Source organism: Pseudomonas sp. TKO26, from assembly GCF_003225665.1.
In the GTDB taxonomy this organism is placed as follows: domain Bacteria; phylum Pseudomonadota; class Gammaproteobacteria; order Pseudomonadales; family Pseudomonadaceae; genus Aquipseudomonas; species Aquipseudomonas saponiphila.
Window position 1 is genome coordinate 109438 of sequence record NZ_QKLN01000001.1, and the last position, 56610, is coordinate 166047.

Sequence of the window (56610 nt, forward strand, 5' to 3'; positions counted from 1 at the left end):
TTGCCGTTGAGCAGAATGGGTTGAATAAAGGAGGCGAGCATCACCACCTTGTCGCCGACCTTGTACGGGGCGGGGTCGATGACGCAGGACTTGAGACTGTCCTGTGAGCACAGGTAGTACTCGCTGGTGCGCACGCCGGTGGAGAGCAGGGTTCTGTCGTTGACATCGGCCAGTTTGTCCAGGCCCAGGCTGCCGTCTTCGTTGCGGAACCACCAAGGTAGGAAGCGCCCGTTGGTGGTGTCGATGCCCACCACCGAGGTGCCGACATAGGCCGCGTCGTTGTGGTCGATGGCATTGGGCTCCCAGGCGATGTAGGCGCCGAGGATCTTCGGGTTCTGGGTGACGTTTTCCTTGACCAACGCGATCAGCTGTTCCCGGCTCAGGCTGAGGCCGGCGTGGCCTTGCGCATCCGCGGTGCCGAGCAGGGCGTTGACCCGCACCAGGCCGCCGGCAATCAGCAGCGGCGCTTCGAGTTCGCGCTGGATCTGGCTGACCTGGGTCTGGGCCAGGCCGCTCAGGCGCTGCTCGATCACTTGCTCGAACTGGGCCTGGGTGCGTTCTTGCACCATGTGCTGGGTCCTGGCTCCTGAGAACAGGGCATACAGCACCAGGGCTGCGACCACGCTGAGAACGATGGCGCCGGCCAGGGCGGCCACGGAAAACTGGATCGACTTGAACTTCATAGAGGCTCCGGGCGCAGGAATTGAGGTCTGCTGTGCTGTATCGGCCGCAGCCTCGCGGGTCATTAGCCTTGAGTGCACAAATGACTGTTTCAGAGTGATGCATGTCGTTATTGGAGGGCGCGCGCGCGGGCCGCTGGCGACCTGGAGCGAACTGTGAATTTTTTCCTTCAGCGACCGAGCGGTATCTGAAATGCGACTCAATGGGTGTTTTACATCTGGCGCGGATACAGTTCCGCCCTTAGGATACGCGCCACGTTTTCAGGGAGGTTTCATGATGAAGAAGTCGTTACTGGTGTGCGCTCTGAGTGCTGCTGTTCTCCTGACCGGTTGTGAAACGGTCAATACCACCAGCGGTGGCGTGGTGGGTGTGGATCGCAAGCAGTCCATGTTCAGCATGGTGTCCAGTGCCGAGGTCAATCAGTCCTACGCCCAGTCCTACCAGGAGACCCTGGGTGAGGCCAGCAGCCAGGGCGTGCTGGACAAGACCAGTGCCAACGCCAAGCGCCTGCAGGTGATTGCCAACCGTCTGATCGCTCAGGCGCCAACCTTTCGCCCCGACTGCGCGCAGTGGAAGTGGGAAGTCAATCTGATCAAGAGCGATGAGCTCAACGCCAACTGCGGTCCTGGCGGCAAGATCATTTTCTACTCCGGCCTGATCGAAAAACTCAACCTGACCGACGATGAAATCGCCGCGGTCATGGGCCACGAGATTGCCCACGCCCTGCGCGAGCATGGTCGCGAGGCGATGTCCAAGCAGTACGCGGTCGGTGCCGGCAAGCAGATCGCTACCCTGTTCGGTGTGTCGCAGGAAACCGTTGCCCTGGGTGATAACGGCGTGAACCTGCTGATGACCCTGCCCAACAGCCGCGAGAACGAAAACGAGGCTGACCTGATCGGCCTGGAGCTGGCCGCGCGTGCCGGCTACAACCCGAATGCCGCCATCAGCCTGTGGAACAAGATGGGCCAGGCGGCTGGTGGTTCGGCGCCGCCTGAGTTCATGAGCACTCACCCGGCTTCCACCAGCCGTATCGCGTCTTTGCAGGCGGCGATTCCCAAGGTGATGCCGTTGTATCAGCAGGCCAAGAAGTCCTGATCCAACGCTGCATTTTCGCTGACGCTTTCGCCGGCAAGCCGGTTCCTACAGGTTGTGTGGGAGTCGGTTTGCCGGCGATTTCGTTTACAGCCAGCCGCTGATCTGCATGGCCTTGTACACCGCCACCACGGCGAGGATGAAGAAGGCCGACGCCGCCAGGCGACGAATCAGGGTCAGGGGCAGTTTGTCCGCGGCGAAGTTGCCCGCCAGTACCACCGGTACGTTGGCAATCAGCATGCCCAGGGTGGTGCCGATGATCACCAGCCACAGGTCCGGGTATTGCGCCGCCAGCATGACGGTGGCGACCTGGGTCTTGTCACCGATTTCCGCCAGGAAGAAGGCGATCAGGGTGGTCAGGAACGGTCCGAACTTGCGGGCGGTCGTGGCTTCATCGTCATCCATCTTGTCCGGTACCAGGGTCCACAGCGCGGTGGCGGTGAAGCTGGCGGCAAGGATCCAGTGCAGGGTCGAATCCGAGAAGAAGCTGCCGAACCAGGCGCCTACCGCACCGGCGGCCGCATGGTTGGCCAGGGTCGCGGCGACGATACCGGCAATGATCGGCCAGGGTTTGCGAAAGCGCGCGGCGAGAATCAGGGCGAGCAGTTGCGTCTTGTCGCCGATTTCGGCCAAGGCAACGATTGCGGTGGGAACGAGGAGAGAATCCAGCATCATCAGGGTTTTCCTAAGGGGCGGGTCGACACGGCTATGACACGTACAGCCTTCCCGCCCCGGGTAAGGTGTGCGTGTCATAGGTCTTGTCAAACCCTGCGGTCCGTCTGTGCGGACTCTTGGGTCGCATGCGCCATGGTCTGAGGACCAAGTATGTTGACGCATGCCGGACGAGCGTGGCGCTCGTGGGAGACTACTCCCCTAGGACGGAGCGGATTCTGCCTAGGCAAAATCCATTCGGCAAGCCTTGTCTGCGAAAAACCTTCTCAGCCGCGCTTGGCCCGGTAAATCCGGAAACCCTGGCCTTCGGCTTTGATCGCGCACGGCCCCAAGTGCTCTTCGATCAACGGTTGGTAGCGCAGGAAGCTGTTGGCGACTACCCGTAGTTCGCCGCCTTTTTGTAGATGTTTGCTTGCTTTTCGCAGCAGGTTTTCCGTTGCCTGGTAGTCGGTGTGAACCCCGGTATGGAAGGGTGGATTGGTCAGGATGCCGTTCAATTCCATGGGCGCGGCGTCGATGCCATCACCGGTCAGCACCTCGGCTTGCAGACCGTTGGCGGCCAGGGTCAGGCGACTGCTGGCGGCGGCAAAGGCGTCCACATCCAGCAGGGTCACGCGGTTGTCCGGGTAACGGCGTTTCACCGTGGCGCCCAGGACCCCGGCGCCGCAGCCGAAGTCCAGCAGATGACCGGCGGGCAGGTGATCCAGGTGCTCCAGCAGCAACGCGGTGCCGCGATCCAGGCGCCCATGGCTGAACACGCCCGGCAGGCTGACCACCGTCAACGGACCTTCGGCCAGGGGCAGTTGGTATTCCTGGGCCAGGCTCTCCAGCGCCAGCGCTGCGGGAGCGTTGGCAACCGTGACCTGCCACAGTTGGCAGTGGCGCGCGCTGTCGAGCTTGCGCGGTTTGCCGAAGGGGTTGAGTTGCCTGGCGGCGCTTTCCACGCCGCTGCGCTTCTCGCCCACCAGGTACAGCTCGCGCCCGGCCAGGCGCGAGGCCAGGGCATTGAGCAGGTAGTCGGTCAGGTCCTTGGATTTGGGCAGAAACAGCACGGCGCTGTCGAAGGCCTCGGCCGGCGCGGCTACGCCGAAGTGGCAGCGCCCCGGAAAGCGTGCCTCCAGGGCCGCGTGGTCACCGGCGTGCCAGCTCCAGCCCCGGGCGTTGGGCAGGCGGCCCAGCAGATCGTCTGCGGCCAGGCCGGCCAGCAGCAGTGAGCCTTGAAACAACTCAGCCTGGCGTAACAGTACTTCGCTGCGTGTATCCATGATCCGCCCCCAAAAAAGTGGCGAAGTTTATCAACTCACGACCCGCAGCGGGGCGCCACTGAAGAAGGCCCGGGCATTTTCCGTCAGCTGACCGACGATTCGCTGGCGGGCCTCGCGGCTGCCCCAGGCGTTGTGCGGGGTAACGATCAGACGCGGGATATCACCGGCCAGCAAGGGGTTGCCGGCCACCGGCGGTTCGACACTCAGCACGTCGGTGGCCGCGCCGCCCAGATGGCCGCTGCGCAGGGCATCGGCCAGGGCCTGTTCGTCGATCAGGCCGCCGCGGGCGGTGTTGATCACCAGGGCGCCGGGCTTGAGCAGGGCCAGCTCCCGGGAACCGATGAAGTTCCGGGTGTGTTCGTTGAGTGGGCAGTGCAGGGTCAGGGCATCCACTTGTGGCAGCAGTTCCTCCAGCGGCAGGCGATCCGCTCGCGCCGGGCGTCCGGGGATCTGACCCAATACCACGTGCATGCCAAAGGCTTCGGCCAGGCGCGCCACGGCGCTGCCCAGTTCGCCATTGCCCAGCAGGCCGAGGGTCTTGCCCGCGAGTTCGATGATGGGGAAGTCCAGCAGGCAGAACTGCTTGGCCTGCTGCCAGCGACCGGCGGCCACCGCCTCTTGGTAGTCGGCAACCCGAGTGGCGAGATTGAGCAGCAGCATCAGGGTGTGCTGGGCCACCGATGGCGTGCCGTAGCCCTGGCAGTTGCTGACACAGATGCCTTGCTGGCGGGCCGCGTTCAGATCGACATTGTTGGTGCCGGTGGCGGCCACCAGGATCAGTTGCAGATCGGGGCAGGCCGCCAGGGTTTCGGCGCTCAGGACGACCTTGTTGCTGATGACCACCTGAGCGCCTTGCAGGCGCTCGATCACCTGCTCCGCAGGGGTGTGTGCATGCACTTGCAGGGGGCTGAAGCAGTCGTGCAGCGCACTCAGGTCCAGGTCGCCCAGGTCCAGCGAGCTGTGATCGAGGAAGACGGCGCGGCGATTGTTGGTCATGAACTGTACCTTTTGCACGGGGGATCTAAGGCGTAATCTGCCGAGCCTAACAGATGAAATAATTAGACATACACAGGAGCCTGCATGTACCTCACCGAGTTCTTGACCGTTGCCCTGATCCACTTGCTGGCGGTGGCCAGCCCCGGCCCGGATTTCGCCGTGGTGGTGCGCGAAAGCGTGACCCACGGCCGTCGCGCCGGCACCTGGACCGCCCTGGGCGTGGGCTGCGCAATCTTCCTGCACGTGGGTTATTCACTGCTGGGGATCGGCCTGATCGTTTCCCAATCCATCGTGCTGTTCAACGCCCTGAAGTGGCTGGCAGCCGCCTACTTGCTGTACATCGGCTTCAAGGCCTTGCGCGCCCAGCCGGCCAAGCCGGCGGTGGACGATCTGCATAAGGAAGCCGGGGCGCGGACCGCCCGCGGAGCCTTCACCTCGGGTTTTGTCACCAATGGCCTGAACCCCAAGGCGACCCTGTTCTTCCTCTCGCTGTTCACCGTGGTGATCAACCCGCACACGCCCCTGGCGATCCAGGCCGGTTACGGGGTCTACCTGGCGGCGGCGACCGCGCTCTGGTTCTGCCTGGTGGCGATGCTGTTCAGCCAGCAGCGGGTTCGTGCCGGCTTCGCCCGCATGGGCCATTGGTTCGACCGCACCATGGGCGCGGTGCTGATCGCCATCGGTGTGAAACTGGCCTTCACCGAGATGCATTGAGTGCGCTGAGCTGGTTCAGGGTCGCCACGTAATGCCGTGGCGTGTCCCCCAGCAGGCGGCAGAACATCGCGCTGAAGGCCCGGGCGCTGCCATATCCCAATGAGTCCGCCACGCTGTGCACGCTTTCCCCGGCGAGCAGGCGGGGCAGGGCTTCCATCAGGCGCAGTTGCTGGCGCCAGGCATTGAAATTCATCTGCACCTGCTGTTGAAACAGCCGCGCCAGGGTGCGCGAACTGGCACCGACCTGCTGTGCCCAGTCTTCCAGGGTGTGGGGATGGTCCGGGGTCTGCAGCAGGGTTCGGCAGATGCTCTGCAGGCGCCGGTCCTGGGGCATGGGAATGTGCAGGGGCAGGTTCTCCAAGCCAGCGATCTCTTCCAGCATCAATTGTTGGATCAGCGGGTTTTCCGCCTGCTCCGGCCCTTGCACCGCCCGCAGGATCAGCTCCCGCAGCAGGGGTGTCACCGCCAGCACACAGCACTGTTGCAAGGACGGCGGAGACAGATGCGCGGCAATGAACAAGGAGCGCATGCGGACCTCGCCGACCATGAAGATTTCATGTTCCACTAGAGGGGGGATCCACACCGCGCGGGTTGGCGGAATCACCCAGGCGCCTTGGGCGGTGACCACGCGCATGGTGCCGCAGGCGGCGTAGAGAAACTGCGCTTCGCGATGGCGATGGGAGGGTTGGTGGGCGGCATCGGGATAGTCGCGGGGATAGGCGCTCACCGGGCCGTGGTGGAAGTGGCTGATTAACATGTCCGATCCAATGACTTTGTTGTCAGGAATGCTGTAAACAGCCAACTTAGCATAGGCGACACAACCACCAACCTTGTGTGCCGCCATGAATCAAGCTCGAAACGTTATCCGCTACGTCAACGCCGCCCATGTCATCGATCACATGTTCATGCTGATCTTTCCCGCCGCGGTGCTGGGCATGACCCAGGCCTTTGCCCTGGACTATGCCGCGCTGATCGGTCTGTCCCTGGGCGGTTTCATCGCTTTTGGCGCCTGTTCGCTACCCGCTGGCTGGCTGGGGGATCACTGGAGCCGACGACAGATGATGCTGCTGTTCTTCTTCGGCATCGGCGCGGCGTCGATCCTTACCGGCCTGAGCAACAGCCCGACCCTGTTGGTGATCGGCCTGACCCTGATGGGTGTGTTCGCTGCGATCTACCACCCGGTGGGCACGGCCATGCTGGTGGCCTATGCACAGAATCGTGGGCGGGAGATCGGCATCAACGGCATGTGGGGCAATCTCGGCGTGGCTTTTTCGGCGCTGATCAGCGGTTTTCTGGTGGCCCGGTTCGGCTGGCGTTCGGCTTTTATCCTGCCGGGAGCGGTGGCGATCCTGCTGGGAATCGGCTTTGCCTGGCAGGTGCGTGACGAACCGGTGCCGGTACGGCCCCACGTCGGCTTGAAGGGCAAGGGCGGGCAGCAGATCTCCATGTTCCTGGTGTTCGGTGTCTTGGCCCTGGCCACGGCCACCGGCGGGGTGGTGTTCAACGCCACTACCATGACCTACCCCAAGCTGTTTCAGGAACGCCTGCACGAGCTGTTCACCTCGCCGCAGACCCTGGGCCTGGTGGTCAGCCTGGCCTATGCCTTCGGTGCGGTGGCGCAGTTGACCATTGGCCGGGTCTTGCATCGTTTCAGCCTGAAGTGGCCTTTTATCGTCTTGACCCTGTTTCAGGCGCCACTGCTGCTGGCCATGGCCCACAGCGAGGGCTGGAGCGTGATCCTGCTGGGGGCGGCCTTCATGTTCGTGGTGTTTGGCCAGGTCACGGTGAATGACGCCATGGTCGCCAACTTCGTCGCGCCGCAGTGGCAGTCGCGGGTCTTCGCCCTGCGTTACTGCCTGTCGTTCGGGGCCAGCGCCACGGCCATTCCGTTGATTGCCCTGGTGGAGCCGCGCCAGGGTTTGAGCGGCCTGTATCTGATCCTCGCCGGGTTTGCCGCGCTGACCTTTGCCGCTGCGCTGGCGTTTCCCCGGACTCCGGCCGAAGCGGCGGTGGGACAGAGCGCTTGATCTGAGGCAGAGCCGCACCAATGCTGGCTTGGAGCTAGTATTTGTACGGCTCTGCAAATCATCCCTTTGGCTGATTTAGCAGGCGCACAGGCACTCTAGAGTGAGTATTCTCCAGCTACGACCGAGCCGTCAGAAAAGGGATTCTTATGTTGCAGACTCGTGTTATCCCCCCCGCCGAAGGCGCCTATCAATACCCGCTCCTGATCAAGCGGCTGCTGATGTCCGGCAGTCGTTACGAGAAAACCCGCGAGATCATCTACCGCGATCAGTTGCGCTACACCTATCCGACCCTGATCGAACGTGTGGCGCGCCTGGCCAACGTATTCACCGCCGCCGGGGTCAAGGCCGGCGACACCGTGGCCGTCATGGACTGGGACAGCCATCGCTACCTGGAGTGCATGTTCGCCATCCCGATGATTGGCGCGGTGATCCACACCATCAACGTGCGTCTGTCGCCGGAGCAGATCCTCTACACCATGAACCACGCCGAAGACCGTTTCGTGCTGGTCAACAGTGAATTCGTCGGTCTGTACCAGGCTATCGCCGGGCATCTGACCACGGTGGAGAAAACCCTGCTGCTCACCGATGCGCCGGAGAAAACCGCCGAGCTGCCGAACCTGGTAGGGGAATACGAGACATTGCTGGCTGCTGCCAGCCCGCACTATCAGTTCGAGGATTTCGACGAGAATTCGGTGGCCACCACCTTCTACACCACCGGCACCACCGGCAATCCCAAGGGGGTGTATTTCACCCATCGGCAACTGGTGCTGCACACCCTGGGCGTGTCCACTGTCATGGGCGCCATCGACAGCGTGCGGCTGCTGGGCACCAACGATGTGTACATGCCCATCACCCCGATGTTCCACGTGCATGCCTGGGGCCTGCCCTATGTGGCCACCATGCTCGGGCTCAAGCAGGTCTACCCGGGGCGCTACGATCCGGAGTACCTGGTGGAGCTGTGGCGTCGGGAAAAGGTCACCTTCTCCCACTGCGTGCCGACCATCCTGCAGATGGTGCTCAATGCCAAGGCGGCCCAAGGTACTGATTTCGGCGGTTGGAAGATCGTCATCGGCGGCAGCTCGCTGAACCGTGCCCTGTATGAGGCGGCCAAGGCCCGGGGCATTCAACTGACTGCTGCCTACGGCATGTCGGAAACCGGTCCGCTGGTGTCCTGCGCCCACCTCAATGATGAGTTGATGGCCGGCAGTGAAGAAGAACGCACCACCTACCGGATCAAGGCCGGGGTGCCGGTGCCACTGGTGGAAGCGGCGATCATCGATGCCGAAGGCAACTTCCTGCCGGCGGACGGTGATGCTCAGGGTGAACTGGTGCTGCGGTCGCCCTGGCTGACCGAAGGCTATTTCAACGAGCCGCAGAAGGGCGCCGAGCTGTGGGAAGGCGGCTGGTTGCACACCGGCGATGTGGCGACCCTGGACAGCATGGGGGTGATCGACATCCGTGACCGGATCAAGGACGTGATCAAGACTGGCGGCGAGTGGATCTCGTCCCTGGACCTGGAAGACCTCATCAGTCGCCACGCGGCGGTACGCGAAGTAGCTGTGGTGGGCATTGCCGATCCGCAGTGGGGCGAGCGCCCGTTCGCCCTGCTGGTGATCCGCGAGGGTCATGCCATTGGTGCCCGCGAGCTCAAGGAGCATCTCAAGCCATTCGTGGAGTTGGGTCACTTGAGCAAGTGGGCGATTCCCAGTCAGATCGCCCTTGTTACTGAAATTCCCAAGACCAGCGTTGGCAAGCTCGACAAGAAGCGCATCCGCGTCGACATCAGCGAATGGCAAGCCAGTAACAGCACCTTCCTCTCCACGCTTTGAGCGTCCTCTGCCGTGCCCGCCGGGGCACGGCATGCCCATCCGGCAAGCCTTTGTCTTGTGCTCGCGAGATTTTCAGCCATCCTTACCGCGCCGTCATTCAACGGCTGTGGCAAAGGGTTGTTCCAGCGCGGTGGGTGGCTGCAAATCACACTTTAGAGGGATCAAGCAGTAATCCCCGCTGGATATAGTCCGTTCACGGATTTTTCTGAAGGACGGAGCATTGTGGGGTGCTCGCGCCACGCAACTTCGGGCCTGGGGCAGTGTTGGTCGACCCGGTATCCGCAGCGTCTTCAGAAGAGCGTACTGCCATAACAATAATGCACATGGAGTAGCGTCGATGACATCAGCAAACCAGTTCTGGCGCCGGGCAAAACTGCCCCTGGCCGTCGGTCTCGCCTCCACGCTCGCCGGGCCGGCATTCGGCGTCAGTTTCAACATCGGTGAAATCGAAGGCAGCTTCGATTCGTCCCTTTCCCTGGGAGCCAGTTGGTCCACCGCCGAGCGCAACAAGAACCTGATCGGGGTCAACAATGGTGGCAAGGGCCTGTCCCAGACCTCCGATGACGGCCACTTGAACTTCAACAAGGGCCAGACCTTCTCGAAGATCTTCAAGGGCATCCATGACCTGGAATTGAAGTACGGCGATACCGGTGTGTTTGTCCGTGGCAAGTACTGGTATGACTTCAAGCTCAAGGACGAAGACCTGGACTTCAAGAACATCAGCGACAACAACCGCAAGGAAGGCGCCAAGTCCTCCGGCGGGCAGATTCTCGATGCCTTCATCTACCACAACTATTCCATCGCCGATGAGCCGGGCTCCGTGCGTTTCGGCAAGCAAGTGGTGAGCTGGGGTGAAAGTACCTTCATCGGTGGCGGTATCAACTCGATCAACCCCATCGACGTATCGGCGTTCCGTCGCCCAGGTGCCGAGATCAAGGAAGGCCTGATTCCGGTCAACATGTTCTACATCTCCCAGGCCCTTACCGAGAACCTCTCGGCCGAAGCCTTCTACCAGCTGGAGTGGGACCAGACCGTTACCGATAACTGCGGCACCTTCTTTTCGCAGCCGGACATCATTTCCGATGGTTGCGACAACAATCTGCGGGTGCTGAACAAGCGCTCGACCATCAACCCGGCAGCGTTCCCGACCCTGAACGCCCTAGGGGTGGACGTTAACAACGAAGGTGTTCTGGTGCGTCGTGGCGCAGACCGTGATGCCCGCGACAGTGGCCAGTTCGGCGTGGCCTTTCGCTACAACTACGAGCCGCTGGATACCGAGTTCGGCGCCTACTTCATGAATTACCACAGTCGCGCGCCGATCTTCAGTGCCCAGGGCGCTGCGTCGCGCTACTACACGATGCCGTTGGGGCCGTTGGCTAGCGCCAGGCCGCTGATCGTGGCAGGCAACTCCAACTACTTCGTCGAGTATCCGGAAGATATCCGTCTATACGGTCTGAGTTTCTCCACCACCTTGCCTACCGGCACGGCCTGGAGCGGCGAATTGAGCTATCGCCCCAATGCACCGGTACAGTTGAACTCCACCGACATCCTGTTTGCCGGCGTGACACCCATTGCCGGCTTTGGCAACGCATCCGTCTTGAAAGGCACTCCCGGGCAGGACCTGCACGGCTATAACCGCAAGGAAATTACCCAGCTGCAGACCACCTTCACGCACTTCTTCGATCAGGTCATGGGCGCCAGCCGGCTCACACTGGTGGGTGAAGTCGGCATGACTTATGTCGGAGGCCTGGAAAGCAAGACTAAAGCGCGTTATGGCCGCGATCCGGTCTTCGGGCCTGGCACCTTGCCGAACGGTTTCTGCGCCACCCTCAACAGCAGCACCATCGCCGGAGCCGGGGCGGGCACTGATGCCAGCAACCGCACCACCAACTGCAACAACGACGGCTTCACCACCGCCACTTCCTGGGGCTACCGCGGTCGTGCCATCTGGGAATACCCGGATGTGTTCGCCGGTGTGAACCTCAAGCCCAACGTGGCCTGGTCCCATGACGTCAAGGGTTACTCGCCAGGTCCTGGCGGCAACTTCGAGGAAGGCCGCAAGGCCATCAGCCTGGGGCTGGATGCCGAGTACCAGAACACCTACACCGCGAGCCTGGCCTACACCAACTTCTTTGGTGGCGACTTCAGTACCGTGGATGACCGGGACTTCCTCGCCTTGAGCGTTGGCGTGAACTTCTAAGCACACTGCATTTTCAGGAAGAACAACATGATGAAAATCACCAAGAGTCTGTTGCACGTCGGTGTGCTGGGACTGTCACTGCTGGCCACCGGGGTCATGGCCGCGGTTTCGGCCGATGAAGCGGCCAAGCTGGGCACCAGCCTGACGCCGATGGGCGCGGAAATGGCCGGCAACGCCGCCGGCACCATTCCGGCCTGGAAGCCGCTGGCGACCAACGCCGGCGCGGTGGACAGCAAGGGTTTCCTGTCCAACCCCTTCGGCAGCGAGCAACCGCTGTTCACCATCACCGCGCAGAACGTCGAGCAGTACAAGGACAAGCTGGCACCGGGGCAGTACGCGATGTTCAAACGCTACCCCGAAACCTTCAAGATGCCGGTCTATCCATCCCATCGCGGGGCCACGGTGCCGGCTGACGTGTTCGCCGCGATCAAGCGCAACGCCACCAAAACCAACCTGGTGTCCGGCGGCAACGGCCTGGAGAACTTCGAAACCGCGATCCCGTTCCCGATCCCGAAAAGCGGTGTGGAAGTGATCTGGAACCACATCACCCGCTATCGCGGTGGCAGCGTGACCCGCCTGGTGACCCAGGCCACGCCGCAGGCCAACGGCTCCTACAGCCTGGTGTACTTCCAGGACCAGTTCGTGTTCCGCGACAAGATGAAGGACTACGACCCGAAAAATCCGGGCAACATCCTGTTCTACTTCAAGCAGAAAGTGACCGCCCCGGCGCGTCTGGCCGGTGGTGTGCTGCTGGTTCACGAAACCCTCGACCAGGTGAAGGAACCGCGTTCGGCCTGGGTCTACAACGCCGGCCAGCGGCGTGTGCGCCGTGCTCCGCAAGTCTCCTATGACGGCCCGGGTACCGCGGCCGACGGCCTGCGTACCTCCGACAACCTGGACATGTACAACGGCGCTCCGGACCGCTACGACTGGAAACTGGAAGGCAAGAAGGAGATGTACATCGCCTCCGACAGCTACAAGCTCGACTCGCCGAGCCTGAAGTACGCCGACATCATCAAGGCCGGGCACATCAACCAGGATCTGGCCCGCTACGAGCTGCGTCGGGTCTGGCATGTGGTCGCGACCCTGAAGGAAGGCCAGCGCCACATCTACGCCAAGCGTGACTTCTATATCGACGAGGACACCTGGCAGGCGGCGGTGATCGACCATTACGACGGTCGTGGCCAACTGTGGCGCGTGGCCGAGGCCCATGCCGAGAACTACTACGACAAGCAAGTGCCGTGGTACGCCCTGGAAACCCTCTACGACTTGCAGTCCGGCCGCTACCTGGCGCTGGGCATGAAGAACGAAGAGAAGCAGGCATACGACTTCGGCTTCACCGCTACCACCAGCGATTTCACCCCAGCCGCCCTGCGTCAGGACGGGGTTCGCTGAGCCGCTGCAAATAGAGGCCGCATCCTCGGAAATTGCCCCGACTGGTTCGGGGCTTTTTTTTGCCTGAAAAATCCTGCGCTTGGGGAAGTGCACAACAATCCAGGTGGGCTAGGCTGGTTTTCTTCAAGAGAATGAGCAAGTTGCTTAATAAGAATCTGAAATATCGACTGATCAGTCAGATATATCTGACCCATTTGGACATAGTCTTTTTTACCCGAATGGTCGCAAAAATCTTCAACAGGTCGCTTTTTACCGCTAGTCTGCGGGCATCTGCTACGCCGACAACCCTACATCAATAAGAGTTGGCCATGACTGAGCTGTCTTCTCTTCAACGGTCTGCCAGCGCGGTGATTCCCGCGTTGGAAGGGCGTTTCTATCGGCCCCCTCTGCCCGACGGATACGTGCAGCGGCCGCGTCTTTGCGAACGCTTGAGCGCCGGGTTGAAGGGCAGGCTGTTGCTGGTCAGCGCGCCGGCCGGATTCGGCAAGAGCTCGCTGGCGGTGGAGTTCTGCCAGGGCTTGCCGGGAAACTGGCAGAGCCTGTGGCTGGGGTTGAGCCGTCGGGACAGCGATCCCGGACGCTTCCTTGAGCGTCTGCTGGCAGGCTTGCAGCAGTACTTTCCCCAACTGGGCCGGCAGTCTCTCGGGCTGTTGAAAATGCGCCAGCGCCATCAACCCTTCGCCTTTGAAGAGTGGCTCGACGGCCTGCTGGACGAGTTGGCGCAGCACCTGTCCGGCAGCACACCGCTGCTGCTGGTGCTGGATGACTATCACCTGGCCCAGGGCCCGGTGCTGGATCGCTGCCTGCAGTTCTTCCTCAATCACCTGCCCGATGGCCTGGTGGTGCTGGTCACCAGTCGCCAGCGCCCGGACTGGCATCTGGCGCGGCTGCGGTTGTCGCGACAGTTGCTGGAGCTCAATGAACAGGACCTGCGCCTGACCCATGACGAGTCCCTGAGTCTGCTGGATCGCCACTGCAGCGCCTTGCGTGGCGAGGCTCTGGAAAGCCTGATTCAGCGCAGCGAGGGCTGGGTAGCGGGGTTGCGTTTCTGGATGCTGGCGGCCTCCGAGGCGGGGGCGCCGGGCAGCTTGCCCCAGGGGCTGCATGGGGGCGAAGGGCTGATCCGCGACTACCTGCTGGAGGAGGTCCTTGACTGCCTGCCCGCCGAAGTCCAGGCGTTCCTCTATGACACGGCGCCCCAGGAGCGTTTTTGCGCCGAGCTCTGCGATGCCCTGCGCGAGGCCCATGACAGTGCCGAAATCCTCGGGTTTCTGCAGGCCCATCAGGTGTTCCTGGTGCCGCTGGACGAGCACGGGCACTGGTATCGCTATCACCACCTGTTTTCCGATCTGTTGCGCACCCGGCCCACGGCCAATGCCCTGGTGCCGGCCGCCAGTCTGCATCTGCGCGCCTGTCGCTGGTTCAATGCCCAGGGGTTGCTGGATGAGGCGGTGGAACAGGCGTTACGTGCCGGGCACCTGGATGTGGCGGCCAACCTGGTGCAGAACCTGTCGGAGGAGCAACTGCTGGCGGAGCAGAATGTCGGCATGCTGCTGCGCTGGAAGATGGACCTGCCCGACAGCCTGTTGATCAGCACTCCGCGCCTGATCGTGCTTTACAGCTGGGCCCTGGGCCTGGCCTGCCAGCTGGATGCCGCGCAAGAGCTGGCCGAGCACTTGAGTCGTTTCTTGCCGGCGCCCTCGGCCACCGCGCAGAAGTCGATGCTGGCGCAATGGCTGGCCCTGAGCGGAATCATCGCCCGTGGTCGCGGGCAGCGCGAAAGAACCCTGGCCTATTGCAGCGAAGCCCTGGAAAGCCTGCCGCACAAGCGCTACGGCCAGCGCCTGATGTGCCTGTCGACCCTGTCCAACCTGGCGATTACCGATGCCGACCTGTGGCGCGCCCGCAGTCTCAATCGCGAATCCCTGGAGCTCGCGCAGCGAGTTGGCAATCCGCTGTTCGAGGCCCTGGCCCATTACGATCGGGCCCGGGTCCTGCAGGCGCGGGGCGAGGTGCTCAGAGCGTTGGAGGAGGTGTACCAGGGGTTGCGGCGGCTGCAGGGGCTGTCGGCTCAACGGCTGTACGCGGTGCGGGCCCGGCTGACCCTGTATGAGGGCTATCTGCTGACGCTGCGGGCCCAGCCTGAAACCGGTCTGCTGCGTCTGCAGGCCGGGCTGGTGGAGGCCCGGGCCGGTCGCGATATCAGCGTGTTGATCGGCCACTGCGTGATCGCCAAGCTGGAGGGCCTGCGAGGCGAGTTTGCCCGGGCCTTTGCCGAACTCGCCGAAGCCGAGCGCTTGATGCACATCTGGGACGTGCCGCCGATCTACTACCTGGCAATGATCACCCTGGTGAAATGCGAGCTGTGGCTGGCTCAGGGGCGCACCGACCTGGCCGAGGCCTGGCTTGGCCGCCTGGGCCAGACCTACACCGGCGAGCAGGCGGCGGCACCGCCGGAGTTTCACCCGCAACTGCCGTTGCATATCGAGCTGCAGCAGGCCCGGCTGGACACCATCAAGGGCGACGCTGCCAGGGCCGAGCAGCGTTTGCGGCGGTTGGACGAGCATGGCCGGCAGAGCGGCCGGCAACTGTTGAGCGTGATGGCCCTGACCCAGAAGGCTCAGTTATTGCTGGCGCTCGGGCGTGGCCCCGAGGCCCGCCAGGATTTGCTCCAGGCCCTGGAAGCTGCGGTGGGGGGCGCGTTGCAGCCTTTCGAGGGACTGATCGCGCAGCATTCCGGCTGGATGCGCGAGCAGTTGCAGCAGGGCTTGCCGACCGCCTTGACCCAGGCGCTGCTGGAACGCTTGCCCGCCACTCCCCGGGAACTTCACGAAGCGGCGGCCCCCAGCGAAACATTGAGCTCCAGGGAGTTATCGGTGCTGCAACTGATCGCTCAGGGCTGTTCCAATCAGGAGATCAGTGAGCGGCTGTTCATCTCCCTGCATACGGTCAAGACCCATGCCAGCCATATCAACAGCAAGCTGGGAGTGGAGCGCCGTACCCAGGCAGTGGCCCGGGCCCAGGAATTGGGGCTGCTGGGCTAGGCGCCCGGGTGTGGGGAGAGTCGGCGGCAATGTGCGTTCAACGGGCCAGGTGTTCCTTGCAGTAGTCGGCAAACAGGCGCGCCGGCTTGGTCAACTGGCCACGCTTGAGCCAGGCGGCGACCAGGCCTGAGCCGGTCACCTCCTCGACGATATCCACGCACACCACCGGCTTGCCGTCGTAGGAGCACTGGGAGTGGGGACGGGTCACCAGGATCGAAAAGCCGAAGCCCTGGCCGACCATGCCCCGCACCATCTCGATGGAGGGCGAGCTGAAGGCGATCTGCGGGGTCAGCCCCAACTCTTCGAACAGGCTGACAAAGTAGGTCCGGCTGGGTTGCACATCCAGCAGGATCATCGGCTCCAGGCTCAGGTCGCGCAGTGAAACCTGGGCTTGCTGGGCGTAGCGATGATCGGCTGGCAGCAGCACATAGGGGCGTTGCGCGGGCATCAGCGGCTCGGTTTCGATGGTGCCGTCCAACTCGTGTTCATACAGGATCACCAGGTCGAAGGCGCCCCCGGTCAGGCCTTGCACCAGTTCCTGTTGCTCGCCGTCGCGGATGCGTATCTCCACGCCGGGATAGAGCGCGCTGAAACCGGCGATCAGTTGCGGCAGGTACAGCGGAGCCACGGTTTCAAAGCAGCCGATGTCGATCTGCCCGGACACCACATCATTGTCGGCCAGGGCGTTCTGTTCGAACTCCTTGGCCATGCGCAGCAGTTCCTGGGCCTTGCGATAGAAGCGTGCACCGCTTGGGGTCAGGGACACGCCCAGGGCGTGATGGCGAATCAGCAACTGGACACCGAAGCTGTCCTCCAGGCCCTTGATGGCAGTGGAGATCGACGGCTGCGCGATATACAGCTTGCGCGACGCCTCGGCAACGCTGCCGCATTCGACGGTGGTGATGAAGTACTTGAGTTGACGCAGATTGTAGGTGGCCACAGCGAACCTCGTTCTTTGCCTTGGCGCGGGGGCGGTATGACCCGGTTCTTGAGTGCAGTGCGAAAGGTGCAGTCCGCTTCCTGCAAGCAAGTTATGCACCGACAGGCCCCCGGGCGTGGTTTTTTGTCCGTCAACGATACTCACAAGCGCTGTCGGAGAGGGCCTGGTCTAGGCAGTTTTTTCATCGCTTGTGAACAGGTATTTCCTGGCCTTCAGCGCTCTTGAGCAGAACGCTGGCAGTCAACTCTGAGTCTCTGGAGCGCTCTGTGGTGCAGGCAGTTCCTCGGCGGGCGGGGCGGCATTGAAGTCCAGGGTGACCGTGAAGAGTTGCTGCTCCATCAGGACTTCAATGCGCCAGCCAAGCCGGGCACTGAGTTGCCGCATCAGTTCCAGGCCCAGGCCATAGCCAAAGTCGTTGGACGGCTCCAACTGCTTGGCTTCCCGGATGCGGTTGACGATGCGCAGCTGTGGATAGTCGAAACTGATCTCGACGCTGCCTTCATCGGCGTACTGCAAGGCATTGCGCAGGAAGTTGCCCACCACGATGCGGCAGGCGGTCAGGGGCAAGCGGCAGGGCGTACTGCTGATGTCCAGCAGCAGTTCGATATCCCGTGTGCCGATCAGGTAGCGGTGCTCCTCGATCAGTTCGGTGACCAGGCCGCTCATGTCGATGGGCTCCTCGGGCAAGGGTTCGGGCAGTTCCCGGCTCATCCACAGCAAGGTTTCAGCAATGCGCTGCATGTTCAGTACCGAGCGCTCGATACGTTGCAGGGGCGGCGGCAGGACACCGCCGGATTGCAGGGTCAGCAGTTCGATATTGGCCTTGAGCACCGCCAGCGGGGTGCGCAGTTCATGGCTGGTGTAGCGCAGCAGGCGGCCTTCGCGCAGGCTGGCGGCCTGCACCTGCTGCACGCTTTGGGCCAGGGTATCGGCGAGCATGTTGAACTCCTTGAAACCGAAACTCGGCCGCTGGCTGGACACCGTGTCCGCATCCTTGAGGGTCGAGGACCACTGGGCCAGGCGCTCCAGGGGCCTTACCAGCCACCAGACCAGCAGGGCGATGATGATCAGCGCCGGGACGAACACCGCCAGGCTGATGAGGTTGACGCCGCGCAACTGGCGCTCGATGTAGGCGTCGGACAGTGGCGTCTCCACTTCGCCGCCTTCTTCCATGTCGTGGTCGACGTCGTACATGTACAGGATCTTGCCGTCGCTCAGCGGCTGGGCCAGGACCGCCCGTCCTTCATTCTCGTCATCGGAGTCCAGGTCGCCGAAGGCCTGCAGCGCGCCGAAGGACAGGCTGGGCGGGGTGTCCAGCAAGTGGCGGATTTTCTCCGGCAGGGCTTCCTTGCCGATGACGCTGGTATAGAAGTAATTGTGCGGCGGCGGGGTGTTTGGGTCCTTCTTGTAGTGCCTGGCGAAGTACTGGGCTTCTTCTTCCATCATGGCGCTGGCGGTGTAGAGCAGGCCGCGCACGCTGTATTCGGGCAGGAGCAGGCTGTAGATCAGCAAGACGACGGCGATCAGCAGCAGGAAACTGCCGCTGATCACCCATTTCAAACCCAGACCGTTACGCATGTGACCTCATCTGTATGCCAATACCGGGAATGGTGTGGATCAGCGGCTGGCTGAAGGATTTGTCCACGGTCTTGCGCAGCCGGTGCATGTGCACCTTGAGGGTATTGCTGTCCGGCGGTTCATCGCCCCAGACGGTCGCCTCCAGGCGCTCGCGGGTCACGGGTTCCGGGCTGGCGCGCATCAGGCATTCCAGCAAGGTCCAGCAAATGGGCGACAGGTGCAGTTCCTGGCCTGCGCGGCTGACTTTGCGGGTGGACAGTTCCATGACCAGGTCGGCCACTTGCAGGCGGCTGGCCTGGCCACTGCGGCGCATGCTCAGGGCGCGGATGCGGGCTACCAGTTCCGCCAGCTCGAAGGGTTTGACCAGGTAGTCATCGGCCCCGGCGGCAAAGCTGGCGAGCTTGTCGGAAAGGGCGTCCAGTGAAGTGAGCATCAGGATTGGCGTCTGGCTGCCTTGCTGGCGCAACTGTTGGCACAGCTGCTGGCCGTCCAGTCGCGGCAGCATGATGTCGAGGAGGATCACGTCGTAGTGCTGGCCCAGAGCCAGGTTAAGGCCGGTCTGGCCGTTGCTGGCGTGGTCGCAGACGATGCCGCTGATTTCCAGGTATTCGATGACGGTATTGGCCAGATCGAGGTTGTCCTCGACCAGCAGCAGGTTGATATGCACGGGTATGTCCCCCTGGACCCTTGGCGCTCAGGGAGGGAAGGATAGCGGAGTCGGATAGGGTTCTACCTATGTTTACCCAGTGTTAACCCGGCGCGGCCTAAGCTGGGGATCAACTCGTCCGGAGTGCCGTCTGCCGTGAACCTGTTTTCAGTGGTCAAAGGTGTCTTGCTGCTTATGATTGTCTTGCTCCTGATGGCCTGTGTACTACCCTCCAGGGGGCCTCTGGTGCGCCTGGGGCAGGGAGGTCCATTGAGTTGGTTGGCGATGGGACAGGGCAAGGAGCCAGTAGGGTCGGATTATGTCGCCAGTACTTTCTGATGACTCCGGCGCCCGTTACACCGATCAGTTGGTGGGGTGTCTGGTGTTGATTCTTTGTGTATCGATTTCCCTTGGGGTGTATATCGTGCGTCTGAATGCGCAGATCGACAGTCAGCGCGAGCTGGCGCCGGTGCGCTTGCTCGAATGCGGCCAGGGCCGCGGAGCCTTTATCGTTGATCCCCGTGGGCATCGCAGCAGCAGTGACAATTGTTACCTGGTGGATGAGGACGACTAGCCCCAGGCACGCTCGATGCGCGGAATCTGCGCCATGGGATTCAAACGCAAGAAACGTGGTTCTTGCGCTTGAATCTCCCTTTACAGTGCAGGCTCTCGAGAGGACGGTGCGGCATGCGCAAGATGCCCGCCTGACTCCACTGGCGGACTGAAGGAGAGCTGAGATGTCCTGCGTATTCAAATTGATGGCGTCCCCGGTTGGCCAACTGACCCTGGTCGCCAGGGGAAGCAAGTTGGCGGCGATTCTCTGGGAGCATGAACGGCAGAATCGGGTTCGTCTCGGGCCGTTGCAGGAAGCGGCCGATCATCCGCTGTTGCGGGAAACCGAGCGTCAGTTGCAAGAGTACTTTGCCGGCAGCCGCGAGCGTTTCGAGCTGGAGCTGGATTTTGCTGGCACCGAGTTCCAGTGCCTGGTCTGGCAGGCGCTGTTGACCATTCCATTCGGTGAAACCCGCAGCTACGGCCAGATTGCCCGGCAGATCGGCCACCCCAAGGCGGTGCGGGCAGTCGGGGCGGCCAATGGCCGGAACCCGATTTCGATTGTTGCTCCCTGTCATCGCGTGATCGGCGCTTCGGGAAGCCTGACCGGCTTTGCCGGTGGGTTGCAGGCCAAGCAGTATCTGCTGGCGCTGGAAGGCGAAGAGACGCTGCAGCTGAGGTTCTGAGTCAGCGGTGGCGGCGAGCTGTGCCAGAATGGCCGATCGTTTTTTCTGGAGCCTTGTCATGAGCGCCGTTACCCCCAGCCTGATTCGCGAGACTTTTCCCGTCGGTCCGTTGCAGTGCAACTGCACCATCATCGGTGACCCGCTGACCAAGAAAGCCATAGTGGTCGATCCGGGCGGCAATCCGGACTTGATCATGGCCCGCCTCGATGCCCTGGGGCTGAAGGTGGTGAGCATCATTCACACCCATGCTCATCTGGACCATTTCCTGGCCTCGGGGCAGATGAAGGAAAAGACCGGCGCCACCTTGCATCTGCACAAGGACGATCAGTTCCTCTGGGACAACCTGGAGATGCAATGCAGCATGTTCGGCGTGCCCTTTACCCCGGTGCCGTCGCCGGACCGCTGGCTGGATCACGAGGAAGAGTTGGCCTGTGGATGCGGCGTGGCCTTGCATACCCCCGGGCATACCCCGGGCTCCATGAGCTTTTGGTTTTCTGAAGCTAAGCTTCTGATTGCTGGCGACACACTGTTCAAGCGTGGGGTCGGACGCACGGATTTGTGGGGCGGAGATCAGGCCACCCTGGTGCGTTCGATCAAGCAGCGTCTGTACACCCTCGACGAAGACGCCACAGTGGTGGCCGGGCACGGTCCAGACACTCGGCTGGGGGATGAAATGCGTCAGAATCCGTTTGTGAGGGCCTGAGGATTTACTCTGCTGCTCACGGAATCTTTGCCGTTTCGCGTGTTCCAACGCCAGCAAAGGTCTGTTGCCAACGTCCGCTGCACCACAGAATGCAAAAAGTAGGAGCTTTCCATGTTCACCTCGCGTCGTTTGATTGTTGTCGCTACTGCTGTGGCCTTGTTGTCCGGCTGCGCTTCGCCTAACCCCTATGACAATCAGGGGCAGGCCGACGGCGGCTCGTCGGGCATGAGCAAAACTGCAAAATACGGTGGCCTGGGTGCCCTGGCCGGTGCCTTGGCCGGTGCCGCCATCGACCACAACAACCGTGGCAAGGGGGCGCTGATCGGTGCCGCCGTGGTGGGTGCATCCGCCGCCGGTTACGGTTACTACGCCGACCAGCAGGAAAAGAAACTGCGCGCCAGCATGGCCAATACCGGGGTTGAAGTGCAGCGTCAGGGTGATCAGATCAAGCTGATCATGCCGGGTAACATCACCTTCGCCACCGACTCGGCGAACATCGCTCCCAGCTTCTATCAGCCGCTGAACAACCTGGCCAACTCCCTTCGCGAGTTCAACCAGAACCAGATCGAGATCGTCGGCTACACCGACAGCACCGGCAGCCGCCAGCACAACATGGACCTGTCCCAGCGTCGTGCCCAGAGCGTGGCGACCTACCTGACGTCTCAGGGCGTGAGTAGTGCCAACCTGTCCGCTCGCGGCGCCGGTCCGGACAACCCGATCGCCAGCAACGCCGACGTCAATGGTCGTGCTCAGAACCGTCGGGTGGAGGTCAACCTCAAGGCCATTCCGGGTCAGCAATATCAGCAGCCCAACCAGCAGTATCAGCAGCCTTACCAGCAGCAAGGTCAGCAGTACTAAAAGCGTCCCTGGCGAAACCCAGGCACAAAAAAGCCCGCCCGATGCAGATCGGGCGGGCTTTTTAATGGCTGAGGCGTATTACTTCTTCAGGCCGTATTGCTCGTCGAGCATGCCGGGGGCATTAGGCGCCTTTGGCGCGTAGTCCCGTGGCGGCTCCTGGTCCCGCGGTGGTGTCAGGCGTTCACGAGGAGCCTGCACCGACTCCGAGTGCAGGGCGGCCAGCAGGCGCTGGCGGGTCAGTTCGTCCAGGGCCAGGCGGTTGGCGCCCTCGGCGAGATGGTCCTGCACTTCCTGATAGCTCTGGGTGAGTTTTTTCACCAGGGTGGCAGTGCTGTTGAAGTGGGTGACCACTTCGTTCTGATAATTGTCGAAACGTTCCTGAATATCGTCCAACTGACGCTGCGTGCGGTTAGGCGCGGCATTGGGCAGCAGGCGAGCAACCAGGAATCCAATGGCGACACCCGCGACCAGGGCAAGAGTCGGCAACAACCAAACTAAGAGCGAGTGTTCCACGAGTCCTTCCTCTATAAACGGCTTTGCTTTACGTTAACGGCTCGAACCTGCGCTGTATACCGCGATTCACTCGCAATAGATTGGCACAGACCATTTGCTAGACGAGTCGACCCCCTTCGAGGTCACGGAGTTCCTTCCTTGCTAATGCGTGAAACCCCTGTAGTGATTGCCGGCCCTGTGGGCCAACTGGAAGCCCTGTATCTGCAGGTGCCCGATGCTCGTGGCGTGGCGCTGATCTGTCACCCCAATCCGGTGCAGGGCGGCACCATGCTCAACAAGGTGGTGTCCACCTTGCAACGCACGGCACGGGATGCTGGGTTGATCACCTTGCGTTTCAACTATCGCGGCGTGGGCGCCAGTGAGGGTAGTCACGACATGGGCAGTGGCGAAGTCGATGATGCCCAGGCGGCCGCGCAGTGGCTGCTGGCCCAGCATCCGGGGCTGCCTTTGACCCTGCAGGGGTTCTCCTTCGGCGGCTTTGTCGCCGCCAGCCTTGGCGGGCGCCTGGAAGCCCAGGGCGTGCAGCTCAAGCACCTGTTCATGGTCGCGGCGGCGGTCACCCGCCTGCGTGAAAGTGACCTGCTGCCGCAGAGCTGCCCACTGACCCTGATCCAGCCGGAAACCGATGAAGTCATCGACCCACAGGCAGTCTACGACTGGTCCGACGCGCTTGTTCGCCCCCATGAGCTGCTGAAAGTGGCAGAATGCGGGCACTTTTTTCATGGCAAGCTCACCGATCTGAAAGATCTGGTGCTGCCGCGACTTTCGAATTGATAGCAGTCTGATAAGCGATTACCCATGACTACTCGTACGCGTATCCTCACCGGCATCACCACCACCGGCACCCCGCACCTGGGCAACTATGCCGGTGCGATTCGCCCGGCGATTCTTGCCAGTCGCGATAGCAATGCCGACTCCTTCTACTTCCTGGCCGACTACCACGCGCTGATCAAGTGCGACGATCCGTTGCGCATCCAGCGCTCGCGTCAGGAGATTGCGGCCACCTGGTTGGCCGGTGGCCTGGATGTGGAGCGCGTGACTTTCTATCGCCAGTCGGACATTCCGGAAATCCCGGAACTGACCTGGTTGCTGACCTGCGTCGCGGCCAAGGGGCTGCTCAATCGCGCCCATGCCTACAAGGCTTCGGTGGACAAGAACCTGGAAGCCGGTGAAGACCCGGATGCCGGCATCACCATGGGGCTGTACAGCTACCCGGTACTGATGGCCGCGGACATCCTGATGTTCAACGCCCACAAGGTGCCGGTCGGCCGGGATCAGATCCAGCACGTGGAGATGGCCCGTGATATCGGCCAGCGCTTCAACCACCTGTTCGGCCAGGGCAAGGAATTCTTCGCCATGCCCGAGGCGCTGATCGAGGAAAGCGTCGCCACCCTGCCGGGGCTGGACGGGCGCAAGATGTCCAAGAGTTACGACAACACCATCCCGCTGTTCACCAGCGCCAAGGACATGAAGGACGCGATCTCGCGGATCGTCACCGACTCCAAGGCGCCGGGCGAAGCCAAGGATCCGGACAACTCTCACCTGTTTACCTTGTTCCAGGCCTTCTCCACCCCGGCGCAGGCTGCCGAGTTCCGCGCGCAATTGCTTCAGGGCCTGGGTTGGGGAGAAGCCAAGAACCGCCTGTTCCAATTGCTGGACGCCGAGCTGGGCGAAGCCCGCGAGCGTTATCACCAGTTGATTGCACGCCCGGCGGACCTGGAAGACATCCTGCGTGCCGGCGCCGTCAAGGCCCGTGCCGTGGCCACGCCGTTCCTCGCCGAGTTGCGCGAAGCCGTGGGCCTGCGCTCCTTTGCCAGCCAGGTGCAGGTTGCTGCCACGACCAAGAAAAAGGCCGCCAAGGCTGCGCGCTTCATCAGCTTCCGTGAAGACGATGGCCGTTTCCGTTTCCGCCTGCTGTCTGCCGATGGCGAGCAGTTGCTGCTGTCGCGCCACTTCGCCGATGGCAAGGCGGCCGGTGCGGTGAGCAAACAGCTGCAGTCCGGGCAGGCGCTGGATCTGCGCAGCGAAGCCGGCAGTTTCAGCGTCTGGCTCGAAGGTGCCTGTGTAGCTGACAGCCCTGAGTTCGCCGACGCTGCCGCGCGTGATGCGGCCATAGAGGCACTGCGGATTGCGCTGACCCCAGTGCAGGACTAATCGGAATCTTCCCGACCAAGGGCTGATTGCCATTCCCCAGGGCCGTCGCTAAAGTGACGGCCCGTTTTTGTTGCCTTGCTAACGAATTATGACGCCCCTAGAACGATACCAAGCAGATCTGAAACGCCCGGACTTCTTTCATGACGCGGCACAGGAAACCGCTGTGCGTCATCTGCAGCGTCTTTACGACGATCTGATTGCAGCCGAGCAAAACAAGCCGGGGCTGCTCGGCAAGCTGTTCGGCAAGAAGGATCAGGCGCCGGTCAAGGGTCTGTATTTCTGGGGGGGGGTAGGGCGCGGCAAGACCTATCTGGTTGATACCTTCTTCGAAGCACTACCGTTCAAGGAAAAGGTTCGTACGCACTTTCACCGCTTTATGAAGCGCGTCCACGAAGAGATGAAGACGTTGGGGGGCGAGAAGAATCCGCTGACCATCATCGCCAAACGCTTCTCGCAAGAGGCGCGGGTGATCTGCTTCGACGAGTTCTTCGTCTCCGACATTACCGATGCGATGATTCTCGGCACCCTGATGGAAGAACTGTTCAAGAACGGCGTGACCCTGGTCGCCACTTCGAACATCGTTCCGGACGGCTTGTACAAGGATGGCTTGCAGCGCGCGCGCTTCCTGCCGGCGATTGCCCTGATCAAGCAGAACACCGAGATCGTCAACGTCGACAGCGGTGTCGACTACCGTCTACGGCATCTTGAGCAGGCCGAGCTGTTTCATTACCCCTTGGATGAAGCGGCTCATGAAAGCCTGCGCAAGAGCTTCCGGGCGCTGACGCCTGAATGCACTCAGGCGGTGGAAAACGATGTGTTGATCATCGAGAACCGCGAAATTCGTGCCCTGCGTACCTGTGATGATGTGGCCTGGTTCGATTTCCGCGAGCTGTGCGACGGTCCCCGCAGCCAGAACGATTACATCGAACTGGGCAAGATCTTCCACGCGGTGTTGCTCAGCGGCGTGGAGCAGATGAGCGTGACCACTGACGACATTGCTCGGCGCTTCATCAACATGGTCGACGAGTTCTATGACCGTAACGTCAAGTTGATCATCTCCGCCGAGGTCGAGCTCAAGGATCTGTATACCGGTGGACGCCTGACGTTCGAGTTCCAGCGAACCCTCAGCCGGTTGCTGGAGATGCAGTCCCACGAGTTCCTGTCGCGGGCACACAAGCCGTAAGAGTCGCCAAATGAACAAGGGCCTGCATTGCAGGCCCTTTTTTTATGCCGCCTGTTGCTGGAACTGCTGGCGGTATTGGTTGGGTGAGAGTTCGGTGTGCTGGCGGAACAGGCGGGCAAAGAAGCTGGCGTCGTCGTAGCCGACTTCGTAGCTGATGGTCTTGATGCTCTTGCGCGTTCCCGAGAGCAGGCCCTTGGCGGTTTCAATCCGCAGCCGCTGCAGGTAATGCAGAGGCTTGTCGCCGGTGGCGGTCTGGAAGCGGCGCATGAAGTTGCGAATGCTCATGCCATGCTCGCGGGCTACGTCCTCGAAGCGGAACTTGTCGGCGAAGTGCTCTTCGAGCCAGTGCTGGATCTGCAGGATGATCACGTCCTGATGCAGCTTCTGGCCGCCAAAGCCGATGCGTCCGGGGGCGTAGTTGCGTTGCACTTCGTAAAGGATGTCCCGAGCCACGGCCTGGGCTACGTTGGCGCCGCAGAAGCGTTCGATCAGGTAGATGTACAAGTCGCAGGCCGAAGTGGTGCCGCCGGCGCAATAGAGGTTGTCGGCGTCGGTCAGGTGCTTGTCCTGATTGAGCTGGACCTGGGGGAAGCGCTCGCTGAAGGCGCTGAAGAAGCGCCAGTAGGTGGTGGCTTCCTTGCCGTTGAGCAGCCCGGTTTCGGCCAGCCAGAACACGCCGGTGGCCTCGCCGCAGAGCACGGCACCGCGGGCGTGCTGGGCGCGCAGCCAGGGCAGTATCTGTGGATAACGCTGGCACAGGGTGTCGAAGTCGTCCCAGAACGCCGGGAGGATGATCACGTCTGTGTCTTCCAGCGGGCCGTCCACCGGCATGATCACGTTGCTGAAGCTGCAAACCGGCTGGCCATCGGGACTGACCAGGCGGGTTTCGAAGGCCGGGGTCAGGCCTTGGCCCAATTGTTTGCCGTATCGCAGGCTGGCCAGATGGAAGAAATCCTTGGCTTGCATGAGGGTGGAGGCGAATACCCGGTCGATGGCCAGGATGCTGACGCGCCGCAAGGGCGTGGAGGTTTGGTTAGACATAATTCAATTATTCTTATAGGGGAAAGTGGTCACCAGACGGCTGGATCGTCTTATTTTTTGTCGGATGTGTCCAGTGTCCCGTGCAAGTGGCTGGCCTTAGGCTCTGGCAGCCAACCCATGATCAATAAACATCACAGGTGCCTGCATGATCCCAAGAACCTTGTTCAGTTCCGAGCACGAACTCTTCCGTGACAGCGTGCGGACGTTCCTTGAAAAAGAGGCTGTGCCTTTCCATGGTGAGTGGGAAAAACAGGGCCATATCGACCGCCAGTTGTGGAACAAGGCCGGGGAGGCGGGGATGCTGTGCTCACACATTCCCGAGGAGTACGGCGGCCTGGGTGCGGATTTTCTCTACAGTGCGGTGGTGATCGAGGAGATCGGCCGGCTGGGGCTGACGGGCATTGGTTTCTCTCTGCATTCGGACATTGTTGCGCCCTACATCCTGCATTACGGCAGTGAGGCGTTGAAACACAAATACCTGCCCCGTCTGGTGTCGGGTGAAATGGTGACGGCCATCGCCATGACCGAGCCGGGCGCCGGCTCCGACCTGCAAGGGGTGAAGACCACGGCGGTGCTCGATGGCGACGAGTATGTGATCAATGGCTCCAAGACCTTTATTACCAACGGCTATCTGGCGGATCTGGTGATTGTGGTGGCCAAGACCGATCCCAAGGCCGGGGCCAAGGGCACCAGCCTGTTTCTGGTGGAGGCCGATACGCCGGGGTTCTCCAAGGGCAAGCGTCTGGAAAAGGTCGGGATGAAGGCTCAGGACACTTCGGAGTTGTTTTTCCAGGATGTGCGCGTGCCTAAGGAAAATCTGCTGGGACAGGCTGGAATGGGATTCGCCTACCTGATGCAGGAGTTGCCTCAGGAGCGCCTGACTGTAGCCATTGGCGGTTTGGCCAGCGCGGAGGCGGCGCTGCAATGGACCTTGGAATACACCCGTGAACGCAAGGCTTTCGGCAAGGCAATTGCCGATTTCCAGAACACCCGCTTCAAACTGGCGGAAATGGCCACGCAAATCCAGATTGGCCGGGTGTTTGTCGACCGCTGCCTGGAGCTGCATCTGCAAGGCAAACTCGATGTGCCGACGGCTGCGATGGCCAAGTACTGGGGCACCGATCTGCAGTGCAAGGTGCTCGACGAGTGCGTGCAGTTGCACGGCGGTTACGGCTTCATGTGGGAGTACCCGGTAGCCCGGGCCTGGGCCGACGCCCGGGTACAGCGCATTTATGCCGGGACCAACGAGATCATGAAGGAAATCATCGCCCGTTCACTCTAGTAGCGGGCTTGCCGGCGAATGGGCGACGCCTATTTGCCGGCAATTCAGGTCCTGAAGTTTTTAAGGGGCGGGGTTGGGGTGGTCCTTGTGGATCGCCTCGATCCCGGCCAGGACTTCCTGTGACAATTTCAGTTCGGCACTGGCGATGTTGCTATCCAACTGTTCCAGGGTCGTGGCGCCGATGATGTTGCTGGTCACGAACGGCTGCTGGTTGACGAAGGCCAGGGCCATCTGCGCTGGGTCCAGCCCGTGTTCGCGGGCCAGGGCGACGTAACGGTCGCAGGCCGCTTCCGACTGCGGATTGAAGTAGCGGCTGAAGCGGCTGTAGAGGCTCAGTCGAGCCTTGGCTGGTCGCGCGCCGCCTTGGTATTTGCCGGACAGGTAGCCAAACGCTAGGGGCGAGTAGGCCAGCAGGCCGCATTGTTCGCGAATGGCGATTTCCGCCAGGCCCACTTCAAAGCTGCGGTTGAGCAGGTTGTAGGGGTTCTGGATCGAAACCGCGCGAGGCCAGCCACGGCTTTCGGCCAGGGCGAGGAACTTCATGGTGCCCCAGGGCGTTTCATTGGACAGGCCGATATGGCGGATCTTGCCGGCCTTGACCTGTTCGTCCAGGGCCTCGAGGGTTTCTTCCAGCGGGGTGAAGTTTTCGTCGGCCTGGTGCTTGTAGCCCAGTTGACCGAAGAAGTTGGTGCTGCGCTCGGGCCAGTGCAACTGATAAAGGTCGATCCAGTCGGTCTGCAAGCGCTTGAGGCTGGCATCCACGGCTTCGATTATGTGTTTACGGTTGTGCTTGAGTTGTTTGTCGCGGATGTAGTCGATGGTGTTGCCGGGGCCGGCGATCTTGCTGGCCAGGATCCAGTCGGCACGGTCGCCGCGCTGTTTGAACCAGTTGCCTATGTAGCGCTCGGTGGTGGCGTAGGTGTCGGCCTTGGGTGGCACCGGGTACATCTCGGCGGTGTCGATGAAATTGATTCCGGCGTGTTTGGCTCGCTCGATCTGAGCGAAGGCTTCAGCCTCGGTATTCTGCTCGCCCCAGGTCATGGTGCCCAGGCAAATTGCGCTCACGTTGAGGTCGGTTCGGCCCAGCTGGCGGTAGTCCATCGGGTACTCCCTTGGCAAAACAATCATAAAAGCAGGTTGAAATTTTTTTCGCAATCTGCATAATTCGGCAGCTCTTTCTGCAGTGGAAGTGATGCGCCGCCTGCCGAAGAATCTTGCCGTATCCCAGACGCGCTGACCCGAGCCCCCGATAGCGTCTGTGTCCGGCTGCCTTTGACCTTGTCAAAGTACGCACTATTCAGTAAGATCCGCCGTCTATTTTGCTGGGCGGCCCCTGAGGCTATAAAGAATGAAAACTTTTACTGCTAAACCGGAAACAGTAAAGCGCGACTGGTTCGTCGTCGACGCTGCTGGTCAGACCCTGGGTCGTCTGGCCACCGAAATCGCGAGCCGTCTGCGTGGCAAGCACAAGCCTGAGTACACTCCTCACGTTGACACCGGCGACTACATCGTCGTTATCAATGCCGAGCAGGTACGTGTTACTGGCGCTAAAACCACTGACAAAATGTACTACTCCCACTCCGGTTTCCCGGGCGGCATCAAGTCGATCAACTTCGAAAAGCTGATCGCCAAAGCCCCTGAGCGCGTGATCGAGACCGCGGTAAAAGGCATGCTGCCTAAGAACCCGCTGGGTCGCGACATGTACCGTAAGCTGAAAGTCTATGCGGGCGCTGCTCACCCTCATACTGCTCAGCAGCCCCAAGAACTGAAGATTTAACGGAATAGTTCATTATGTCGGCGACTCAAAATTACGGCACTGGCCGTCGCAAGACTGCAACCGCACGCGTTTTCCTGCGTCCGGGCACTGGCAACATCTCGATCAACAACCGTTCCCTGGATAACTTCTTCGGTCGCGAAACTGCCCGCATGGTAGTTCGTCAACCGCTGGAGCTGACCGAGACTGTCGAGAAGTTCGATATCTACGTTACCGTTATCGGCGGCGGTGTAAGTGGTCAAGCTGGCGCAATCCGCCACGGCATCACTCGCGCTCTGATGGATTACGACGAGACTCTGCGCAGCGCTCTGCGTAAAGCCGGTTTCGTAACCCGTGACGCACGTGAAGTTGAGCGTAAGAAAGTGGGTCTGCGTAAAGCGCGTAAGCGTCCGCAATACTCCAAGCGTTAATTCGTTACTGCGTTCAAAAACGCCCAGCCTCCTTGCGGAGCTGGGCGTTTTTTATTGTCTGAAATTTGCTCTGTGACAACTTGCCACATCCGCGGAGGCCCTATACTACAAGGCCTCGGGCTGGCTTGGCTTGGTAATTACCTTGTCAGAATAGGGGCTTTTCATTACCATTCGGCAAAATTTTTATAAGTTCAGATTTTTACTTAGTAGATGCCTGATTTAACAGGCCACAAAGCTGATGGGAGAGGACTGAATGAGCAATGACGGCGTGAATGCAGGCCGGCGTCGCTTCTTAGTAGCAGCCACATCCGTGGTGGGTGCTGCAGGAGCGGTGGGGGCTGCGGTCCCGTTCGTGGGGTCATGGTTTCCCAGTGCCAAGGCGAAAGCCGCAGGTGCACCGGTGAAAGTGAATATCAGCAAGATCGACCCAGGTCAGCAGATGATTGCTGAGTGGCGTGGTCAGCCGGTGTTCATCGTCCGCCGTACAGAGGAAATCCTGGGGAATCTTAAAAAGATCGAGGGCCAACTGTCTGACCCTGACTCCAAGAACTCGGTACAACCAACCTACGTCGATCCGGAAGTGCGTTCGATCAAGCCAGAGATTCTGCTGCTGATCGGGATCTGTACTCACCTGGGTTGTTCTCCGACCTTCCGTCCTGAAGTGGCGCCCGCCGATCTGGGCAAGGACTGGGTAGGTGGCTATTTCTGCCCTTGCCACGGCTCCCACTACGATCTGGCTGGTCGCGTCTACAAGGCGCAGCCTGCGCCCCTGAACCTGCCAGTACCCCCGCATTCCTATGAGTCGGATGACATCATCGTCATTGGCGTCGACACGGAGAAAGCGTGATGAGCAAGTTCATGGATTGGGTTGATGCGCGTTTCCCCGCGACCAAGATGTGGGAAGACCATCTCAGCAAGTATTACGCTCCGAAGAACTTCAACTTCTTCTATTTCTTTGGCTCCTTGGCGCTGCTGGTTCTGGTCAATCAGATCGTTACCGGTGTCTGGCTGACCATGAGCTACACCCCTTCGGCGGAAGAGGCCTTTGCCTCCGTTGAATACATCATGCGCGACGTCGAGTACGGCGCGATCCTGCGTCTGCTTCACTCCACCGGTGCTTCGGCGTTCTTCATCGTGGTCTATCTGCATATGTTCCGTGGCTTGCTCTACGGTTCCTACCAGAAGCCTCGTGAGCTGGTGTGGCTGTTCGGCATGCTGATCTACCTGGCGCTGATGGCTGAGGCCTTCATGGGCTACCTGCTGCCTTGGGGGCAGATGTCCTACTGGGGGGCCCAGGTGATCATCTCGCTGTTCGGTGCGATCCCCGTGATTGGTGACGACCTGACCCAGTGGATTCGTGGTGACTACCTGATTTCCGGGATTACTCTGAACCGCTTCTTCGCCCTGCACGTAGTAGCCCTGCCGATCGTGATTCTCGGTCTGGTGGTGCTGCACATCCTGGCGTTGCACGAAGTGGGTTCGAACAACCCGGATGGTGTAGATATCAAGAAGAACAAGGATGAGAACGGCGTCCCTCTGGATGGCATCCCTTTCCACCCTTACTACACCGTGAAGGATATCGTCGGCGTAGTGGTGTTCCTGTTCATCTTCTGCTCGATCGTGTTCTTCTTCCCTGAAATGGGTGGTTACTTCCTTGAGAAGCCGAACTTCGAGCAAGCCAACCCGTTCAAGACCCCAGAGCACATTGCTCCGGTTTGGTACTTCACGCCGTTCTACGCGATCCTGCGTGCGGTGCCGGACAAGCTCTTGGGTGTTATCGCCATGGGCGCTGCAATCGCGGTCCTGTTCGTACTGCCTTGGCTTGACCGTAGTCCGGTCAAGTCCATGCGCTACAAAGGCTGGCTGAGCAAGATCTGGTTGCTGGTGTTCTGCATCTCGTTCGTGATCCTGGGTGTGCTGGGTGTCTTGGCACCGACTCCGGGCCGTACGCTGCTGTCGCAGGTATGTACCTTCCTGTACTTCGCCTACTTCATTCTGATGCCGTTCTACACCAGGCTCGAGAAGACCAAACCGGTTCCGGAAAGGGTGACTGGCTGATGAAAAAGCTATTTGCTGTACTGATTCTTGCTGCTATGCCTGTGTTGTCTTTCGCGAATACCGCTGGTCCTGAGTTGGAGAAGGTTGATATCGACCTGTCCGACAAGGCCGCCCTGCAAGACGGCGCGCGTACTTTCGCCAACTACTGCATGGGCTGCCACAGCGCCAAGTTCCAGCGTTATGAGCGGGTTGCCGATGACTTGGGCATTCCTCACGACCTGATGTTGAGCAAGCTGGTTTTTACCGGTGCCAAGATTGGCGATCACATGAACATCGGCATGCAGCCGGCTGATGCCAAGACCTGGTTCGGTGCAGCGCCACCTGACCTGACTCTGGTAGCTCGTGTTCGCGGCACTGACTGGCTCTATGGCTACCTCAAGTCCTTCTATGAAGACCCTGCGCGCCCTTGGGGTGTGAACAACAAGGTCTTCCCGAACGTTGGTATGCCTAACGTTCTGGTCGGTCTGCAAGGGCGTCAGGTGGTCGGTTGCAAGCAGGTGCAGATCGTTGAGGACGGTAAGAAACAATACGATCCGCTGACTGGTACTCCTCTGACTCACGAGGCGTGCGACCAACTGACAGTCAAAGAGGGTACCGGTGCTCTCAATGAGGCGCAGTTCGACGAGAAGGTCAAGAATCTGGTGACCTTCCTGGCTTACTCGGCTAACCCGGTCAAGCTGCAGCACCAGCGCATCGGTACTTACGTACTGCTGTACCTGGCCTTCTTCTTCGTGTTCGCCTATCTGCTCAAGCGCGAATACTGGAAGGATGTGCATTAATAGGTTTTAAGCATCAGTTGTTGAGCGTGCGCGCCCAAGGGCGTCTCTGAACAGTAACAACCCTGTATCATTCGGGGGTTACCAGAGGCGCCCTGAGGGCGCGCTCGTTTTTTCTGCTTCCGATAATTTCAACAAGCGAGGAGGATCGCCATGGGCGTGACCAATCGGTTGGCCTGTTACTCCGACCCCGCCGACCACTATTCCCACCGGGTGCGCATTGTGCTGGCGGAGAAGGGTGTCAGCGCCGAGATCATCAGTGTGGAGGCGGGGCGTCAGCCGCCGAAGCTGATCGAAGTGAATCCTTACGGGAGCTTGCCAACGCTGGTTGATCGAGACCTGGCGTTGTGGGAATCGACAGTGGTGATGGAGTACCTGGATGAGCGTTACCCTCATCCGCCGTTGTTGCCGGTTTACCCTGTTGCGCGTGCCAACAGTCGTTTGCTGATGCACCGAATCCAGCGTGATTGGTGCGGGCAGGTGGATCTGATCCTGGATCCGCGGACCAAGGAGGTGGCGCGGGTGCAGGCGCGTAAGGAGTTGCGTGAAAGCCTGACCGGAGTGTCTCCGTTGTTCGCTGACAAGCCATTTTTTCTCAGTGAGGAACAAAGCCTGGTGGACTGCTGCCTACTGCCCATACTCTGGAGGTTGCCAATCCTGGGTATCGAATTGCCGCGGCAGGCCAAGCCGCTGCTTGATTATATGGACCGCCAATTTGCACGTGAGGCTTTCCAGGCAAGTCTGTCTGGCGTCGAACGTGATATGCGCTGAGGCTTAAGGAGCCGCTATGAACTCCAGTCGACCTTACCTGGTCCGCGCGCTCTATGAGTGGATTGTGGACAACGATTGCACCCCGCACCTGCTGGTCAATTCCGACTATCCAGCCGTGCAGGTGCCTCAGGGCTTTGCCAGTGATGGGCAAATTGTCCTGAATATTTCTCCCAGTGCGGTACGTCATCTGCACATGGATAACGACGCCGTGACCTTTGAAGGGCGCTTCGGCGGTGTGCCCCATAGCTTGCACGTACCGGTAGCGGCGATCCTCGGCATCTATGCGCGAGAGAATGGTCAGGGCATGGTCTTTGATCTGGAGTCGCCTCTGGATGAAGAGGATGACATTGAGCCGGATGACGATTTGCCGCCACCGGACAGTGAACCGCCGCGCCCCAGCGGTCGGCCCAGCTTGAAAGTGGTCAAGTAATAAAAAAGGCGATCCAGATGGATCGCCTTTTTTATGCCTGACGCCGTGCTGTGTCAGTCGATGTATTCGAACAGTTTGACGATTTTTTGCACACCGGAGACACCCTGGACCAGATTGGTGGCTTGTGCGGCTTCCTGTTGGGTCAGCAGGCCTAGCAGGTAGACGATGCCATTTTCGGTGACGACCTTGATCCGCGATCCGGGAATGCTGGCGTCGGTGAGCATCTGAGTCTTGATCTTGGTGGTCAGCCAGCCATCGTTCTGTCGTGCCAGAAAGCCGGAGGGTGGCAGAACCTGCAGTTCGTTATGGACCTTCTTGACTCGCTGCACTTCGCTGGCGGCCTGTTCGGCTGTTGCCTTGAGGTCGGGGCGTGGAGTCTGGCCTGCCAGCAGGACAATGCCGTTGAAGCTGGTGACGACAATGTGCGAGTTGTTTTCCAGGTCCGGGTTGGCCTTGGCAACGTTGACGGCGACTTTGGTTTCGATCAGTGAGTCGTCGATCTTGCTGCCGAAGGTGCGAGTGCCGCGATCGTCATCAATGGGTTTGTCGCGGGTGGCGGTAATCACCGAGCTGCAACCAGTGATGCCGAGGCACAAGGTCAAGGCCAGGAGGCCAAGGCGTTTAGGGGTCATTCTTCACTCCCGAACAGTTGGCTGTCGATCAAGTCGCATAGGCAGTGGATCGCCAGCAGGTGGACTTCTTGAATGCGTGCGGTGACGTTGGCTGGTACGCGAATTTCAACATCTTCAGGCAGCAGCAGGGAAGCCATGCCTCCACCATCGCGACCGGTCAATGCTACGACAATCATTTCTCGATCATGTGCGGCCTGGATGGCTTGAATGATGTTGGCCGAGTTGCCGCTGGTGGAAATCGCCAGCAATACGTCGCCAGGTTGTCCCAGGGCACGGATTTGCTTGGAAAAGACTTCGTTATAGCTGTAGTCGTTGGCGATCGAAGTGATGGTCGAGCTATCGGTGGTCAGGGCGATGGCTGGCAGGCTGGGCCGTTCACGTTCGAAGCGGTTGAGCAGTTCGGAGGAAAAGTGCTGGGCGTCGCCCGCAGAACCACCGTTGCCACAGGAGAGCATTTTGCCCTCATTGAGCAGGGCGTTGACCATGACTTGGCTGGCTTGCTCGATGTGCGGTGCAAGTACGTCCATCGCCTGTTGCTTGGTGTCGATACTGGCCTGAAAAAGCTGGCGAATTCGGGATTGCATGTCCATCTGTGTGACCTTAAGTAGCGCGGCTTGGTGGCACGTGAATGTGCAGCCCGCAAAGCAAAGAGCAAAAAAGTTGGGTGAAAATGGGTGCTGCCTGATGGCTTCTTTCAGCTGTCAAAGGCATTGCGCAGCCAGTTCAGGCGGGCTTCTGCACCTGGGGCGCCGTCAATGGCGACCACATCGAAACGGCAGGGATGGTTGGACCAGCGTGATTCTTTTTGCAGAAAAATCTGCGCGGCAAGAATGAGTTTCTGACGCTTGCGCCCATCGATACTGCCCAGGGCGCCACCCCATTGCGTGTGTTGTCTGTAGCGGACTTCGACGAATACTACTGTATCGCCGTCAAGCATGACCAGATCAAGCTCGCCGCGTTTGCACAGCCAGTTCTGCGCCAGAAGGCGCAGCCCTTGCTGTTGGAGATGCCTTAACGCGTGGCTTTCGGCATCTCTTCCGCTCTGCTGGCGTGATCCTTGGAGCATCAGCGCGGCGTATCGGGCAGGCGGGTGACCTGGCCGTTGACGAACTTGGCCCATGGCAGCTGGCGCTCGATGCGCTGACCTGCGGCCATGCCCAGGCTGCCGGACTCTCCATCGATCCGGCTGTCAGGCAGGGCCTTGAGCTGGCCCAGGCGTGGTGCAAGACGGTAGGCATCGACGCCCATTGCGTATAGGCGACCTAGGCTGCCTCCGGCTTGTGGCCATTGTGCAGTGACCTGGCGCCGCAGAAGGCCGTTGGCGTCCAGCAGCCAGGGCGTTTCACAGAACATGACTCCGTTCATGTCGTTGTATTGGTTCTGATCACCACTGGCGCTGAATACGTTGGAGGTGGCGTACACCGGAACATCGCCGGCGTATTGGAAGTTCAGGGTCGGCTTGATCTGTTGTGCCTGCTGTGGCGTTGCCGCAAGGAAAATGAACTCGATGTCCTGGCGGCGTGCCGGTTGCGCGGCGACTTGAGTGCCTACGGTGCTTTGCAGGCTCTTGGCGCGACCTTCGCTTTGGCGCAGTTGGAACAGGTCGGCAATCTGCTGGGCCAGGGCGACTGGCTGATCGATGCGTTCGATGCCGATCATGCTGCCGCCGTTGGCTTCCCAATCCTGGCGGAAGGCTTTGAGTACGCGATCGCCCCATTCGCCCTTGGGGATCAGCGCGGCGGCGCGGTGCAGGCCATCGGCGCGAGCGCGACGAGAAACTTCACGGGCTTCGTCTTCGGCTGCCAGGCCAAACTGGAACAGTTGCGCGGGGCCCTGTTCGCCACCCTCGCTGTAATTCAGTGCCAGAGTAGTAATGGGCAGTTGCGGGCGCGCAGCCAGCTGTTTGACCAGAGGTTTTTCCAGCGGGCCGACTACCAGTTGCACACCGGCGGCTTGGGCCTTGCGATAGAAGTCATCCAGAGAGCTCAGGCGCGAGCTGTCGTAGAACTCGATGCTGGGTGGTTTCTGTCCGGCTTGCTGTGCTTGATAGTGAGCCGCCATGAAGCCTTCGCGCAGTGCCTTGGCTACAGAAGCCAGCGGGCCGTCCTGTGGCAGCAGCAGGGCGATCTTCGACACGGGTTGGCTGGCCAGCTCTTTGAGCTTGATCAGTGGTTGCGGCAATTGCAGGGCGGCAGGGTGTTTTGGATTCTGTGCGCGCCACTGATCAATGGCGGCCTGCTGTTGTTCCAGGGTGCCGGCACTCTTGACTGCCAGGGCCAGACTCATCCAGCCGGCCAGATCGTCATTGCCCGTTGGCTGCAGTTGGTCGGTCGGCAAGGCGGCAATCAGTGCCCAAATGGCTTCGTGGTTCTTTGCTGCGGCATCGTCTTTGAGCAAGGGGGCAATAAAGATCCGTTCCTTGGCTGCGGCCAAAGTCTGGCCGTCGGCCTCAAGGGCGCGAGCATGAACGGTTCCGGTACGAATCTGCTGTGGTGCTGGCAGCTCGCTCAGGTGCTGCAGGCTTGGATGGCTCAAGGCGGTTAAAGCCGCTTTTGGCTGATTGCGTACCATGGCCAGCTCTGCGGACAGTGTGCTGGCGAAGATTTGCTGGGCAGGTTTGAGCTGATCCAGAGGCACTTGCTGCAGAATCTGACCGGCGCGTCCGGCGTTGCCTTGGCGATATGCCATGTCTGCTGCGCTCAGGCGCAGCAGGGCGGCTTTATCCGGGCTTTTGCTGGTGGCGGCCTGTTCGAGCAATTGCTCGATGCTGGCATCCGGTGTCCGTGGAAGTTCGCCAAGGCTGGAGGAGGGCGAGCTGGCGCAAGCCACCAAAAGGGTAGCCAGGCAGAGGGCGAGAAACAGCCGCAGGCAAGCGATCATGTAAGTGTTCCTGATACTCGATCAAATGAGCGTGGAATTGTACCCAAGCGCTGGCCGGGGCGCGATGTTACTGGTGATAAACCGTCCATTTAGCTGGTGCAAATGTTGCGGGGAGGCACAAAAGCCAGCAAAGGATCAGAGTGTTGAGCGATTGTCAGGCCTATTGAGAGGGCTTCAACGCGCTACAATGGCGCTTTTGCCGATCAAGAGGTGTGCGCTTTGACTGTTCCGGGTCCTTTGAATTCCGCTGCTGGCTCGCTTTATGTGGTGGCGACGCCCATCGGTAACCTGGATGACATCAGCGCCAGGGCTCTGAAGCTGTTGCGCGAGGTGTCGCTCATTGCTGCCGAGGATACTCGGCATTCTCAGCGCCTGATGCAGCACTTCGGTATTGCCACGCCTCTGGCGGCTTGTCATGAGCATAATGAGCGTGACGAGGGCAGTCGTTTCATCACCCGTCTACTTGCTGGGGACGATGTTGCGCTGATCTCCGATGCGGGCACGCCGTTGATTTCCGATCCGGGTTATCACTTGGTGCGTCAGGCACGGGCGGCAGGTATCAATGTGGTTCCGGTGCCCGGGGCGTGTGCTTTGATCGCGGCCTTGTCGGCTGCAGGTCTGCCATCTGACCGGTTTATCTTCGAAGGTTTTCTACCGGCCAAGGCGGTTGGTCGGCGTGGGCGTCTGGAGTCGGTCAAGGAAGAGCCGCGGACGTTGATTTTCTATGAGGCTCCGCATCGGATTCTTGAGTGTCTGCAGGATATGGAGGCGGTATTCGGTGGCGATCGGCCTGCGTTGTTGGCTCGGGAGTTGACCAAGACTTTCGAGACTCTCAAGGGCTTACCGCTTTCTGAGTTGCGTCAGTTCGTTGAGTCCGACAGCAATCAGCAGCGCGGCGAGTGCGTGGTGCTGGTCGCAGGATGGACGGCGCCGCAAGGTGATGAGGCGATCAGTGCTGAGTCGATGCGCGTGCTTGACCTGCTCCTCAAGGAAATGCCTCTCAAGAGGGCAGCGGCGCTGGCGGCCGAGATTACTGGTGAGCGCAAGAACGTGCTGTATCAGGTCGCCTTGAGTAAGCAGAAAGAACAATAAATGGCATGCCAGGGTGGCCAATGGCTTTTAGCGCTTGTTCTCGGGCCGCTCTGCCGTTAACCTGCGCGGCGGAGAGTCGATTGGACAGTCGCTGCCCTCTATGAAAATTAGAGGGGGGAGGAAAGTCCGGGCTCCATAGGGCGGAGTGCCAGGTAATGCCTGGGGGGCGTGAGCCTACGGAAAGTGCCACAGAAAATAACCGCCTAAGCACTTCGGTGCCGGTAAGGGTGAAAAGGTGCGGTAAGAGCGCACCGCACGTCTGGTAACAGTTCGTGGCTAGGTAAACCCCACTCGGAGCAAGACCAAATAGGGTTCCAAGGCGTGGCCCGCGCTGGAACCGGGTAGGTTGCTAAAGATGTCCAGTGATGGCCATCGTAGAGGAATGACTGTCCTCGACAGAACCCGGCTTACAGATCGACTCTCCACCTTTTCCCTCCCTGCTTGAATCAATAGCAGAAGCGTTTTTGTAATACCGAAAAAATCTTACTCTTAATAAATCACTTTAACTTCGCAGTGCAGCTTATTGAGCCGTCTGAAGTTGATGCTCTGGAATGCCCCTCGAATTCTCGTTACCTCTCCTCTTAGTGTCCTAAATCTCCGTTCTATAAGGCTTTTCCGTCGCTGCGCGCCTTGACGGTGGTGTGGGCGCATTCCTATAGTGTGCGCAAGTGGCGGAAAGTGGCATGAAGTGGGTTTTATGAGCGCAAAACGCTAAAATTTGGAGAAACGCTGACGTGTTTCGCGGAGCCAACGCTATCAGTCTCGATGCAAAAGGCCGTCTCGCCATGCCGAGCCGGTATCGTGACGAGCTCGTTTCGCGAAGTTCGGGACAGTTAATCGTCACGATCGATGCTGTTGATCCTTGTTTGTGTGTTTACCCTCTCGACGAGTGGGAGCTGATAGAAACCAAACTGCGCGCGCTGCCTTCGCTGCGCGAAGAGAACCGTCGTTTGCAGCGTTTGCTGATTGGTAATGCCGTCGACCTTGAACTCGATGGCAGTGGTCGTTTTCTGGTGCCGCCGCGCCTGCGTGAGTATGCCAAGTTGGATAAACGCGCAATGTTGGTGGGCCAGCTGAACAAGTTCCAACTGTGGGACGAGGATGCCTGGAATGCTGTTTCCGCAGCGGACCTGGCGGCTATTCAACAACCGGGCGCCATGCCTGACGAACTGCGTGATTTGATCCTGTGACTATTGATAGCGGCTTTAACCACATCACCGTGCTGCTTGACGAAGCCGTCGAGGCTCTCGCCGTGCGGCCTGATGGCTGCTATTTGGATGGCACCTTCGGCCGTGGTGGGCATAGCCGGCTGATTCTCAGCAAGCTCGGGGCGCAGGGGCGGCTCCTCGGATTCGACAAAGACCCCCAAGCGATTGCCACCGGGCAAGCGCTAGCGGCCGAAGACGGCCGCTTTGTCGTTGTGCAGCGCAGTTTTGCCGAGCTGGGTTCGGAAGTCGCCGAGCGCGGATTGGCCGGTAAGGTCAGTGGCGTGCTGCTCGACCTGGGCGTGTCGTCACCTCAGTTGGATGATCCAGAGCGCGGCTTCAGTTTTCTCAATGACGGCCCCCTGGACATGCGTATGGATCCGACTCGTGGCATCAGCGCCGCTGAGTTCATCGCCACCGCGCCAGTGGAAGAAATTGCCCGCGTATTCAAGGAATACGGCGAAGAGCGCTTTTCCGGTCGTATGGCGCGGGCAGTGGTCGAGCGTCGTGAAATCCAGCCTTTCGAACGCACTGCCGATCTGGCTGAAGTACTCAAGGTGGCCAACCCGGCCTGGGAAAAGGGCAAGAACCCGGCGACCCGGGCTTTCCAGGGCTTGCGCATTCATGTGAACAACGAACTGGGCGATCTGGAGGCGGGCCTGGAAGCCGCGCTGGACGCCCTGGAAGTGGGTGGCCGTCTGGTGGTCATCAGTTTCCACTCCCTGGAAGATCGCATCGTCAAGTTGTTCATGCGGCGCCTGGTGAAAGGCGAGTCTGACAATCTGCCGCGTAACCTGCCGGTGCGTTTCGAAGCCTTCGTGCCGAAAATCAAGATCCATGGCAAAGCGCAGTTCGCCTCCGAGGCCGAACTCAAGGCCAACCCGCGCGCACGTAGTGCCGTCATGCGTGTGGCGGAGAAGCTTCGGTGAGCAAGCTCTTCGCCAAGCCGCTTCCTGGCGGAAGCTTTTTCATGCTGCTGCTATTCGTAGGGGTGCTGGTGTCCGCGATCGCGGTTTCCTACAGCGCCCACTGGAACCGTTTGCTGCTCAACACGCTGTACGGCGAATTGAGTGTGCGCGACAAGGCTCAGGCTGAATGGGGTCGGTTGATCCTTGAGCAAAGCACCTGGACCGCTCATAGCCGGATTGAAGTACTGGCCACCGAGCAGTTGAAGATGCACATCCCAGGTGCGGCCGAAGTTCGAATGGTGGCGCCATGAAGCTTGAAGGCGCGCTCTATCCCTGGCGTTTTCGCGTGGTGCTGGGTTTGCTGGCGGTCATGGTGTCGGCGATCGGCTGGCGCATCATCGATCTGCAGGTGGTCGATCGTGACTTCCTCAAAGGGCAGGGCGATGCCCGCAGTGTTCGACATATCCCTATTCCCGCGCACCGTGGCTTGATCACCGATCGCAATGGCGAGCCTCTGGCGGTGAGTACGCCAGTGACTACCCTATGGGCCAACGCCAAGGAAATGCAGGTGGCCAAGGATCGTTGGCCAGCACTGGCCATGGCTCTCGGCCAGGACCCCAAGGCGCTGACCGAGCGTCTCGAAGCCCAGGCCAACAAAGAATTCATCTACCTGGTTCGGGGGCTCACTCCGGAGCAGGGGCAGGCTGTGCTCGACCTCAAGGTGCCGGGTGTCTATGGCATCGAGGAATTCCGTCGCTTCTATCCCGCCGGCGAAGTCACTGCGCACATGGTGGGCTTTACCGACATTGACGATCGTGGACGCGAGGGCGTCGAGCTGGCCTATGACGAATGGCTCGCCGGTGTTCCCGGCAAGCGTCAGGTGATCAAGGACCGGCGTGGCAGATTGATCAAGGATGTCCAGGTCACCAAGAACGCCAAGGCCGGCAAGCCCTTGGCGTTGTCGATTGACCTGCGCCTGCAGTATCTGGCCAACCGTGAGTTGCGCAATGCCATCGTCGAGAACGGTGCCAAGGCCGGTAGCCTGGTGATCATGGACGTGAAGTCCGGCGAGATCCTCGCCATGGTCAACCAGCCGACCTATAACCCGAACAACCGTCGCAACCTACAGCCGGCAATGATGCGCAATCGCGCGATGATCGACGTGTTCGAGCCCGGCTCGACCATGAAGGCGATCTCCATGAGCGCTGCTCTGGAAACCGGGCGCTGGAAGCCCAGCGATACCGTCGAGGTTTATCCGGGCACCTTGCAGTTGGGCAAGTACACCATTCGTGACGTATCCAAGACCGAAGGGCCGGTACTCGATCTGACCGGGATTCTGATCAATTCCAGTAACGTGGGCATGAGCAAGATCGCCTTCGACATTGGCGGCGAGACTATTTTCCGCCTGGCGCAGAAAATCGGTCTGGGCCAGGACACCGGGCTCGGTTTCCCTGGTGAGCGTGTCGGCAACCTGCCCAACTACCGGGAGTGGCGCAAGGCTGAGACTGCGACTTTGTCCTATGGCTACGGTATTTCCGTGACTGCGATCCAGTTGGTCCATGCGTTCTCCGCATTGGCCAACAATGGGCGTATTGCTCCCCTGACTCTGATCAAATCCGACAAGGCACCGCAAACCACCCAGGTGATTCCGGAAAACGTCGCCAAAACCATGCAGGGCATGCTGCAGCAGGTGATCGAGGCGCCGCGCGGGGTGTTCCGTGCCCAGGTCCCGGCTTACCACGTGGCCGGCAAGAGTGGTACTGCGCGCAAGACTTCGGTGGGCACCAAGGGCTACGCCGAGAACTCCTATCGCTCGCTGTTTGCCGGCTTTGGCCCGATGAGTGATCCGCGCTACGCCATCGTGGTGGTGATCGATGAACCGAGCAAGGCTGGCTACTTCGGTGGCCTGGTATCGGCACCGGTGTTCAGCAAAGTGATGTCCGGCACCCTGCGCTTGATGAACATCACTCCGGATAACCTGCCGACCACGCAACAGGCCAACGCGGCTCCTGCCACCCCAGTACGAGCCAATGGAGGGCGCGGCTGATGTCTCTTAGCCTGAACAAGATTTTTGCCCACGCCGGTCGCGATCTGCTGATCCGTGAGCTGACCCTGGACAGCCGCTGCGTGCGCGCTGGTGATCTGTTCCTGGCCGTACCTGGCGCCAAGTTCGATGGCCGAGCGCACATTGCCGATGCATTGCAGCGCGGTGCTGCCGCTGTGGCCTACGAGGTGGAAGGGGCTACCGTTTTGCCGCTGACCGATGTACCGCTGATTCCGGTCAAAGGCCTGGCAGCCCAGCTGTCGGACATTGCCGGACGTTTCTACGGTGATCCAAGCCGCCAGTTGAATCTGGTGGGCGTGACCGGTACCAACGGCAAGACCAGTGTCACCCAGTTGGTGGCTCAGGCGCTGGACCTGCTGGGGCAGCGTTGCGGCCTGGTGGGCACCTTGGGCACAGGATTCTACGGTGCGCTGGAAAGCGGTTTGCACACCACGCCGAACCCTATCGCTGTGCAGGCAACTCTGGCCGATCTGAAGAACGCCGGTGCCAAGGCCGTGGCGATGGAAGTCTCGTCCCATGGCCTGGATCAGGGGCGCGTGGCGGCCCTGGCATTCGACGTGGCGGTGCTGACCAATCTGTCCCGAGATCATCTGGACTATCACGGAACCATGCATGCCTATGGCGCAGCCAAGGCCAAGCTGTTCAATTGGACCGACCTGCGTTGCCGGGTGATCAATCTCGACGACGAGTTCGGCCGGCAACTGGCTGCCGACAAGCACGAATCGCGGTTGATTACCTACAGCCTGGAAGATTCCTCTGCTTATCTGTACTGCCGTGAAGCGAACTTTGACGATGACGGCGTGCGCGCAACACTGGTGACTCCACAGGGTGAACACCACCTGCGCAGCGCGCTGCTGGGGCGCTTCAACCTGAGCAATGTGCTGGCAGCAGTAGGCGCCTTGCTGGGCCTGGAGTATGCCCTGGACGAAATCCTCGCCGTCTTGCCCAAGCTGGAAGGTCCCGCCGGACGCATGCAGCGCCTGGGAGGAGGCAACCAGCCGCTGGTGGTGGTGGATTACGCCCATACCCCGGATGCCCTGGAAAAAGTACTCCTGGCCCTGCGTCCTCACGCCAAGGGGCGCCTGCTGTGCCTGTTCGGCTGTGGGGGTGACCGCGACCGCGGCAAACGTCCGTTGATGGCCGAAGTAGTCGAGCGCTTGGCCGACGGCGTGCTGGTGACCGATGACAATCCGCGCAGCGAAGACCCGGCGCAGATCTTCGATGACATCCGCGCTGGCTTCAGCGCGGCGGACAAGGTCGACTTTGTCCCCGGTCGCGGCCTGGCCATCGCCCGTCTGATCGCTGCCGCCGCAGCGGACGATGTGGTGGTGCTGGCGGGCAAGGGGCATGAGGATTATCAGGAGATCAATGGCCAGCGCCATGATTTCTCCGATCTTGCCGAAGCCGACAAGGCTCTGACCGCATGGGAGGTGGCACATGCTTAAAGCCCTGCTGCTCAGTGAAGTCTTGGCTCCGCTGGACGCCCGCCTGATCGCGGGCGATGCGCGTTTTAATGGCGTTAGCATTGATAGCCGGGCCATTCAGGCTGGACAGTTGTTCGTGGCCCTGACCGGTCCGCGTTTCGACGGCCACGATTACTTGAATGAAGTGGCGGCCAAGGGCGCGGTAGCTGCGTTGGTTGAGCGTGAAGTTCCCGACAGCACCCTGCCGCAGTTGCTGGTCAAGGACACACGCCTGGCCCTGGGACAACTGGGTGCTCTGAATCGCGGTGCCTTTACCCGGCCGGTGGCAGCGGTGACCGGTTCCAGCGGCAAGACGACGGTCAAGGAAATGCTCGCCAGCATCCTGCGCACCCGCGGTCCGGTGTTGGCTACCCGAGGCAATCTCAATAATGACCTGGGCGCCCCTCTGACCCTGCTGGAACTGGCGCCTGAGCACAGCGCTGCGGTGATCGAGCTTGGCGCATCGCGTATTGGCGAGATCGCCTACACCGTGGCCATGACCCGTCCCCATGTGGCGATTATCAGCAATGCCGGCACTGCACACGTTGGCGAGTTTGGTGGACCGGAAAAGATTGTCGAGGCCAAGGGCGAGATTCTCGAGGGGCTTGATAGCGCCGGGATTGCTGTCCTCAATCTGGATGACAAGGCATTCCCGATCTGGAAGGCTCGCGCTGCCGGGCGACAAGTTCTGAGTTTTGCCCTGAACGATAGCGCTGCGGATTTCCATGCCTCCGATATAGGCCGCGATGCCCGGGGCTGCCCGTCCTTCAAGTTGCACAGCCCCAAGGGTGTGGAGACGGTGCAATTGAACCTGTTGGGCATCCATAACGTGGCCAACGCCCTGGCCGCCGCTGCGGCCGCCCATGCCATGGGTGTGTCGCTGTTCGGAATCGCCACTGGCTTGAATGCCGTGCAACCGGTCAAGGGCCGTACCGTCGCCCAGTTGGCCAAGAATGGCATGCGGGTGATCGATGACACTTACAACGCAAACCCCACCTCAATGTGTGCCGCCGTTGATATACTCGCCGGCTTTTCCGGCCGCACCGTCCTGGTGCTCGGAGACATCGGCGAGTTGGGCGAGTGGGCGGAGCAGGGGCACCGCGAAGTGGGTGCGTATGCCGCTGGCAAGGTTTCGGCCCTCTACGCCGTGGGCCCGATGATGGCGCATGCCGTCGCCGCGTTTGGCGAGCATGCACGTCACTTCGCCAGCCAGGCTGATCTGATTGCCGCCCTGAACGTCGAGCAAGACCCCAATACCACCATTTTGATCAAGGGATCGCGCAGCGCGGTGATGGAGAACATCGTCGCGGCTTTGTGCGGCTCCCATCTTCAAGAAAAAGACGGAGTGAAACATTAATGCTGCTGCTGCTAGCGGAGTACCTGCAACAGTTCTACAAAGGCTTCGCGGTCTTTCAGTACCTGACCCTGCGCGGGATTCTCGGGGTACTGACTGCGCTGTCTTTGGCGCTGTGCCTGGGTCCGTGGATGATCCGTACGCTGCAGAACCGGCAGATCGGCCAGGCCGTGCGTAACGACGGCCCGCAGTCCCACCTGTCCAAGTCGGGTACGCCGACCATGGGTGGCGCGCTGATCCTTTCCGCGATCGGTATCAGCACCCTGCTCTGGGCCGACCTGCGCAACCACTATGTGTGGGTGGTGCTGGTGGTGACCCTGGCCTTTGGGGCCATCGGCTGGGTGGACGACTACCGCAAGGTGATCGAGAAGAATTCCCGTGGTCTGCCTAGCCGCTGGAAGTATTTCTGGCAATCGGTGTTCGGCCTTGGTGCTGCGATCTTCCTTTATATGACTGCCCAGAGCCCGGTGGAAACCACCCTGCTGATCCCGATGCTCAAGGATGTGAGCATTCCTTTGGGTGCCGGTTTCGTGGTCCTGACCTACTTCGTCATCGTCGGTTCGAGTAACGCGGTCAACCTGACCGACGGCCTTGATGGCCTGGCGATCATGCCGACCGTGATGGTCGGTGGCGCGCTGGGGATCTTCTGCTACCTCTCGGGTAACGTGAAGTTCGCCGAGTACCTGCTGATTCCTTATGTACCAGGGGCGGGCGAGCTGATTGTCTTCTGCGGCGCTTTGATTGGTGCCGGTCTGGGCTTCCTCTGGTTCAACACCTATCCGGCACAAGTCTTCATGGGCGATGTCGGCGCACTGGCGCTGGGCGCGGCCCTGGGCACCATTGCAGTGATCGTCCGTCAGGAAATCGTCCTGTTCATCATGGGCGGTGTGTTCGTGATGGAGACCCTGTCGGTGGTAATCCAGGTGGCCTCTTTCAAATTGACCGGTCGCCGGGTATTTCGCATGGCGCCGATCCATCACCACTTTGAACTCAAGGGCTGGCCCGAGCCACGGGTGATCGTCCGTTTCTGGATCATCACTGTGATTCTCGTGTTGATCGGCCTTGCCACCCTGAAGCTGAGGTAGAACGAGTGTCTCTGATCGCTTCTGACCACTTCCGCATCGTTGTCGGCCTCGGCAAGAGCGGCATGTCCCTGGTTCGCTTCCTGGCGAACCGGGGCGTTGCTTTTGCGGTGGCCGATACGCGGGAAAATCCACCTGAGCTGGCCACGTTGCGTCGTGACTATCCCCAGGTGGAAGTGCGTTGTGGCGAGCTGGATGTCGATTTCCTGTGCCGCGCCGACGAGCTCTACGTGAGCCCCGGCCTGGCCCTGGCGACTCCGGCCCTGCAGGCCGCTGCTGCCCGTGGCGTGAAATTGTCCGGTGACATCGAGCTGTTCGCGCGTAACGCGAAGGCGCCGATCGTTGCCATCAGCGGTTCCAACGCGAAAAGCACCGTGACCACTCTGGTGGGCGAGATGGCCGCCGCGGCGGGCAAACGCGTCGCTGTGGGCGGCAACCTGGGCACCCCGGCCCTGGACCTGCTCAGCGACGACGTCGAGCTGTACGTGATGGAACTGTCCAGCTTCCAGTTGGAAACCACCGATCAGCTGGGCGCCGAAGTGGCCACTGTGCTGAACATCAGCGAAGACCATATGGACCGCTACAGCGGCCTGCCGGCCTACCACCTGGCCAAGCACCGGATCTTCCGTGGCGCGCGGCAAGTGGTGGTCAATCGTCAGGATGCCCTGACCCGGCCGCTGCTCAGCGAGAATCTGCCGTGCTGGAGCTTCGGTCTGGGCAAGCCGGACTTCAAGGGCTTCGGCCTGCGGGAAGAGAACGGCGAGAAGTACCTGGCCTTTGAATTCCAGAATCTGCTGCCGGTGCGCGAACTGAAGATCCGTGGCGCCCACAACCAGTCCAACGCTCTCGCGGCCCTGGCCCTGGGTCATGCCGTGGGCTTGCCGTTCGACGCCATGCTGTCGGCCCTGCGCGCATTTGCCGGCCTTGAGCACCGTTGCCAGTGGGTGCGGGATGTGGATGGCGTGGGGTATTACAACGACTCCAAGGCCACCAACGTCGGCGCTGCATTGGCTGCCATCGAAGGCCTGGGGGCCGACATCGACGGCAAGATCGTGCTGATCGCTGGTGGTGATGGCAAGGGTGCTGAATTCAAGGACCTGCGTGATCCGGTGGCGGCCAACTGCCGCGCGGTGATCCTGATGGGCCGCGACTCCGACAAGATCGGCGCTGCCATCGGGGATGCCGTGCCGCTGATTCGTGCCAGCTCGCTGGTGGAGGCGGTAACGCAATGCCGCGCTGTCGCACAGCCAGGCGACGTGGTGCTGTTGTCGCCCGCCTGCGCCAGTTTCGACATGTTCAAGAATTACGAAGACCGTGGTCACCAGTTCGTCCGTGTCGTGGAGGAGCTGGCATGAACCTGAGAAACATCATCAAGCCTTATCCGTCTCCGCTGATCACCGGGCGCGGTATCGACCTCGATTTCCCGATGCTCGCCGGCTGTCTGACCCTGCTGGGCCTGGGGCTGGTGATGATTGCCTCGGCGTCCACCGAAGTGGCGGCGGCGCAGTCGGGCAGTGCCCTGTACTACATGATTCGCCACCTGATCTACATCGTGCTGGGGCTGGGGGCGTGCATCGTCACCATGATGATTCCGATTGCCACCTGGCAGCGTCTGGGCTGGATGATGCTGATCGGGGCCTTCGGTCTGCTGGTGATGGTGATCGTTCCGGGGATCGGCCGCGAAGTGAACGGTTCGATGCGCTGGATCGGCTTCAGCTTCTTCAACGTCCAGCCTTCGGAGATCGCCAAGGTATTTGTGGTGATCTACCTCGCCGGCTACCTGGTGCGACGGCAGAAGGAAGTGCGTGAGAGCTGGATGGGCTTCTTCAAGCCGTTCATCGTGCTGCTGCCGATGGCCGGACTGTTGCTGATGGAGCCGGACTTCGGCGCCACCGTGGTCATGATGGGCGCCGCTGCGGCCATGCTGTTCCTGGGCGGTGTCGGACTGTTCCGCTTTTCCCTGATGGTGGTCCTGGCGGTGGCGGCGGTGGTCCTGCTGATTCAGATGCAGCCTTATCGAATGGCGCGTCTGACCAACTTTGCCGACCCCTGGGCCGACCAGTTCGGTGCCGGTTATCAATTGTCCCAGGCGCTGATCGCCTTTGGTCGCGGTGAGTGGCTGGGCGTCGGCCTGGGCAACAGTGTGCAGAAACAGTTCTACCTGCCGGAAGCCCACACCGACTTCGTGTTCTCGGTCCTGGCCGAAGAACTGGGTGCCGTGGGTTCCCTGTGCACCGTGGCGCTGTTCGTATTCGTCTGTATTCGTGGCATGTACATCGGCCTGTGGGCCGAGAAAGCCAAGCAGTTTTTTGCCGCCTATGTGGCTTATGGCCTGTCGTTCCTGTGGATCGGCCAGTTCCTGATCAATATCGGCGTGAACGTCGGCCTGTTGCCGACCAAGGGCCTGACCCTGCCGTTTCTCAGTTATGGCGGTAGCTCGTTGGTGATCTGCTGCGCCTGTCTCGGCCTGCTGTTGCGCATCGAGTGGGAGAGCAGGACTCACTTGGGCAGCGAAGAGATGGAGTTCAGTGAAAGTGACTTTGCCGAGGAGCCGCTCCATGGGCGCTAACGTGCTGATCATGGCCGGCGGCACCGGTGGCCACGTGTTCCCGGCGCTGGCCTGTGCCCGCGAGTTCCAGGCCCGTGGCTACAGCGTGCACTGGCTGGGCACCCCGCGGGGAATCGAGAACGAACTGGTTCCGGCTGCGGGCTTGCCGCTGCACCTGATCAACGTCAGCGGTTTGCGCGGCAAGGGCAAGCTGTCCCTGCTCAAGGCGCCGTTCGTCCTGATCAAGGCGGTGCTTCAGGCCCGAAGGATCATTCGCCAGCTCAAGCCGGTCTGCGTGCTGGGTTTTGGCGGTTATGTGACCGGCCCTGGCGGTGTTGCCGCCAAGTTGTCCGGAGTGCCGGTCATCGTTCACGAACAGAACGCGGTTGCCGGTACCGCCAATCGGCTGCTGGTGCCTTTGGCTGCGCGAGTCTGCGAAGCTTTCCCGGACACCTTCGGGGCCTCCGGCAGCCGCCGCACCACGGGCAATCCGGTACGCACCGAACTGTTCCTCGAAACACCGCGCGAGGCCCTGGCCGGACGCAAGGCGCGTTTACTGATCCTGGGCGGAAGCCTGGGGGCAGAGCCGTTGAACAAATTACTGCCGGAAGCCCTGGCACAGGTCGCCCCCGAGCTGCGCCCGGAGGTGTTCCACCAGGCCGGTAAAAACCACGATGAAGTCACTGCAGAGCGCTATCGCGCCGCCGGCGTCGACGCGCAGGTGCAGCCCTTTATCAAAGACATGGCCCAAGCCTATGGCTGGGCCGACCTGGTGGTCTGTCGCGCAGGTGCGCTGACTGTCAGCGAACTGGCCGCCGCCGGTCTGCCCTCGATGCTGGTGCCGCTGCCCCATGCGATCGACGATCACCAGACCCGCAACGCCGAATATTTGGCTCGTGAAGGCGCCGCTTTCCTGATGCCGCAAAGAACGACTGGTGCAGCGGACCTTGCCGCTCGCCTGACAGAGGTTTTGATGCAACCAGAACGACTCGACAACATGGCTCAGGCCGCCCGCCGCCTGGCCAAGCCCGGCGCCACCCACGATGTAGTGAACATCTGCCTGGAGGTGGCCCATGGTTGAGAATCAGAAAGCCATGCCGCAGCCGGAAATGCGCCGTATCCGCCGTATCCACTTCGTCGGTATCGGTGGCGTGGGCATGTGCGGGATCGCAGAAGTGCTGCTCAACCTGGGTTACCAAGTCTCGGGTTCCGATCTCAAGGCGTCGCCGGTCACCGAGCGCCTGGAATCCTTTGGTGCGCAGATTTTCATTGGCCACCGCGCCGAGAACGCCGCGAACGCCGATGTGCTGGTGGTTTCCAGCGCCGTGAACACCTCCAACCCGGAAGTCGCCACTGCGCTGGAACGACGCATTCCGGTGGTGCCGCGGGCGGAAATGCTCGCCGAGCTGATGCGCTACCGTCACGGCGTTGCCGTGGCCGGCACCCACGGCAAGACCACCACCACCAGCCTGCTGGCCTCGGTGTTCGCCGCCGGCGGCCTGGACCCGACTTTCGTCATTGGTGGCCGGTTGAATGCCGCGGGCACCAATGCCCAACTGGGCACCAGCCGTTACCTGATTGCCGAAGCCGACGAAAGCGATGCCAGCTTCCTGCACCTGCAGCCGCTGGTGGCGGTGGTCACCAATATCGACGCCGATCATATGGCGACCTACGACGGTGACTTCAACAAACTGAAGAAAACCTTCGTCGATTTCCTGCACAACCTGCCGTTCTACGGGCTGGCGGTGATGTGCCTGGACGATCCGGTGGTGCGCGATATCCTGCCGCTGGTCAAGCGTCCTACCGTGACCTATGGCTTCAGCGAAGAAGCCGACGTGCGCGCGATCAATGTACGTCAGCAGGGCATGCAGACCTTCTTCACCGTGCTGCGTCGCGACCGCGAACCGCTGGATGTCTCGGTGAACATGCCGGGCAACCACAACGTGCTCAACTCCCTGGCGACCATCTGCATCGCCACTGACGAAGGCATCAGCGACGAAGCCATTGTCCAGGGCCTGTCGGGCTTCCAGGGCGTGGGCCGGCGCTTCCAGGTCTACGGCGAACTGCCGGTGGAAGGCGGCAACGTGATGTTGGTGGACGACTATGGCCACCACCCGACCGAAGTTGCTGCGGTAATCAAGGCCGTGCGTGGCGGCTGGCCGGAACGCCGTCTGGTGATGGTCTACCAGCCACACCGCTTCAGCCGTACCCGCGATCTGTATGACGACTTCGTACAAGTGCTGGCCGATGCCAACGTCCTGCTGTTGATGGAGGTCTACCCGGCCGGTGAAGAGCCGATCCCGGGGGCGGACAGTCGTCAGCTGTGCCATAGCATTCGCCAGCGTGGCCAGCTGGACCCGATCTACATCGAACGTGGCGTCGACCTGGCGCCGCTGGTCAAGCCGTTGCTGCGCGCTGGTGACATCCTGCTGTGTCAGGGTGCCGGCGATATCGGTGGCCTGGCGCCAAAACTGCTCAACAGCCCGCTGTTCGCTGGTGCTGTGCCTGCTGGCAAGGGAGCGCTGAAATGACCGCTGCCTACGCCAAGCTGTTTTCCACCGTGGCGCCGAGCGATTTCGGTCGCGTTGCGGTGCTGTATGGCGGCAAGAGCGCCGAGCGCGAAGTGTCGCTGAAGTCCGGCAAGGCCGTGCTCGAAGCCCTGCAGAGTGGGGGCGTCGATGCATTCGGTATCGACGTTGGCGACGATCTGCTGCAGCGCCTCTTGAGCGAGAAGATCGATCGCGCCTTCATCATTCTTCATGGTCGCGGCGGTGAAGACGGCAGCATGCAGGGCCTGCTGGAGTGCCTGGGCATTCCTTATACCGGCAGCGGCATCCTCGCTTCGGCCCTGGCCATGGACAAGCTGCGCACCAAGCAGGTGTGGCACAGCCTGGGTATTCCGACGCCGCGCCACGCGGTACTTGGCTCCGAGGCCGACTGTATTTCCGCGGTGGCGGAACTGGGCCTGCCTTTGATCGTCAAACCGGCTCATGAAGGCTCCAGTATCGGTATGGCCAAGGTGACGTCCGCGTCTGAGTTGATCGACGCATGGAAGGCGGCCAGTACCTACGATTCGCAAGTGTTGGTCGAACAATGGATCCAGGGTCCGGAGTTCACCATCGCGACCCTGCGTGGTCAGGTGCTGCCACCGATCGCCTTGGGCACTCCTCACACGTTTTACGACTACGACGCCAAGTACCTGGCTTCCGATACCCAGTACCGGATTCCATGCGGCCTCGATAGCACCAAGGAACAGGAACTGATGGACCTCACGGCGAAAGCCTGTGAGGCGCTCGGTATTGCCGGTTGGGCACGTGCCGATGTGATGCAGGATGCCCAGGGGCAGTTCTGGTTCCTGGAAGTGAACACCGCTCCAGGCATGACCGATCACAGTCTGGTGCCGATGGCCGCCCGTGCGGCCGGTCTGGATTTCCAGCAGCTGGTATTGGCCATCCTGGCAGCCAGTCTTGAGGCGAGAGGTTAAGTCCATGCAAGGCGCGTCGCTTCGTCATCAGCAACCCGCACCCGGCCGCAAGCCGGTGCCGCGGGGTGCCAGCCGGATGGTGGCCAAAGAGCCGATGTCGGTGCGCCTGCCGAAAGCCAACTTCGGCTTTCTGAAAAGCCTGTTCTGGCCGGTGCTGCTGGTGGCGCTGGGGTTTGGCACCTATGAAGGTGCCCAGCGCTTGCTGCCATATGCCGACCGACCGATCACCAAGATCGCGGTGCAGGGGGACTTGAGCTACATCAGCCAGCAGGCGGTGCAGCAGCGGATCGCGCCCTATGTCGCGGCGAGCTTCTTCACCATCGACCTGGCGAGCATGCGCACCGAGCTGGAACAGATGCCCTGGATCGCTCACGCCGAAGTACGTCGGGTGTGGCCGGACCAGGTTGTGATTCGCCTGGAAGAACAACTGCCGGTGGCCCGCTGGGGCGACGAGGCGCTGTTGAACAACCAGGGCCAGGCCTTCACCCCGCGTGAGCTGGCGAACTACGAACACTTGCCGCAGTTGTTCGGGCCGCAGCGGGCCCAGCAGCAAGTGATGCAGCAGTATCAGGTGTTGAGCCAGATGCTGCGACCGCTGGGCTTTTCGATCGCCCGTCTGGAGCTGCGCGAGCGCGGCAGTTGGTTCCTGACCACCGGTGCCGGAAGTGCCGGTCCCGGCATCGAGTTGCTCCTGGGTCGCGATCATCTGGTGGAGAAGATGCGCCGCTTCATTGCCATTTATGAAAAAACGCTGAAAGAACAGATCACGAACATCGCGCGCATCGATCTGCGCTACGCCAACGGCCTGGCCGTGGGCTGGCGCGATCCGGCGGCACCCACGACGGCGCAACCTGCCGTCGCGAAGAATTAAGAAGAGGCAGGACCATGGCAAATGTGCAAAGCGGCAAAATGATCGTCGGCCTGGATATCGGCACCTCCAAGGTGGTGGCGCTGGTGGGCGAAGTCGCGGCCGATGGCTCGCTGGAAATCGTCGGCATCGGCACCCATCCTTCCCGCGGCCTGAAGAAGGGCGTGGTGGTGAATATCGAGTCCACCGTGCAGTCGATCCAGCGCGCGGTGGAAGAGGCGCAACTGATGGCGGGCTGCCGTATCCACTCGGCTTTCGTCGGCGTGGCGGGCAATCACATCCGCAGCCTGAACTCCCACGGCATCGTGGCGATTCGCGACCGTGAAGTGAGCTCGGCGGACCTGGAGCGGGTACTGGATGCGGCGCAGGCCGTGGCGATCCCGGCTGACCAGCGGGTCCTGCACACCCTGCCGCAGGATTACGTGATCGATAACCAGGAAGGCGTGCGTGAGCCTTTGGGCATGTCCGGCGTGCGCCTGGAAGCCAAGGTGCACGTGGTCACCTGCGCGGTGAATGCCGCGCAGAACATCGAGAAGTGCGTGCGCCGCTGCGGTCTGGAAATCGACGACATCATCCTTGAGCAACTGGCTTCGGCCTATTCGGTACTCACCGACGATGAGAAAGAGCTGGGCGTGTGCCTGGTGGACATCGGCGGCGGCACCACCGACATGGCGATCTTCACCGAAGGCGCGATCCGTCACACCGCGGTGATCCCGATTGCCGGCGACCAGGTGACCAACGACATCGCCATGGCCCTGCGCACGCCGACCCAGTACGCCGAAGAGATCAAGATCCGTTACGCCTGCGCCCTGGCCAAGCTGGCCGGTGCCGGCGAGACCATCAAGGTGCCAAGCGTTGGCGACCGTCCGCCGCGCGAGCTGTCGCGCCAGGCCCTGGCCGAAGTGGTCGAGCCGCGTTACGACGAACTCTTCACCCTGATCCAGGCCGAGCTGCGTCGCAGTGGCTACGAAGACCTGATCCCGGCGGGCATCGTGCTCACCGGTGGCACCTCGAAGATGGAAGGCGCTGTTGAATTGGCCGAGGAAATTTTCCACATGCCGGTTCGCCTGGGCGTGCCCCACAGTGTCAAGGGCCTGTCCGACGTGGTGCGCAACCCGATCTATTCCACCGGTGTCGGCCTGCTGCTGTACGGACTGCAGAAACAGTCCGACGGCATCTCGTTCTCCGGCATCGGCAGCCGCGACAGCTACAGCAGCGACGAACCCAAGGCTGCCTTGCTCGACCGCATCAAGAGCTGGGTGCAGGGCAACTTCTGAGAAGCAGTTTCAGGCGACAAGTTTCAAGTGACAAGCAGTAAACGCAGTAGGCAGTAGGCGAAAAACTAGAGAAATGAAAGGAGAGGGAAAATGTTCGAACTCGTAGACAACATCCCGCAGAGTCCGGTAATCAAGGTTATCGGTGTTGGCGGTGGCGGCGGCAACGCGGTCAATCACATGGTCAAGAGCAACATTGAAGGCGTCGAGTTCATCTGCGCCAACACTGACGCTCAAGCGCTGAAAAACATCGGCGCGCGGACCATCCTGCAACTGGGTACCGGTGTGACCAAGGGCCTGGGTGCGGGTGCCAATCCGGAAGTCGGCCGTCAAGCCGCTCTGGAAGACCGCGAGCGCATCGCCGAAGTATTGGCGGGCACCAACATGGTGTTCATCACCACTGGCATGGGCGGCGGTACCGGTACCGGTGCGGCGCCAATCATTGCTGAAGTGGCCAAGGAAATGGGCATCCTCACCGTCGCGGTGGTGACCCGTCCGTTCCCGTTCGAAGGCCGCAAGCGCATGCAGATCGCCGATGAGGGCATCCGCGCGCTGAGCGAAAGCGTCGACTCGTTGATCACCATCCCCAACGAGAAGCTGCTGACCATCCTCGGCAAGGACGCCAGCCTGCTGTCGGCTTTCGCCAAGGCTGACGACGTGTTGGCCGGTGCCGTTCGCGGTATCTCCGACATCATCAAGCGTCCGGGCATGATCAACGTCGACTTCGCCGACGTACGTACCGTGATGAGCGAAATGGGCATGGCGATGATGGGCACTGGCTGCGCCAGCGGTCCTAACCGTGCGCGTGAAGCCACTGAAGCGGCGATCCGCAACCCGCTGCTGGAAGACGTGAACCTGGAAGGTGCGCGCGGCATCCTGGTGAACATCACCGCCGGTCCTGACCTGTCCCTGGGTGAGTACTCCGACGTGGGTAGCATCATCGAAGCCTTCGCTTCCGAACACGCCATGGTCAAGGTCGGTACCGTTATCGATCCGGACATGCGTGACGAGCTGCATGTAACCGTAGTGGCCACCGGCCTGGGCGCGAAAATCGAGAAGCCGGTAAAGGTCATCGACAACACCGTTCAGACTTCCATGTCCGCACAGTCGCAAGCGCCAGCCCCTGCTCGTCAGGAACTGCCGTCGGTGAACTACCGTGACCTGGATCGTCCGACTGTCATGCGCAATCAGGCGCAGTCGAACGCGGCGACCGCGGCGAAGCTGAATCCGCAAGATGATCTGGATTACCTGGACATCCCGGCATTCCTGCGTCGTCAGGCCGATTGATGGAATGTATCAGGGGTATTAGGGTGATTGGTGTTCAGCAAAGGCATGGTCTGCTATTATCGCCAGCCTTTGTTGATACCAGTTCGCAATTTGCGCTGAAGCGGCCCAAGCCATGATTAAACAACGCACCCTGAAGAATATTATCCGTGCCACAGGTGTAGGCCTGCATTCCGGGGAGAAGGTATACCTGACCCTCAA

At 61.0% G+C, this 56610-nt stretch carries 53 protein-coding genes, 1 other RNA gene, 1 pseudogene and 1 riboswitch (2 of these 56 cut by a window edge); of the genes and pseudogenes, 40 read left to right on the forward strand and 15 right to left on the reverse strand.

The genetic code is table 11. The annotated features are described in order from the left end of the window. A pseudogene (locus DNK59_RS32320) lies at positions 1 to 746 on the reverse strand (HAMP domain-containing protein); its annotated part reaches 604 nt to the left of the window's first position; the annotation flags it as partial. Positions 747 to 957: 211 nt separating this feature from the next. On the opposite strand from DNK59_RS32320, the gene DNK59_RS00575 reads away from it, so the two are divergent. Beyond that, positions 958 to 1776 (forward strand): M48 family metallopeptidase, encoded by an 819-nt coding sequence (locus DNK59_RS00575; protein ID WP_110722237.1) that lies wholly within the window; start codon positions 958 to 960, stop codon positions 1774 to 1776. A gap of 84 nt (positions 1777 to 1860) precedes the next feature. Here the strand turns inward: DNK59_RS00575 and DNK59_RS00580 are convergent, their stop codons facing one another. The 3 genes from DNK59_RS00580 to DNK59_RS00590 form a co-directional block, all read right to left on the reverse strand. After that, positions 1861 to 2445 carry a TMEM165/GDT1 family protein gene (locus tag DNK59_RS00580; protein ID WP_047285503.1) on the reverse strand — a complete coding sequence of 195 codons (585 nt, stop codon included), beginning with the start codon at positions 2443 to 2445 and terminating at the stop codon, positions 1861 to 1863. 92 nt (positions 2446 to 2537) lie between these two features. Next, a riboswitch (yybP-ykoY riboswitch) is annotated at positions 2538 to 2659 on the reverse strand. Between the two features lie 52 nt (positions 2660 to 2711). Beyond that, positions 2712 to 3710 carry a class I SAM-dependent methyltransferase gene (locus DNK59_RS00585; protein ID WP_110721960.1) on the reverse strand — a complete coding sequence of 333 codons (999 nt, stop codon included), beginning with the start codon at positions 3708 to 3710 and terminating at the stop codon, positions 2712 to 2714. A gap of 30 nt (positions 3711 to 3740) precedes the next feature. After that, positions 3741 to 4706 (reverse strand): 2-hydroxyacid dehydrogenase, encoded by a 966-nt coding sequence (locus DNK59_RS00590; protein WP_110721961.1) that lies wholly within the window; start codon positions 4704 to 4706, stop codon positions 3741 to 3743. An 84-nt stretch (positions 4707 to 4790) separates the two neighbouring features. Between DNK59_RS00590 and DNK59_RS00595 the strand changes: the two genes are divergently transcribed. Next, complete coding sequence (locus tag DNK59_RS00595; RefSeq protein WP_092310433.1) at positions 4791 to 5420, forward strand: LysE family translocator; 630 nt, start codon at positions 4791 to 4793, stop codon at positions 5418 to 5420. Here DNK59_RS00595 and DNK59_RS00600 read toward each other — a convergent pair. Then, positions 5404 to 6177, reverse strand: coding sequence for a helix-turn-helix domain-containing protein (locus DNK59_RS00600; protein ID WP_092310436.1), 774 nt, complete (start codon positions 6175 to 6177; stop codon positions 5404 to 5406). The two genes, DNK59_RS00595 and DNK59_RS00600, sit on opposite strands and share 17 nt — an antisense overlap. 85 nt (positions 6178 to 6262) lie before the next feature. On the opposite strand from DNK59_RS00600, the gene DNK59_RS00605 reads away from it, so the two are divergent. The 5 genes from DNK59_RS00605 (at position 6263) to DNK59_RS00625 (ending at position 15915) form a co-directional block, all read left to right on the forward strand. Beyond that, the gene (locus tag DNK59_RS00605; RefSeq protein WP_092310438.1) at positions 6263 to 7447 is read left to right on the forward strand and encodes an MFS transporter; all 1185 of its coding nucleotides are present in this window, start codon (positions 6263 to 6265) and stop codon (positions 7445 to 7447) included. 146 nt (positions 7448 to 7593) lie between these two features. Further along, entirely contained in the window at positions 7594 to 9276 is a 1683-nt protein-coding gene (locus tag DNK59_RS00610) for a fatty acid--CoA ligase (protein ID WP_110721962.1), read from the forward strand. A gap of 337 nt (positions 9277 to 9613) precedes the next feature. Next, entirely contained in the window at positions 9614 to 11476 is a 1863-nt protein-coding gene (locus DNK59_RS00615) for a DUF1302 domain-containing protein (protein ID WP_110721963.1), read from the forward strand. 30 nt (positions 11477 to 11506) lie between these two features. Beyond that, positions 11507 to 12871 (forward strand): DUF1329 domain-containing protein, encoded by a 1365-nt coding sequence (locus tag DNK59_RS00620; RefSeq protein WP_092317040.1) that lies wholly within the window; start codon positions 11507 to 11509, stop codon positions 12869 to 12871. A 308-nt stretch (positions 12872 to 13179) separates the two neighbouring features. Next, positions 13180 to 15915: a LuxR C-terminal-related transcriptional regulator gene (locus tag DNK59_RS00625; protein WP_110721964.1), complete on the forward strand. Its 2736-nt coding sequence runs from the start codon at positions 13180 to 13182 to the stop codon at positions 15913 to 15915. Positions 15916 to 15952: 37 nt separating this feature from the next. Here the strand turns inward: DNK59_RS00625 and DNK59_RS00630 are convergent, their stop codons facing one another. The 3 genes from DNK59_RS00630 to DNK59_RS00640 all read right to left on the reverse strand — a co-directional run bounded on the left by DNK59_RS00630 (position 15953) and on the right by DNK59_RS00640 (position 19100). Then, on the reverse strand, positions 15953 to 16855 hold the full coding sequence (locus tag DNK59_RS00630) for a LysR family transcriptional regulator (RefSeq protein WP_092310450.1): 903 nt from the start codon (positions 16853 to 16855) through the stop codon (positions 15953 to 15955). Positions 16856 to 17095: 240 nt separating this feature from the next. Further along, on the reverse strand, positions 17096 to 18433 hold the full coding sequence (locus DNK59_RS00635; RefSeq protein WP_110721965.1) for a HAMP domain-containing sensor histidine kinase: 1338 nt from the start codon (positions 18431 to 18433) through the stop codon (positions 17096 to 17098). Beyond that, positions 18426 to 19100, reverse strand: coding sequence for a response regulator transcription factor (locus tag DNK59_RS00640; RefSeq protein WP_110721966.1), 675 nt, complete (start codon positions 19098 to 19100; stop codon positions 18426 to 18428). The genes DNK59_RS00635 and DNK59_RS00640 overlap by 8 nt, the downstream gene beginning before the upstream one ends. A 298-nt stretch (positions 19101 to 19398) precedes the next feature. Here DNK59_RS00640 and DNK59_RS00650 point away from each other — a divergent pair, with 298 nt between their 5' ends. The 4 genes from DNK59_RS00650 (at position 19399) to DNK59_RS00665 (ending at position 21878) form a co-directional block, all read left to right on the forward strand. Continuing rightward, the gene (locus tag DNK59_RS00650; protein ID WP_092310462.1) at positions 19399 to 19653 is read left to right on the forward strand and encodes a hypothetical protein; all 255 of its coding nucleotides are present in this window, start codon (positions 19399 to 19401) and stop codon (positions 19651 to 19653) included. Positions 19654 to 19816: 163 nt separating this feature from the next. Then, complete coding sequence (locus tag DNK59_RS00655) at positions 19817 to 20317, forward strand: methylated-DNA--[protein]-cysteine S-methyltransferase (protein ID WP_092310465.1); 501 nt, start codon at positions 19817 to 19819, stop codon at positions 20315 to 20317. 58 nt (positions 20318 to 20375) lie between these two features. Further along, positions 20376 to 21020, forward strand: a complete 645-nt coding sequence (locus DNK59_RS00660) for an MBL fold metallo-hydrolase (RefSeq protein ID WP_092310468.1) — start codon at positions 20376 to 20378, stop codon at positions 21018 to 21020. A gap of 111 nt (positions 21021 to 21131) precedes the next feature. Continuing rightward, the gene (locus tag DNK59_RS00665; protein ID WP_047306025.1) at positions 21132 to 21878 is read left to right on the forward strand and encodes an OmpA family protein; all 747 of its coding nucleotides are present in this window, start codon (positions 21132 to 21134) and stop codon (positions 21876 to 21878) included. A gap of 78 nt (positions 21879 to 21956) precedes the next feature. Here DNK59_RS00665 and DNK59_RS00670 read toward each other — a convergent pair whose 3' ends face one another. Further along, positions 21957 to 22391 carry a YhcB family protein gene (locus DNK59_RS00670; protein ID WP_092310471.1) on the reverse strand — a complete coding sequence of 145 codons (435 nt, stop codon included), beginning with the start codon at positions 22389 to 22391 and terminating at the stop codon, positions 21957 to 21959. A 144-nt stretch (positions 22392 to 22535) separates the two neighbouring features. Here DNK59_RS00670 and DNK59_RS00675 point away from each other — a divergent pair, with 144 nt between their 5' ends. The 3 genes from DNK59_RS00675 to zapE all read left to right on the forward strand — a co-directional run bounded on the left by DNK59_RS00675 (position 22536) and on the right by zapE (position 25728). After that, positions 22536 to 23165 (forward strand): alpha/beta hydrolase, encoded by a 630-nt coding sequence (locus DNK59_RS00675; protein ID WP_110721968.1) that lies wholly within the window; start codon positions 22536 to 22538, stop codon positions 23163 to 23165. Between the two features lie 24 nt (positions 23166 to 23189). Beyond that, positions 23190 to 24545 (forward strand): tryptophan--tRNA ligase, encoded by a 1356-nt coding sequence (locus DNK59_RS00680; RefSeq protein ID WP_110721969.1) that lies wholly within the window; start codon positions 23190 to 23192, stop codon positions 24543 to 24545. Positions 24546 to 24633: 88 nt separating this feature from the next. Next, positions 24634 to 25728: a cell division protein ZapE gene (zapE, locus tag DNK59_RS00685; protein ID WP_092310480.1), complete on the forward strand. Its 1095-nt coding sequence runs from the start codon at positions 24634 to 24636 to the stop codon at positions 25726 to 25728. A 42-nt stretch (positions 25729 to 25770) separates the two neighbouring features. Here zapE and DNK59_RS00690 read toward each other — a convergent pair whose 3' ends face one another. Next, positions 25771 to 26670, reverse strand: coding sequence for a GlxA family transcriptional regulator (locus DNK59_RS00690; protein WP_177431194.1), 900 nt, complete (start codon positions 26668 to 26670; stop codon positions 25771 to 25773). 244 nt (positions 26671 to 26914) lie between these two features. Between DNK59_RS00690 and DNK59_RS00695 the strand changes: the two genes are divergently transcribed. Then, on the forward strand, positions 26915 to 28051 hold the full coding sequence (locus DNK59_RS00695; RefSeq protein ID WP_110721970.1) for an acyl-CoA dehydrogenase family protein: 1137 nt from the start codon (positions 26915 to 26917) through the stop codon (positions 28049 to 28051). Between the two features lie 60 nt (positions 28052 to 28111). On the opposite strand, the gene DNK59_RS00700 is transcribed toward DNK59_RS00695, so the two are convergent. Further along, positions 28112 to 29152: an NADP(H)-dependent aldo-keto reductase gene (locus DNK59_RS00700; RefSeq protein WP_110721971.1), complete on the reverse strand. Its 1041-nt coding sequence runs from the start codon at positions 29150 to 29152 to the stop codon at positions 28112 to 28114. A 247-nt stretch (positions 29153 to 29399) separates the two neighbouring features. Here DNK59_RS00700 and rplM point away from each other — a divergent pair, with 247 nt between their 5' ends. The 7 genes from rplM (at position 29400) to DNK59_RS00735 (ending at position 34270) form a co-directional block, all read left to right on the forward strand. Continuing rightward, a complete protein-coding gene (gene rplM / locus DNK59_RS00705; RefSeq protein WP_007928449.1) occupies positions 29400 to 29828 on the forward strand; it encodes a 50S ribosomal protein L13 in 429 nt (142 codons plus the stop codon). A 14-nt stretch (positions 29829 to 29842) separates the two neighbouring features. Continuing rightward, positions 29843 to 30235, forward strand: a complete 393-nt coding sequence (gene rpsI, locus DNK59_RS00710; RefSeq protein WP_003228056.1) for a 30S ribosomal protein S9 — start codon at positions 29843 to 29845, stop codon at positions 30233 to 30235. Between the two features lie 253 nt (positions 30236 to 30488). Further along, entirely contained in the window at positions 30489 to 31082 is a 594-nt protein-coding gene (petA, locus tag DNK59_RS00715; RefSeq protein WP_047306018.1) for a ubiquinol-cytochrome c reductase iron-sulfur subunit, read from the forward strand. Beyond that, positions 31082 to 32293: a cytochrome bc complex cytochrome b subunit gene (locus DNK59_RS00720; RefSeq protein ID WP_092310491.1), complete on the forward strand. Its 1212-nt coding sequence runs from the start codon at positions 31082 to 31084 to the stop codon at positions 32291 to 32293. The genes petA and DNK59_RS00720 overlap by 1 nt, the downstream gene beginning before the upstream one ends. After that, positions 32293 to 33072: a cytochrome c1 gene (locus tag DNK59_RS00725; RefSeq protein ID WP_110721972.1), complete on the forward strand. Its 780-nt coding sequence runs from the start codon at positions 32293 to 32295 to the stop codon at positions 33070 to 33072. Before DNK59_RS00720 ends, DNK59_RS00725 begins: the two co-directional genes overlap by 1 nt. Positions 33073 to 33222: 150 nt before the next feature. Beyond that, positions 33223 to 33840 (forward strand): glutathione S-transferase N-terminal domain-containing protein, encoded by a 618-nt coding sequence (locus DNK59_RS00730; RefSeq protein ID WP_110721973.1) that lies wholly within the window; start codon positions 33223 to 33225, stop codon positions 33838 to 33840. A gap of 16 nt (positions 33841 to 33856) precedes the next feature. Then, positions 33857 to 34270 carry a ClpXP protease specificity-enhancing factor gene (locus DNK59_RS00735; RefSeq protein WP_060840973.1) on the forward strand — a complete coding sequence of 138 codons (414 nt, stop codon included), beginning with the start codon at positions 33857 to 33859 and terminating at the stop codon, positions 34268 to 34270. A gap of 53 nt (positions 34271 to 34323) precedes the next feature. Here the strand turns inward: DNK59_RS00735 and DNK59_RS00740 are convergent, their stop codons facing one another. From DNK59_RS00740 to DNK59_RS00755, 4 genes are all read right to left on the reverse strand, one after another. Continuing rightward, positions 34324 to 34902 (reverse strand): BON domain-containing protein, encoded by a 579-nt coding sequence (locus DNK59_RS00740; protein ID WP_110721974.1) that lies wholly within the window; start codon positions 34900 to 34902, stop codon positions 34324 to 34326. Beyond that, on the reverse strand, positions 34899 to 35492 hold the full coding sequence (locus DNK59_RS00745; protein ID WP_007928463.1) for a phosphoheptose isomerase: 594 nt from the start codon (positions 35490 to 35492) through the stop codon (positions 34899 to 34901). Before DNK59_RS00745 ends, DNK59_RS00740 begins: the two co-directional genes overlap by 4 nt. Positions 35493 to 35596: 104 nt before the next feature. Beyond that, positions 35597 to 35968, reverse strand: a complete 372-nt coding sequence (locus tag DNK59_RS00750) for a YraN family protein (RefSeq protein WP_110721975.1) — start codon at positions 35966 to 35968, stop codon at positions 35597 to 35599. Next, positions 35968 to 37782, reverse strand: a complete 1815-nt coding sequence (locus DNK59_RS00755) for a penicillin-binding protein activator (RefSeq protein ID WP_110721976.1) — start codon at positions 37780 to 37782, stop codon at positions 35968 to 35970. The genes DNK59_RS00750 and DNK59_RS00755 overlap by 1 nt, the downstream gene beginning before the upstream one ends. A 237-nt stretch (positions 37783 to 38019) precedes the next feature. Between DNK59_RS00755 and rsmI the strand changes: the two genes are divergently transcribed. The 18 genes from rsmI to lpxC all read left to right on the forward strand — a co-directional run. After that, entirely contained in the window at positions 38020 to 38874 is an 855-nt protein-coding gene (gene rsmI, locus DNK59_RS00760; protein WP_177431195.1) for a 16S rRNA (cytidine(1402)-2'-O)-methyltransferase, read from the forward strand. 72 nt (positions 38875 to 38946) lie between these two features. Beyond that, positions 38947 to 39300: RNase P RNA component class A (gene rnpB, locus DNK59_RS00765), an RNA gene on the forward strand. Positions 39301 to 39608: 308 nt separating this feature from the next. Further along, the gene (gene mraZ / locus DNK59_RS00770; RefSeq protein ID WP_011063319.1) at positions 39609 to 40064 is read left to right on the forward strand and encodes a division/cell wall cluster transcriptional repressor MraZ; all 456 of its coding nucleotides are present in this window, start codon (positions 39609 to 39611) and stop codon (positions 40062 to 40064) included. After that, entirely contained in the window at positions 40061 to 41008 is a 948-nt protein-coding gene (gene rsmH, locus DNK59_RS00775; RefSeq protein ID WP_047306014.1) for a 16S rRNA (cytosine(1402)-N(4))-methyltransferase RsmH, read from the forward strand. The genes mraZ and rsmH overlap by 4 nt, the downstream gene beginning before the upstream one ends. Then, positions 41005 to 41298 carry a cell division protein FtsL gene (ftsL, locus tag DNK59_RS00780; RefSeq protein WP_016966657.1) on the forward strand — a complete coding sequence of 98 codons (294 nt, stop codon included), beginning with the start codon at positions 41005 to 41007 and terminating at the stop codon, positions 41296 to 41298. The genes rsmH and ftsL overlap by 4 nt, the downstream gene beginning before the upstream one ends. Then, entirely contained in the window at positions 41295 to 43034 is a 1740-nt protein-coding gene (locus DNK59_RS00785; protein WP_092310509.1) for a penicillin-binding protein 2, read from the forward strand. The genes ftsL and DNK59_RS00785 overlap by 4 nt, the downstream gene beginning before the upstream one ends. Next, entirely contained in the window at positions 43034 to 44497 is a 1464-nt protein-coding gene (locus DNK59_RS00790; protein WP_110721977.1) for a UDP-N-acetylmuramoyl-L-alanyl-D-glutamate--2,6-diaminopimelate ligase, read from the forward strand. The genes DNK59_RS00785 and DNK59_RS00790 overlap by 1 nt, the downstream gene beginning before the upstream one ends. Continuing rightward, entirely contained in the window at positions 44490 to 45872 is a 1383-nt protein-coding gene (murF, locus tag DNK59_RS00795) for a UDP-N-acetylmuramoyl-tripeptide--D-alanyl-D-alanine ligase (RefSeq protein ID WP_110721978.1), read from the forward strand. Before DNK59_RS00790 ends, murF begins: the two co-directional genes overlap by 8 nt. Next, entirely contained in the window at positions 45872 to 46954 is a 1083-nt protein-coding gene (gene mraY / locus DNK59_RS00800) for a phospho-N-acetylmuramoyl-pentapeptide-transferase (protein ID WP_110721979.1), read from the forward strand. Before murF ends, mraY begins: the two co-directional genes overlap by 1 nt. 5 nt (positions 46955 to 46959) lie before the next feature. Beyond that, on the forward strand, positions 46960 to 48306 hold the full coding sequence (gene murD, locus DNK59_RS00805; protein WP_110721980.1) for a UDP-N-acetylmuramoyl-L-alanine--D-glutamate ligase: 1347 nt from the start codon (positions 46960 to 46962) through the stop codon (positions 48304 to 48306). Continuing rightward, entirely contained in the window at positions 48303 to 49520 is a 1218-nt protein-coding gene (gene ftsW, locus DNK59_RS00810; protein WP_092310524.1) for a putative lipid II flippase FtsW, read from the forward strand. Before murD ends, ftsW begins: the two co-directional genes overlap by 4 nt. Further along, positions 49510 to 50580, forward strand: coding sequence for an undecaprenyldiphospho-muramoylpentapeptide beta-N-acetylglucosaminyltransferase (gene murG, locus DNK59_RS00815; protein ID WP_092310527.1), 1071 nt, complete (start codon positions 49510 to 49512; stop codon positions 50578 to 50580). The genes ftsW and murG overlap by 11 nt, the downstream gene beginning before the upstream one ends. Further along, on the forward strand, positions 50573 to 52030 hold the full coding sequence (gene murC, locus DNK59_RS00820; RefSeq protein WP_110721981.1) for a UDP-N-acetylmuramate--L-alanine ligase: 1458 nt from the start codon (positions 50573 to 50575) through the stop codon (positions 52028 to 52030). Before murG ends, murC begins: the two co-directional genes overlap by 8 nt. Next, a complete protein-coding gene (locus tag DNK59_RS00825) occupies positions 52027 to 52983 on the forward strand; it encodes a D-alanine--D-alanine ligase (RefSeq protein ID WP_092310533.1) in 957 nt (318 codons plus the stop codon). The genes murC and DNK59_RS00825 overlap by 4 nt, the downstream gene beginning before the upstream one ends. Before the next feature lie 4 nt (positions 52984 to 52987). Then, entirely contained in the window at positions 52988 to 53854 is an 867-nt protein-coding gene (locus tag DNK59_RS00830) for a cell division protein FtsQ/DivIB (protein ID WP_016966667.1), read from the forward strand. A gap of 14 nt (positions 53855 to 53868) precedes the next feature. Further along, positions 53869 to 55128, forward strand: a complete 1260-nt coding sequence (gene ftsA, locus DNK59_RS00835; protein ID WP_011063306.1) for a cell division protein FtsA — start codon at positions 53869 to 53871, stop codon at positions 55126 to 55128. A 90-nt stretch (positions 55129 to 55218) separates the two neighbouring features. Next, positions 55219 to 56412, forward strand: a complete 1194-nt coding sequence (gene ftsZ, locus DNK59_RS00840) for a cell division protein FtsZ (RefSeq protein ID WP_011063305.1) — start codon at positions 55219 to 55221, stop codon at positions 56410 to 56412. A gap of 112 nt (positions 56413 to 56524) precedes the next feature. After that, positions 56525 to 56610 carry the beginning of a UDP-3-O-acyl-N-acetylglucosamine deacetylase gene (lpxC, locus tag DNK59_RS00845; protein WP_011063304.1) on the forward strand. Its footprint extends 826 nt past the window's final position, so only the first 86 of its 912 coding nucleotides appear in the window; it begins with the start codon at positions 56525 to 56527; its stop codon lies off the right edge, out of view.

Coding starts and splice junctions, on each gene's coding strand:
- DNK59_RS00575 (WP_110722237.1), top strand. CDS start 958: ATGAAGAAGTCGTTACTGGTGTGCGCTCTGAGTGCTGCTGTTCTCCTG.
- DNK59_RS00580 (WP_047285503.1), bottom strand. CDS start 2,445: ATGCTGGATTCTCTCCTCGTTCCCACCGCAATCGTTGCCTTGGCCGAA.
- DNK59_RS00585 (WP_110721960.1), bottom strand. CDS start 3,710: ATGGATACACGCAGCGAAGTACTGTTACGCCAGGCTGAGTTGTTTCAA.
- DNK59_RS00590 (WP_110721961.1), bottom strand. CDS start 4,706: ATGACCAACAATCGCCGCGCCGTCTTCCTCGATCACAGCTCGCTGGAC.
- DNK59_RS00595 (WP_092310433.1), top strand. CDS start 4,791: ATGTACCTCACCGAGTTCTTGACCGTTGCCCTGATCCACTTGCTGGCG.
- DNK59_RS00600 (WP_092310436.1), bottom strand. CDS start 6,177: ATGTTAATCAGCCACTTCCACCACGGCCCGGTGAGCGCCTATCCCCGC.
- DNK59_RS00605 (WP_092310438.1), top strand. CDS start 6,263: ATGAATCAAGCTCGAAACGTTATCCGCTACGTCAACGCCGCCCATGTC.
- DNK59_RS00610 (WP_110721962.1), top strand. CDS start 7,594: ATGTTGCAGACTCGTGTTATCCCCCCCGCCGAAGGCGCCTATCAATAC.
- DNK59_RS00615 (WP_110721963.1), top strand. CDS start 9,614: ATGACATCAGCAAACCAGTTCTGGCGCCGGGCAAAACTGCCCCTGGCC.
- DNK59_RS00620 (WP_092317040.1), top strand. CDS start 11,507: ATGAAAATCACCAAGAGTCTGTTGCACGTCGGTGTGCTGGGACTGTCA.
- DNK59_RS00625 (WP_110721964.1), top strand. CDS start 13,180: ATGACTGAGCTGTCTTCTCTTCAACGGTCTGCCAGCGCGGTGATTCCC.
- DNK59_RS00635 (WP_110721965.1), bottom strand. CDS start 18,433: ATGCGTAACGGTCTGGGTTTGAAATGGGTGATCAGCGGCAGTTTCCTG.
- DNK59_RS00650 (WP_092310462.1), top strand. CDS start 19,399: ATGTCGCCAGTACTTTCTGATGACTCCGGCGCCCGTTACACCGATCAG.
- DNK59_RS00655 (WP_092310465.1), top strand. CDS start 19,817: ATGTCCTGCGTATTCAAATTGATGGCGTCCCCGGTTGGCCAACTGACC.
- DNK59_RS00660 (WP_092310468.1), top strand. CDS start 20,376: ATGAGCGCCGTTACCCCCAGCCTGATTCGCGAGACTTTTCCCGTCGGT.
- DNK59_RS00665 (WP_047306025.1), top strand. CDS start 21,132: ATGTTCACCTCGCGTCGTTTGATTGTTGTCGCTACTGCTGTGGCCTTG.
- DNK59_RS00675 (WP_110721968.1), top strand. CDS start 22,536: ATGCGTGAAACCCCTGTAGTGATTGCCGGCCCTGTGGGCCAACTGGAA.
- DNK59_RS00680 (WP_110721969.1), top strand. CDS start 23,190: ATGACTACTCGTACGCGTATCCTCACCGGCATCACCACCACCGGCACC.
- zapE (WP_092310480.1), top strand. CDS start 24,634: ATGACGCCCCTAGAACGATACCAAGCAGATCTGAAACGCCCGGACTTC.
- DNK59_RS00695 (WP_110721970.1), top strand. CDS start 26,915: ATGATCCCAAGAACCTTGTTCAGTTCCGAGCACGAACTCTTCCGTGAC.
- DNK59_RS00700 (WP_110721971.1), bottom strand. CDS start 29,152: ATGGACTACCGCCAGCTGGGCCGAACCGACCTCAACGTGAGCGCAATT.
- rplM (WP_007928449.1), top strand. CDS start 29,400: ATGAAAACTTTTACTGCTAAACCGGAAACAGTAAAGCGCGACTGGTTC.
- rpsI (WP_003228056.1), top strand. CDS start 29,843: ATGTCGGCGACTCAAAATTACGGCACTGGCCGTCGCAAGACTGCAACC.
- petA (WP_047306018.1), top strand. CDS start 30,489: ATGAGCAATGACGGCGTGAATGCAGGCCGGCGTCGCTTCTTAGTAGCA.
- DNK59_RS00720 (WP_092310491.1), top strand. CDS start 31,082: ATGAGCAAGTTCATGGATTGGGTTGATGCGCGTTTCCCCGCGACCAAG.
- DNK59_RS00725 (WP_110721972.1), top strand. CDS start 32,293: ATGAAAAAGCTATTTGCTGTACTGATTCTTGCTGCTATGCCTGTGTTG.
- DNK59_RS00730 (WP_110721973.1), top strand. CDS start 33,223: ATGGGCGTGACCAATCGGTTGGCCTGTTACTCCGACCCCGCCGACCAC.
- DNK59_RS00735 (WP_060840973.1), top strand. CDS start 33,857: ATGAACTCCAGTCGACCTTACCTGGTCCGCGCGCTCTATGAGTGGATT.
- DNK59_RS00740 (WP_110721974.1), bottom strand. CDS start 34,902: ATGACCCCTAAACGCCTTGGCCTCCTGGCCTTGACCTTGTGCCTCGGC.
- DNK59_RS00745 (WP_007928463.1), bottom strand. CDS start 35,492: ATGGACATGCAATCCCGAATTCGCCAGCTTTTTCAGGCCAGTATCGAC.
- DNK59_RS00750 (WP_110721975.1), bottom strand. CDS start 35,968: ATGCTCCAAGGATCACGCCAGCAGAGCGGAAGAGATGCCGAAAGCCAC.
- DNK59_RS00755 (WP_110721976.1), bottom strand. CDS start 37,782: ATGATCGCTTGCCTGCGGCTGTTTCTCGCCCTCTGCCTGGCTACCCTT.
- DNK59_RS00785 (WP_092310509.1), top strand. CDS start 41,295: ATGAAGCTTGAAGGCGCGCTCTATCCCTGGCGTTTTCGCGTGGTGCTG.
- DNK59_RS00790 (WP_110721977.1), top strand. CDS start 43,034: ATGTCTCTTAGCCTGAACAAGATTTTTGCCCACGCCGGTCGCGATCTG.
- murF (WP_110721978.1), top strand. CDS start 44,490: ATGCTTAAAGCCCTGCTGCTCAGTGAAGTCTTGGCTCCGCTGGACGCC.
- mraY (WP_110721979.1), top strand. CDS start 45,872: ATGCTGCTGCTGCTAGCGGAGTACCTGCAACAGTTCTACAAAGGCTTC.
- ftsW (WP_092310524.1), top strand. CDS start 48,303: ATGAACCTGAGAAACATCATCAAGCCTTATCCGTCTCCGCTGATCACC.
- murG (WP_092310527.1), top strand. CDS start 49,510: ATGGGCGCTAACGTGCTGATCATGGCCGGCGGCACCGGTGGCCACGTG.
- murC (WP_110721981.1), top strand. CDS start 50,573: ATGGTTGAGAATCAGAAAGCCATGCCGCAGCCGGAAATGCGCCGTATC.
- DNK59_RS00825 (WP_092310533.1), top strand. CDS start 52,027: ATGACCGCTGCCTACGCCAAGCTGTTTTCCACCGTGGCGCCGAGCGAT.
- DNK59_RS00830 (WP_016966667.1), top strand. CDS start 52,988: ATGCAAGGCGCGTCGCTTCGTCATCAGCAACCCGCACCCGGCCGCAAG.
- ftsA (WP_011063306.1), top strand. CDS start 53,869: ATGGCAAATGTGCAAAGCGGCAAAATGATCGTCGGCCTGGATATCGGC.
- ftsZ (WP_011063305.1), top strand. CDS start 55,219: ATGTTCGAACTCGTAGACAACATCCCGCAGAGTCCGGTAATCAAGGTT.